Source organism: Campylobacter sp. MIT 97-5078 (assembly GCF_006864455.1).
Classification (GTDB): Bacteria; Campylobacterota; Campylobacteria; order Campylobacterales; family Campylobacteraceae; genus Campylobacter_D.
The window spans coordinates 1-55,949 of sequence record NZ_QHLK01000013.1 but is presented as its reverse complement, the minus strand read 5'-3'; the positions used below and the strand labels follow the sequence as shown (position 1 = coordinate 55,949).

Annotated in this window: 65 protein-coding genes and 2 tRNA genes (1 of these 67 running past the window's edge); 49 read left to right on the top strand and 18 right to left on the bottom strand. The window is 30.4% G+C overall.

Annotation, left to right across the window (positions count from 1 at the left end):
- Positions 1–1,240: the 5' portion of a trigger factor gene (gene tig, locus DMB91_RS07340; RefSeq protein ID WP_034904414.1), read on the bottom strand. The gene continues 116 nt to the left of window position 1, outside the view; only the first 1,240 of its 1,356 coding nucleotides appear in the window; the start codon lies at positions 1,238–1,240; the stop codon falls past the left edge of the window.
- A gap of 121 nt (positions 1,241–1,361) precedes the next feature.
- Between tig and folE the strand changes: the two genes are divergently transcribed.
- Positions 1,362–1,934 (top strand): GTP cyclohydrolase I FolE, encoded by a 573-nt coding sequence (gene folE, locus DMB91_RS07335; protein WP_034904411.1) that lies wholly within the window; start codon positions 1,362–1,364, stop codon positions 1,932–1,934.
- A gap of 269 nt (positions 1,935–2,203) precedes the next feature.
- Positions 2,204–3,580: a flagellar protein export ATPase FliI gene (fliI, locus tag DMB91_RS07330; RefSeq protein WP_034904405.1), complete on the top strand. Its 1,377-nt coding sequence runs from the start codon at positions 2,204–2,206 to the stop codon at positions 3,578–3,580.
- Between the two features lie 277 nt (positions 3,581–3,857).
- Here fliI and DMB91_RS07325 read toward each other — a convergent pair whose 3' ends face one another.
- Positions 3,858–4,331: a GNAT family N-acetyltransferase gene (locus DMB91_RS07325; protein ID WP_034904403.1), complete on the bottom strand. Its 474-nt coding sequence runs from the start codon at positions 4,329–4,331 to the stop codon at positions 3,858–3,860.
- Between the two features lie 9 nt (positions 4,332–4,340).
- Positions 4,341–5,378 (bottom strand): N-acetyl-gamma-glutamyl-phosphate reductase, encoded by a 1,038-nt coding sequence (gene argC, locus DMB91_RS07320; RefSeq protein WP_034904399.1) that lies wholly within the window; start codon positions 5,376–5,378, stop codon positions 4,341–4,343.
- A 631-nt stretch (positions 5,379–6,009) separates the two neighbouring features.
- Here argC and DMB91_RS07315 point away from each other — a divergent pair.
- From DMB91_RS07315 to DMB91_RS07305, 3 genes are read left to right on the top strand one after another with little or no spacing between them, the layout of a single operon-like run.
- Entirely contained in the window at positions 6,010–7,218 is a 1,209-nt protein-coding gene (locus DMB91_RS07315) for a hypothetical protein (RefSeq protein ID WP_034904398.1), read from the top strand.
- 20 nt (positions 7,219–7,238) lie between these two features.
- The gene (locus DMB91_RS07310; protein WP_034904396.1) at positions 7,239–8,270 is read left to right on the top strand and encodes a hypothetical protein; all 1,032 of its coding nucleotides are present in this window, start codon (positions 7,239–7,241) and stop codon (positions 8,268–8,270) included.
- 34 nt (positions 8,271–8,304) lie between these two features.
- Positions 8,305–8,562: a hypothetical protein gene (locus DMB91_RS07305; protein ID WP_143116881.1), complete on the top strand. Its 258-nt coding sequence runs from the start codon at positions 8,305–8,307 to the stop codon at positions 8,560–8,562.
- Positions 8,563–8,690: 128 nt separating this feature from the next.
- Here the strand turns inward: DMB91_RS07305 and DMB91_RS07300 are convergent, their stop codons facing one another.
- Both DMB91_RS07300 and DMB91_RS07295 read right to left on the bottom strand, forming a co-directional pair.
- Positions 8,691–8,966, bottom strand: coding sequence for a hypothetical protein (locus DMB91_RS07300; RefSeq protein ID WP_034904390.1), 276 nt, complete (start codon positions 8,964–8,966; stop codon positions 8,691–8,693).
- Positions 8,947–9,537: a hypothetical protein gene (locus DMB91_RS07295; protein WP_034904386.1), complete on the bottom strand. Its 591-nt coding sequence runs from the start codon at positions 9,535–9,537 to the stop codon at positions 8,947–8,949. Before DMB91_RS07295 ends, DMB91_RS07300 begins: the two co-directional genes overlap by 20 nt.
- Before the next feature lie 358 nt (positions 9,538–9,895).
- Here DMB91_RS07295 and DMB91_RS07290 point away from each other — a divergent pair, with 358 nt between their 5' ends.
- Positions 9,896–10,294 carry a hypothetical protein gene (locus DMB91_RS07290; protein WP_034904382.1) on the top strand — a complete coding sequence of 133 codons (399 nt, stop codon included), beginning with the start codon at positions 9,896–9,898 and terminating at the stop codon, positions 10,292–10,294.
- A gap of 1 nt (position 10,295) precedes the next feature.
- On the opposite strand, the gene DMB91_RS07285 is transcribed toward DMB91_RS07290, so the two are convergent.
- The gene (locus tag DMB91_RS07285) at positions 10,296–10,658 is read right to left on the bottom strand and encodes a hypothetical protein (RefSeq protein WP_034904381.1); all 363 of its coding nucleotides are present in this window, start codon (positions 10,656–10,658) and stop codon (positions 10,296–10,298) included.
- Between the two features lie 311 nt (positions 10,659–10,969).
- Between DMB91_RS07285 and DMB91_RS07280 the strand changes: the two genes are divergently transcribed.
- The 5 genes from DMB91_RS07280 to DMB91_RS07260 are packed head-to-tail and all read left to right on the top strand — an operon-like array spanning position 10,970 to position 12,400.
- Positions 10,970–11,209, top strand: a complete 240-nt coding sequence (locus DMB91_RS07280; protein ID WP_034904375.1) for a hypothetical protein — start codon at positions 10,970–10,972, stop codon at positions 11,207–11,209.
- A gap of 1 nt (position 11,210) precedes the next feature.
- Positions 11,211–11,513: a hypothetical protein gene (locus tag DMB91_RS07275; protein WP_034904372.1), complete on the top strand. Its 303-nt coding sequence runs from the start codon at positions 11,211–11,213 to the stop codon at positions 11,511–11,513.
- Between the two features lies 1 nt (position 11,514).
- Positions 11,515–11,748, top strand: coding sequence for a hypothetical protein (locus DMB91_RS07270; protein WP_034904369.1), 234 nt, complete (start codon positions 11,515–11,517; stop codon positions 11,746–11,748).
- Between the two features lie 48 nt (positions 11,749–11,796).
- Positions 11,797–12,015 (top strand): hypothetical protein, encoded by a 219-nt coding sequence (locus tag DMB91_RS07265; RefSeq protein WP_034904367.1) that lies wholly within the window; start codon positions 11,797–11,799, stop codon positions 12,013–12,015.
- A gap of 10 nt (positions 12,016–12,025) precedes the next feature.
- Complete coding sequence (locus DMB91_RS07260; RefSeq protein WP_052043186.1) at positions 12,026–12,400, top strand: hypothetical protein; 375 nt, start codon at positions 12,026–12,028, stop codon at positions 12,398–12,400.
- Between the two features lie 1,243 nt (positions 12,401–13,643).
- On the opposite strand, the gene DMB91_RS07255 is transcribed toward DMB91_RS07260, so the two are convergent.
- Positions 13,644–15,338, bottom strand: coding sequence for a coiled-coil domain-containing protein (locus DMB91_RS07255; RefSeq protein WP_034904364.1), 1,695 nt, complete (start codon positions 15,336–15,338; stop codon positions 13,644–13,646).
- 673 nt (positions 15,339–16,011) lie between these two features.
- Between DMB91_RS07255 and DMB91_RS07250 the strand changes: the two genes are divergently transcribed.
- The 24 genes from DMB91_RS07250 to DMB91_RS07145 all read left to right on the top strand — a co-directional run bounded on the left by DMB91_RS07250 (position 16,012) and on the right by DMB91_RS07145 (position 35,323).
- A complete protein-coding gene (locus DMB91_RS07250) occupies positions 16,012–16,311 on the top strand; it encodes a hypothetical protein (protein ID WP_052043185.1) in 300 nt (99 codons plus the stop codon).
- 62 nt (positions 16,312–16,373) lie between these two features.
- Positions 16,374–16,562, top strand: coding sequence for a hypothetical protein (locus DMB91_RS07245; RefSeq protein WP_260604889.1), 189 nt, complete (start codon positions 16,374–16,376; stop codon positions 16,560–16,562).
- Between the two features lie 268 nt (positions 16,563–16,830).
- A complete protein-coding gene (locus tag DMB91_RS07240; RefSeq protein WP_034904356.1) occupies positions 16,831–19,311 on the top strand; it encodes an FtsK/SpoIIIE domain-containing protein in 2,481 nt (826 codons plus the stop codon).
- 3 nt (positions 19,312–19,314) lie between these two features.
- The gene (locus tag DMB91_RS08890; protein ID WP_156104112.1) at positions 19,315–19,461 is read left to right on the top strand and encodes a hypothetical protein; all 147 of its coding nucleotides are present in this window, start codon (positions 19,315–19,317) and stop codon (positions 19,459–19,461) included.
- A gap of 1 nt (position 19,462) precedes the next feature.
- A complete protein-coding gene (locus DMB91_RS07235; protein WP_034904353.1) occupies positions 19,463–20,131 on the top strand; it encodes a type IV secretion system protein in 669 nt (222 codons plus the stop codon).
- Positions 20,132–21,436 carry a TrbG/VirB9 family P-type conjugative transfer protein gene (locus DMB91_RS07230; RefSeq protein WP_052043184.1) on the top strand — a complete coding sequence of 435 codons (1,305 nt, stop codon included), beginning with the start codon at positions 20,132–20,134 and terminating at the stop codon, positions 21,434–21,436.
- Positions 21,433–23,376 carry a DNA type IV secretion system protein ComB10 gene (locus tag DMB91_RS09150; RefSeq protein ID WP_260604888.1) on the top strand — a complete coding sequence of 648 codons (1,944 nt, stop codon included), beginning with the start codon at positions 21,433–21,435 and terminating at the stop codon, positions 23,374–23,376. The genes DMB91_RS07230 and DMB91_RS09150 overlap by 4 nt, the downstream gene beginning before the upstream one ends.
- Before the next feature lie 18 nt (positions 23,377–23,394).
- Entirely contained in the window at positions 23,395–23,673 is a 279-nt protein-coding gene (locus DMB91_RS07220) for a hypothetical protein (protein ID WP_034904351.1), read from the top strand.
- Between the two features lies 1 nt (position 23,674).
- Positions 23,675–24,625 (top strand): CpaF/VirB11 family protein, encoded by a 951-nt coding sequence (locus DMB91_RS07215; RefSeq protein WP_034904349.1) that lies wholly within the window; start codon positions 23,675–23,677, stop codon positions 24,623–24,625.
- The gene (locus tag DMB91_RS07210) at positions 24,622–24,996 is read left to right on the top strand and encodes a plasmid mobilization protein (RefSeq protein WP_034904347.1); all 375 of its coding nucleotides are present in this window, start codon (positions 24,622–24,624) and stop codon (positions 24,994–24,996) included. The genes DMB91_RS07215 and DMB91_RS07210 overlap by 4 nt, the downstream gene beginning before the upstream one ends.
- Before the next feature lie 4 nt (positions 24,997–25,000).
- Positions 25,001–26,962, top strand: coding sequence for a type IV secretory system conjugative DNA transfer family protein (locus DMB91_RS07205; RefSeq protein WP_034904344.1), 1,962 nt, complete (start codon positions 25,001–25,003; stop codon positions 26,960–26,962).
- An 85-nt stretch (positions 26,963–27,047) separates the two neighbouring features.
- Entirely contained in the window at positions 27,048–27,266 is a 219-nt protein-coding gene (locus DMB91_RS07200; protein ID WP_034904341.1) for a hypothetical protein, read from the top strand.
- A 71-nt stretch (positions 27,267–27,337) separates the two neighbouring features.
- Positions 27,338–28,222: an ArdC-like ssDNA-binding domain-containing protein gene (locus tag DMB91_RS07195; RefSeq protein ID WP_034904340.1), complete on the top strand. Its 885-nt coding sequence runs from the start codon at positions 27,338–27,340 to the stop codon at positions 28,220–28,222.
- A gap of 127 nt (positions 28,223–28,349) precedes the next feature.
- Entirely contained in the window at positions 28,350–28,628 is a 279-nt protein-coding gene (locus DMB91_RS07190; protein WP_034904337.1) for a hypothetical protein, read from the top strand.
- A 2-nt stretch (positions 28,629–28,630) separates the two neighbouring features.
- Positions 28,631–29,833 (top strand): type IV secretion system protein, encoded by a 1,203-nt coding sequence (locus tag DMB91_RS07185; RefSeq protein WP_034904333.1) that lies wholly within the window; start codon positions 28,631–28,633, stop codon positions 29,831–29,833.
- A gap of 12 nt (positions 29,834–29,845) precedes the next feature.
- Positions 29,846–31,867, top strand: coding sequence for a type IA DNA topoisomerase (locus tag DMB91_RS07180; RefSeq protein WP_034904331.1), 2,022 nt, complete (start codon positions 29,846–29,848; stop codon positions 31,865–31,867).
- Positions 31,868–32,061: 194 nt separating this feature from the next.
- Entirely contained in the window at positions 32,062–32,538 is a 477-nt protein-coding gene (locus DMB91_RS07175; RefSeq protein WP_052043183.1) for a single-stranded DNA-binding protein, read from the top strand.
- A 40-nt stretch (positions 32,539–32,578) separates the two neighbouring features.
- Positions 32,579–32,719 (top strand): hypothetical protein, encoded by a 141-nt coding sequence (locus DMB91_RS08885; protein WP_156104110.1) that lies wholly within the window; start codon positions 32,579–32,581, stop codon positions 32,717–32,719.
- A 114-nt stretch (positions 32,720–32,833) separates the two neighbouring features.
- Positions 32,834–33,373, top strand: a complete 540-nt coding sequence (locus tag DMB91_RS07170) for a lytic transglycosylase domain-containing protein (protein ID WP_081946911.1) — start codon at positions 32,834–32,836, stop codon at positions 33,371–33,373.
- Complete coding sequence (locus DMB91_RS07165; protein WP_034904327.1) at positions 33,370–33,573, top strand: hypothetical protein; 204 nt, start codon at positions 33,370–33,372, stop codon at positions 33,571–33,573. The genes DMB91_RS07170 and DMB91_RS07165 overlap by 4 nt, the downstream gene beginning before the upstream one ends.
- A 3-nt stretch (positions 33,574–33,576) precedes the next feature.
- Entirely contained in the window at positions 33,577–34,107 is a 531-nt protein-coding gene (locus DMB91_RS07160; protein WP_231549667.1) for a thermonuclease family protein, read from the top strand.
- 41 nt (positions 34,108–34,148) lie between these two features.
- Positions 34,149–34,730, top strand: a complete 582-nt coding sequence (locus DMB91_RS07155; protein ID WP_034904324.1) for a hypothetical protein — start codon at positions 34,149–34,151, stop codon at positions 34,728–34,730.
- 120 nt (positions 34,731–34,850) lie between these two features.
- On the top strand, positions 34,851–35,144 hold the full coding sequence (locus DMB91_RS07150) for a hypothetical protein (RefSeq protein ID WP_143116880.1): 294 nt from the start codon (positions 34,851–34,853) through the stop codon (positions 35,142–35,144).
- On the top strand, positions 35,135–35,323 hold the full coding sequence (locus DMB91_RS07145; RefSeq protein WP_034907161.1) for a hypothetical protein: 189 nt from the start codon (positions 35,135–35,137) through the stop codon (positions 35,321–35,323). The genes DMB91_RS07150 and DMB91_RS07145 overlap by 10 nt, the downstream gene beginning before the upstream one ends.
- Before the next feature lie 41 nt (positions 35,324–35,364).
- Here DMB91_RS07145 and DMB91_RS07140 read toward each other — a convergent pair whose 3' ends face one another.
- Entirely contained in the window at positions 35,365–35,700 is a 336-nt protein-coding gene (locus DMB91_RS07140) for a hypothetical protein (RefSeq protein ID WP_034907162.1), read from the bottom strand.
- A gap of 294 nt (positions 35,701–35,994) precedes the next feature.
- Here DMB91_RS07140 and DMB91_RS07135 point away from each other — a divergent pair, with 294 nt between their 5' ends.
- The 3 genes from DMB91_RS07135 to DMB91_RS07130 all read left to right on the top strand — a co-directional run bounded on the left by DMB91_RS07135 (position 35,995) and on the right by DMB91_RS07130 (position 37,651).
- Positions 35,995–36,180, top strand: a complete 186-nt coding sequence (locus tag DMB91_RS07135) for a hypothetical protein (protein ID WP_143116879.1) — start codon at positions 35,995–35,997, stop codon at positions 36,178–36,180.
- A gap of 81 nt (positions 36,181–36,261) precedes the next feature.
- Positions 36,262–36,393 carry a hypothetical protein gene (locus tag DMB91_RS09145; RefSeq protein ID WP_260604887.1) on the top strand — a complete coding sequence of 44 codons (132 nt, stop codon included), beginning with the start codon at positions 36,262–36,264 and terminating at the stop codon, positions 36,391–36,393.
- A 352-nt stretch (positions 36,394–36,745) separates the two neighbouring features.
- A complete protein-coding gene (locus DMB91_RS07130) occupies positions 36,746–37,651 on the top strand; it encodes a tyrosine-type recombinase/integrase (RefSeq protein ID WP_052043261.1) in 906 nt (301 codons plus the stop codon).
- On the opposite strand, the gene vapD is transcribed toward DMB91_RS07130, so the two are convergent.
- The 5 genes from vapD to DMB91_RS07105 all read right to left on the bottom strand — a co-directional run bounded on the left by vapD (position 37,648) and on the right by DMB91_RS07105 (position 40,816).
- Positions 37,648–38,193 (bottom strand): VapD family protein, encoded by a 546-nt coding sequence (gene vapD, locus DMB91_RS07125; RefSeq protein ID WP_052043262.1) that lies wholly within the window; start codon positions 38,191–38,193, stop codon positions 37,648–37,650. The genes DMB91_RS07130 and vapD overlap by 4 nt on opposite strands.
- Positions 38,184–38,501 carry a hypothetical protein gene (locus tag DMB91_RS07120; RefSeq protein WP_034906772.1) on the bottom strand — a complete coding sequence of 106 codons (318 nt, stop codon included), beginning with the start codon at positions 38,499–38,501 and terminating at the stop codon, positions 38,184–38,186. The genes vapD and DMB91_RS07120 overlap by 10 nt, the downstream gene beginning before the upstream one ends.
- Positions 38,502–38,547: 46 nt before the next feature.
- Positions 38,548–38,784, bottom strand: coding sequence for a hypothetical protein (locus DMB91_RS07115; RefSeq protein WP_034906775.1), 237 nt, complete (start codon positions 38,782–38,784; stop codon positions 38,548–38,550).
- The gene (locus DMB91_RS07110; protein ID WP_034906778.1) at positions 38,774–39,949 is read right to left on the bottom strand and encodes a toprim domain-containing protein; all 1,176 of its coding nucleotides are present in this window, start codon (positions 39,947–39,949) and stop codon (positions 38,774–38,776) included. Before DMB91_RS07110 ends, DMB91_RS07115 begins: the two co-directional genes overlap by 11 nt.
- Before the next feature lie 96 nt (positions 39,950–40,045).
- Positions 40,046–40,816, bottom strand: a complete 771-nt coding sequence (locus tag DMB91_RS07105; RefSeq protein WP_034906781.1) for a replication initiation protein — start codon at positions 40,814–40,816, stop codon at positions 40,046–40,048.
- Positions 40,817–40,944: 128 nt separating this feature from the next.
- Between DMB91_RS07105 and DMB91_RS07100 the strand changes: the two genes are divergently transcribed.
- From DMB91_RS07100 to DMB91_RS07090, 3 genes are all read left to right on the top strand, one after another.
- Positions 40,945–41,020, top strand: a tRNA-Ala gene (locus DMB91_RS07100).
- Between the two features lie 14 nt (positions 41,021–41,034).
- Positions 41,035–41,110: transfer RNA gene (locus DMB91_RS07095), tRNA-Val, on the top strand.
- Positions 41,111–41,413: 303 nt separating this feature from the next.
- On the top strand, positions 41,414–42,043 hold the full coding sequence (locus DMB91_RS07090) for a hypothetical protein (RefSeq protein ID WP_034906458.1): 630 nt from the start codon (positions 41,414–41,416) through the stop codon (positions 42,041–42,043).
- Positions 42,044–42,116: 73 nt separating this feature from the next.
- Here the strand turns inward: DMB91_RS07090 and ruvC are convergent, their stop codons facing one another.
- The gene (ruvC, locus tag DMB91_RS07085) at positions 42,117–42,539 is read right to left on the bottom strand and encodes a crossover junction endodeoxyribonuclease RuvC (RefSeq protein WP_231549685.1); all 423 of its coding nucleotides are present in this window, start codon (positions 42,537–42,539) and stop codon (positions 42,117–42,119) included.
- Between the two features lie 195 nt (positions 42,540–42,734).
- On the opposite strand from ruvC, the gene dnaA reads away from it, so the two are divergent.
- The 5 genes from dnaA (at position 42,735) to DMB91_RS07060 (ending at position 49,651) form a co-directional block, all read left to right on the top strand.
- The gene (dnaA, locus tag DMB91_RS07080) at positions 42,735–44,054 is read left to right on the top strand and encodes a chromosomal replication initiator protein DnaA (protein WP_034906464.1); all 1,320 of its coding nucleotides are present in this window, start codon (positions 42,735–42,737) and stop codon (positions 44,052–44,054) included.
- 138 nt (positions 44,055–44,192) lie between these two features.
- Positions 44,193–45,260 (top strand): DNA polymerase III subunit beta, encoded by a 1,068-nt coding sequence (gene dnaN / locus DMB91_RS07075; protein ID WP_034906467.1) that lies wholly within the window; start codon positions 44,193–44,195, stop codon positions 45,258–45,260.
- Between the two features lie 9 nt (positions 45,261–45,269).
- On the top strand, positions 45,270–47,591 hold the full coding sequence (gene gyrB, locus DMB91_RS07070; protein WP_034906470.1) for a DNA topoisomerase (ATP-hydrolyzing) subunit B: 2,322 nt from the start codon (positions 45,270–45,272) through the stop codon (positions 47,589–47,591).
- 140 nt (positions 47,592–47,731) lie between these two features.
- A complete protein-coding gene (gene thyX / locus DMB91_RS07065) occupies positions 47,732–48,349 on the top strand; it encodes an FAD-dependent thymidylate synthase (protein ID WP_034906473.1) in 618 nt (205 codons plus the stop codon).
- Positions 48,350–48,613: 264 nt separating this feature from the next.
- Positions 48,614–49,651: an MBL fold metallo-hydrolase gene (locus tag DMB91_RS07060; protein ID WP_052043245.1), complete on the top strand. Its 1,038-nt coding sequence runs from the start codon at positions 48,614–48,616 to the stop codon at positions 49,649–49,651.
- A gap of 43 nt (positions 49,652–49,694) precedes the next feature.
- On the opposite strand, the gene DMB91_RS07055 is transcribed toward DMB91_RS07060, so the two are convergent.
- A complete protein-coding gene (locus tag DMB91_RS07055; protein ID WP_143116878.1) occupies positions 49,695–50,192 on the bottom strand; it encodes a MerR family transcriptional regulator in 498 nt (165 codons plus the stop codon).
- Positions 50,193–50,402: 210 nt separating this feature from the next.
- On the opposite strand from DMB91_RS07055, the gene DMB91_RS07050 reads away from it, so the two are divergent.
- Positions 50,403–51,656, top strand: coding sequence for an NAD(P)-dependent alcohol dehydrogenase (locus tag DMB91_RS07050; RefSeq protein ID WP_260604886.1), 1,254 nt, complete (start codon positions 50,403–50,405; stop codon positions 51,654–51,656).
- A 204-nt stretch (positions 51,657–51,860) separates the two neighbouring features.
- Here the strand turns inward: DMB91_RS07050 and DMB91_RS07045 are convergent, their stop codons facing one another.
- A complete protein-coding gene (locus tag DMB91_RS07045; protein ID WP_034906863.1) occupies positions 51,861–52,067 on the bottom strand; it encodes a hypothetical protein in 207 nt (68 codons plus the stop codon).
- A 258-nt stretch (positions 52,068–52,325) separates the two neighbouring features.
- Between DMB91_RS07045 and DMB91_RS07040 the strand changes: the two genes are divergently transcribed.
- The gene (locus tag DMB91_RS07040; protein WP_034906866.1) at positions 52,326–53,834 is read left to right on the top strand and encodes an aldehyde dehydrogenase family protein; all 1,509 of its coding nucleotides are present in this window, start codon (positions 52,326–52,328) and stop codon (positions 53,832–53,834) included.
- A gap of 51 nt (positions 53,835–53,885) precedes the next feature.
- Positions 53,886–54,206, top strand: a complete 321-nt coding sequence (locus DMB91_RS07035) for a DUF779 domain-containing protein (protein WP_034906869.1) — start codon at positions 53,886–53,888, stop codon at positions 54,204–54,206.
- Positions 54,207–54,215: 9 nt separating this feature from the next.
- Here the strand turns inward: DMB91_RS07035 and DMB91_RS07030 are convergent, their stop codons facing one another.
- Complete coding sequence (locus tag DMB91_RS07030; RefSeq protein WP_409513473.1) at positions 54,216–54,830, bottom strand: sulfite oxidase heme-binding subunit YedZ; 615 nt, start codon at positions 54,828–54,830, stop codon at positions 54,216–54,218.
- A 5-nt stretch (positions 54,831–54,835) separates the two neighbouring features.
- Positions 54,836–55,726 (bottom strand): protein-methionine-sulfoxide reductase catalytic subunit MsrP, encoded by an 891-nt coding sequence (gene msrP / locus DMB91_RS07025; protein WP_034906872.1) that lies wholly within the window; start codon positions 55,724–55,726, stop codon positions 54,836–54,838.
- Positions 55,727–55,949 lie beyond the last annotated feature (223 nt).

The window sequence follows — 55,949 nt, the reverse complement described above, 5'->3', positions numbered from 1 at the left end:
TTTTTACAGCTGGCAAAATGCCTTGTTGCTGATAGTTTTGCAAAAGCACTCTTGGATCAACCCCACTTCTATAAGCTTCAAAATACACAGCTTGCATAACTTCTTGATCGCTTACGCCTATCTTTCGAAGCAAGGCAAGCTCATTGATGATGAAGGTAAGTTTGACACTCTTTTGAGCCTCATCTTTAAATTCTTCTCTTTTAGCTTTAAGCTTATCTTTATCTTCTTGTAGGGCTTTGATCTCATCTTGACTAAGGTTTGAGAGCGAATTTCTAAGCTGTAGATCGATTTCTTGTTCGACAACGCCCTTTGGCAAATCAAAAGTATATTTTTTCACTAAAGCTTCAGCTAGAGCTGGTTTTAACTCCTCGTTGATGAGAGTATAAAGCTTTTCTTGCTCGAGCTGATTTTTGAGTTTTTCATCAAGCTTTTCTTCGCTTAATTCTTTTTCATTTGGTAGAAGTTTTTTCAAAAGTTCTTCATCGATCTTAGCTGGCACAGCTTTTAAAATTTCATGAAGTTTGATCTTAAACACCGCTTCTTTTCCAGCTAAATTTGCAGCACCATAATCTTTTGGAAAAGTTACTTTTATATCTTTTTCTTCGCCGGCTTTCATATCTATCATTGCTTCTTCAAAGCCCGGTATAAACTGCTTTGAGCCTATCTCAAGAGTGAAATTTTCAGCCTTGCCACCTTCAAAAGCCTTATCATCAACAAAACCTTCAAAGTCAAATTTCGCAAAATCCCCTTCCTTTAAGCCTCTTTTTTCCTTAATCTCTTCGTGAGTGGCGAAGTTTTTGAGCATTTCTTCTTTTTTGTTTTCTATTTCTTTTTTAGTGATTTTTGGAGTGCTTTGTTTTGGGATTAGCTCTTCATATCCATCAAGCTTGATCTCTGGTTTAAAGGAGATCATCAAATCAGCTTCTACCGCACCTTCTTTGTTATCAAATTTTTCAAAATACGGCTCACCGACTATGTCTTTGCTTTCTTTTTTAAGCTCTTTTAAGCCAGTATTCATCGCCTGTTTTAAAAGCTCTTGTTGCGCATCAGTTTTTAATTGCTCGCCGTATCGTTTTAATACTGCACTTGCAGGCACTTTTCCGGGTCTAAATCCATCCATTTTTATGGTCTTTGCTGTTTTTTGGGCAAGCTTTTGCATTTCATCTTCTAAGCTTTTTGAGTCAATTTTTACGCTTATATTTGCATTGGCTTTATCAAGCTGCTTTGCTTTTACTTCCATTTCATTTTTCCTTAAAAAATAAATTTTACTTGCCACTATATCAAATTTTGCCTTTTAATTAGATAAAAATTAAAGTTATTTATGATAAAATCTTAAAATTAAGTTTCAAGGAAAAAGCATTATGCAAGAAGAATTTGAAAAATCAGTTACAAATATCTTAAATTTAATAGGCGAAAATCCAAAACGTGAAGGGCTTGTAAAAACTCCGGCTCGAGTAGCAAAAAGCTTTGAATTTCTCACTCAAGGTTATAAAAAAAATCCCAAACAAGTCTTAAATGATGCCTTATTTGTCAGCTCAAACAACGAAATGGTATTAGTGCGTGATATAGAGTTTTATAGCCTTTGCGAGCATCATCTTTTGCCTTTTTTTGGACGAGTGCATATTGCTTATATCCCTGATAAAAAAGTGGTTGGTTTAAGTAAAATTCCTCGTTTGGTTGAGGTTTTTGCACGCAGACTTCAAATTCAAGAACAGCTTACTGAACAAATTGCAGAAGCTTTGATGGAAAATGTAGGTGCAAAAGGCGTTGGCGTGGTTATAGAAGCAAGACATTTATGCGTTGAGATGAGAGGGGTGCAAAAGGCAAATTCCACTACAAGCACCTCAGCACTAAGAGGCTGTTTTTTAAAAAATGACAATACTAGAAAAGAATTTTTCTCCCTCATCAATTCTTCAAAGCAGGTTCGTTTTTGATGAAAAAAAGGCTTGCTATACAATTTTATGGACATTTACGCAATGCTCTTAGAATAGATAAAAGGAGTTTTAAATTTTATGCTTATTCTGAGCCTTTTAGATATGTTTTAGATTTTAATTTAGGTTCTGCTTTTTGCATACATTACTTTCTTTTTTTAAGCTACAAAATAGTGAGGAGATAGGTCTTTTGTTTAAAAATTTATTTTTGCTTAATTTTTTTCAAAGGGAAGCTAAGGCTATAACAAGCGAATTTTTAAGAGGAAGAGTAAATGAGTCTTTCAAAACTAAGATCAAAGCTAGGTAGTGAAGATTTAAAATCTGTTTTTGGAGAAATCACAAAAATTTCAGCTACAAGTATAGAGATAAAAGGGCTAAAAACCGGCGTTGGCGATATAGTGCGTCTCATTTCAAATGAAAATAAAGACTTGCAAACTTTGGCTATGGTGGTTGAGATTAAGGCTGAATTTTCTTATCTTAGCCCTTTTTCTTTTATAGAAGGCTTTAAGATAGGCGATAAGGCTTATCTTAGCGATGCTGGTATGCATATAGGGGTGAGTAGTGCACTTTTAGGACGCGTTGTTGATCCTTTTATGAATCCTAAAGATGGCAAAGGCACTATCGAGGTTGATAAGTTTATGCCTATTATGCGCGCACCTATTGATGCGATGAAAAGAGGGCTAATCGATGAAGTTTTTCCAGTAGGTGTAAAGACTATTGATGGGCTTTTAACTTGCGGAGTGGGACAAAAACTTGGTATTTTTGCAGGTTCTGGTGTGGGTAAATCAACTTTAATGGGTATGATAGTAAAAAACTCAAAAGCCCCTATAAAAGTCGTTGCACTTATAGGCGAAAGAGGACGTGAAATTCCTGAATTTATCCAAAAAAACCTAGGTGGAAAACTTGATGATACAGTTATCATCGTTGCAACAAGTGATGATAGTGCTTTGATGCGTAAATATGGTGCTTTTTGTGCTATGAGCGTGGCGGAGTATTTTAAAGAACAGGGCAAAGATGTGCTTTTTATCATGGATAGCGTAACGCGTTTTGCTATGGCTCAAAGAGAAATAGGCTTAGCTCTTGGTGAGCCACCTACTACTAAGGGCTATCCGCCAAGTGTTTTAAGTCTTTTGCCTCAACTCATGGAAAGAACAGGAAAAGAAGAAGGCAAAGGCACGATCACAGCCTTTTTTACCGTGCTTGTTGATGGGGATGATATGAGTGATCCTATAGCTGATCAAAGCCGTTCTATCTTAGATGGACACATAGTTTTAAGCAGAGAACTCACTGACTTTGGCATATATCCGCCTATAAATATCCAAAACTCAGCTTCTCGCGTGATGAATGATATTATCACGCCCGAACACAAACAAGCTGTGCGTAAATTTAAACGTTTAAACTCACTCTTAAAAGAAAATGAAGTGCTTTTACGCATAGGGGCTTATCAAGGAGGAAATGATAAAGAGCTTGATGAGGCGATCGCTAAAAAAGATTTTATGCAAAATTTTCTTACTCAAACTCCAGAGGAGAGTTTTGAATTTAATAATATAATTGAAATTTTAAAACTCATCAATACCCAAATGCAAACTCCAAACGCAAACAATCAACAAAGCACAAATTCCTTACAAATCCCAAATTTACCGCAGTAAAATACAAGACAAAGAGCAAAAATAAGCTTTTCTCGTCTATTATTATATAAAAATATACAAGAAAGCAAGATAAAATATATCTAAAGAAATAAGGTTTTGATTTAAAATTTTTAAGGTTAAAGGGAAAACAAAACTTGTTTTTTTTATACATTGTTTTGTTTTTTACGAAATCTTACAAAACGCAAAAAATGGATTTATTTTCATTTTTGTTTGTCATAAAAACTTTTTTCAAAGCTAATTTAAATTTGAGTTTGAACATAAAAACTAAAGCAAAAGCTTATTTTTCAACAAAATGCGTAGAATTATGTTCGTTTAAAGAAAGATCATAATAATTTGCGTCCTCTCTTAGGGTAAAACCGTAATTTTTCCAAAATTCATTACCCAAATCATTGATTTTAAAGGCGATGAGAGCGATTTTGTTAATCTTTTCTTTTTTTAAGGCTGCTAGGCAAAACTCTGTCATTTTATGGGCTATACCAAGTTTTCTAAAGTCCTGATGAACACATACATGATAAAAGCCTCCAGTGCGTCCATCATGTCCGCAAAGTATGCTTCCTACTATACTTCCTTTTGCATAGCCATTTTTTTCGTTTGCTAGCTCGGTTACTACGCTTAAACCCTTATTTCTTCTTAAAAAAGTTATGATATTTTCCTTGCTATCATCAACGCTTCGTATCCCAAAACCTTTTATCTCACACCAAAGTTTAAAAACAGCTTCGTAATCTTGTTCGCGCATTGCTCTAATATTCATTTTTTTCCTTTATAAAAGCCCCAAATTTTCAAGCCCTAAGTTCTCATCAAAGCCAAAAAGCAAGTTCATATTTTGCGCAGCTTGTCCAGCTGCTCCTTTTAAAAGATTATCAAGTGCTGCGATGATGATAATATTTTGCGTTCTTTCATCAAAAACAAAATTCATATCTATGAAGTTAGTTCCTCTTACAAAACGCGTTTGAGGCATAATGCTTTCAGGTAAAATTCGTATAAATTTTTCGTTTTTGTAAGTGCTTTCATAAACACTTCTTAACTCTTGTGCTTTACCCTTAAATTTGGCATAAATACTTGCTAAAATACCCCTTTGCATAGGCACAAGATGAGGAGTGAATTGAAGCGTGATGTTTTCATTTGCTACAAGGCTGAGTTCTTGCTCTATCTCTGGAGTATGGCGGTGCGTGGCTATGCCATAAGCTTTAAAATTTTCATTAATCTCACAAAAAAGGTTTTCTTCTCTTGCTGCCCTGCCAGCCCCACTTGCTCCGCTTTTTGCATCTATGATGATAGAGTTTAAATCAATAAGCTTGTGCTTTACAAGAGGATAAAGTGCAAGTATGGAAGTCGTGGTATAACAGCCCGGATTGGCGATTAAACGGGCTTTTTTAATTTCTTCTCGTTTTAATTCACTAAGTCCATATACAGATTCGGCTAAAAAGCTTTTTGCCTTGTGTTCAAGTTTATACCATTTTTCATATGTGTTTGCATTTTTAAGACGAAAATCAGCACTTAAGTCTATAACTTTGCAGTGTTGCAATAAGTTTTCATTCATCAATCCAGCACAAAAGCCTTGAGGCGTAGCAGTAAAGATAAGATCAACTTCTTTTGCTACCTCGTTGATATCCTTGTCCATACAGAGTAAATCAAGTTCTTTAAAAGTATGAGGATAGACTTTAAAATAAGGCTCATTTTTATACGCTCTTGAGCCAAGATAACAAAGCTGTGCCTTTGGGTGTTTTAGCAATAAACGCACCAGCTCGTATCCTGCATAACCATTTGAACCAAAGATGGCAATTTTAACTTTATCCATAATATTCCTAGAGTTTTACTTTAAATTTGTCATTATAATCAAATTTTTGTTTTAAAATCATAAAATCAAACAAAATTTCAGAAATTTAGGCATTTTAGGGCAAAATTAGGATTTTTAGGGAGCAAGTCGCTGATTTTAAGATCAAATTCTTTGGCGATGATATATATGTGATAGCGGTATTTTTTCCTGATACTTTAACCTGAAAACAGCAAATGAGGCTGAATTTAAACTTGATTTTAGAACAAGCTAAGAAAAAAAACAAATTTATTCATAATTTTTATCAAAAAAATATTTTACTCTACGATAACCTAGCATATTTAAGAAATCATTAAGCGTTTGTCATTTATTATAAGCTATATAAGTGTATTTACTTAGCTTAAGTATACCAAATCAAAAATTAATTTAACATAAAATAGAAAGACAACTTTTCATTTTTAAAAAATATACCCATTAATTTACTTCAAATCAAGAAATATATGGATATTCTAATTTATTTCAATTTTTTAAGCTCATATATTTAAAAAAAATAAAATACCCTAAAATAGACACTTTCAAAGCACTTAAGAACAAAAAGTAGTTTTTAAGAATAGGATATAATAAAAAACATATTAAAATTTTCAAAGGATAAGCAATGGCTACACTATTAGAAGAGGGAGCATTAGAAAAAGAAATAACACAACAAGCTAACACTCAAAGTCAAAATATAGACTTAAATGAACAAAAACTCCAAACAAATGAGGGGCAACAAGAAAAAATCAATCTTATAGCACTAGATATAAATGAAAAAGAAGTTAAAACTAAAGAAGTCTCAATAACACTTGATGAGTATAAAAAAAGCCAAGAATTTAAAGACTATGAATTTGGTTCACCTAAACATAAAAATAAAATAGAAGAAGATATTATCCAAATAATTGAAGATAGTGAAATCTATAAAAAAGAAATATATAAAATAGCTGAGCAAAGCGAATACATAGATGAACAAAAACAAAAAGAACTTAATCAAACTCAAAAAAGAATAAAAGAGATTGAAGAAGAGCTTAAAAACCACGATAATAGCAATGATAACATAAACAAAAACACTCAAAACAAAGAACAAGAAGAAGAACAAATCATACAAGAAAATAGCCCTAAAAAAACCAAAGAGGACTTAGAAAAAGAACTCACAAGCTTAAAACAAAGAGAAAAGGATTTAAAAAATGAGATAGAAAATAATAAAACACAAGCAAGGGATAATATATCTAAATTGCTTACAGCTAATGATTTAAATGAACTTATTGTTCTCTTTACTAAAATCGTTAATAAAAGAAGAGAAAGAAAAGCTTTGAAAGACAAACTAAATGATAATGATAAGGACCAAAGAACAACTCAAGAAGAATTAAAATACCTAGAAAATATGAAAAAAGCTGCAAAATTATTAATTAATCTTTCAAAACACCCAGAAAACAAAGATTTTGTGAATAATATTGCAAGCGAAGTTTTAACAGATGTAATTAAAAATAAAAAAGAAGCTACTGCAAATAAAATATCTATGGATAAAGAAAAAGACTTCAGTAAAAAATTTGATGATATTTTAAGAAAATATGATAAGGTAAATGAGCAAGGCAAAAAACATTTAAGAGCAGATGCTTATGAGCTTTTTCAAAGAATGGAAAAAACTTGCCCAAAATATAAAGAAACTTATATCAAACAATACAAAAAAATGCAAGACTTTTTGGATCCAAAAAAACAAGAGCAAGAATATGCAAGACAATATCAAGAAAAGCAAAGAGCAAAAAACGATTTCAAACCTGCCAGTAATAAGATAAGAGCATATGCAAATCAAGGTATGCAAATGGTGTAAATTTAAAATAAGGAAAGACTATGATTTTACATATTTTACATACTCTCAAAACATTTAAAAAACTTTATATAAGCTTCATAGTAGCAAGTGCTTTAATAACTGATGCTTTAGCTACTGGTATTCCTGTCGTAGATGTAGGTTCGATATCTCAAGCTGTTTTAGGCTATGCCCAACAAGGAAAACAACTTGCCGAGCAAATCAAACAATACCAACAACTTATAATCCAAGTAGCTATGCAAGAAAAATTGCTTACAGAACAAGGCGTAGGAATGGATATTAAACAAGTTTTAGGCGAGCTTGACGGCTTTATTGATGAAACTAAAAATAATTTAAATTTTAAAGTTCCTGATGAGCTTTTTCAAGAAACAAGTGATATGACTAATGCTTGTGCTTTTTTACAACAAAACTCTAAAAGATTTGAAGAAAAAATCACTCAAGCTCAAGGAACACTTAAGGACCAAATCAATTTGTGTATTTCTGCTGTAAATACTGATGCCCTAAATCAAGATATTAGTGATTTGCAAAAACAAATAAGCGAGTTTGAAAAAGAAGATAAAAGGCAAGAAGCTTTAGAATTAGAACATAAAATTATAATGATGAATCAAAGTGCAACACTTATAAAAGAAATTGGGCAAAAAAGTGCTTCAACAAAAATCATCAATATGTATGATGAGTATATCAATGGCACAAGCAAGTATTCTAAAGATAAAGATATGAAAGACTTAGAAAAACTAGCAAAGTCCTTACAAACTGAGAAAAATCAAAAGCAAGCTCAAGCTTTAACAAATACTATGCTTTTAAAGCTTTTAGAGCAATCTCAAAGACAATATGAAGCTTCTATGCAATATTATAGCCTACAAAGTAGTATGGCTAAAAATGAACAAAACAATAGAAAGAGAGATTATACAGCTAAGAATCAAATAAAAGCTCAAAAAGCTGAAGATTTACAATCAAATATAGATTTTCAGGACAAATATGGGACGATTATATATGATAACACAGGATTTCCTGATTATGATGCTATGACAAAGCAAAAGACAAATGCAAATTAAAGCAAATGCTAAATCAAACTATGAAAGGAATGCAATGAAATCAAAACTCATTAAAACAAGCTTAATTCTAGCTTGTCTTTTAGGCACACAAACACAACTTTTTGCAATGGAAGGAACTGACCCTAAAAATCCTTGCGGAGCTTTACTTTGTGTTTTAGGCGGACAAACAGGTGGAGAATGTGCTAAATATTATCAATACTATACCATAGGTATAAGCAAAGAATGCAAAGGAAGACCTGATTGTATAGCAGTAAAACAAGTAAGTCATCTTAAAAATTGCAAAATGCAATGAAAACCATACCATATAAAATCTAAATTTATATGGAATATAAGCAATAAAAATAAATTATAAAATTAAGCTTCTTTGTTTGCTTTCTTTTTGTATTGCAAGTATTATTTGCTTGCTCTTTTCATCTAATTTTATTCCTTATCTTTATTCTTTTGTCTTGAATGAATATATTTAGCAACAATCTTTCTTATAAAATAACCTTGATTTAATTCAAATTCTTCTTCCATAGTCTCTTTAAAAGATTCATATTCTTCTTTTGGAAAATAAATTGTAATTGGAACAGCCTTTTCTTTGCTATCTTTTTTCTTTCTACCTACTTTAGCATTTTCAGCTTCTTTATAGGTTCTTTGTCTAGTTCCTTCTTTTTTTAGAGCCTCTTCTATGCTTTCAAGCCCATTTTTTAACATTTTTATTCTCCTTTGTTTTTGTTAGAGTATGAAGTAATTTATTATATTCTTCAAAGAAATTTTTATAATTAAGCTTAGATAAGACATTTTCATTATAAAGCTCAGTAAAAGAAAGTCCAGCTATCATAGCATTATCTATAATCTTAGAATGCTTGAAAAAGAAAAATTCCAAATCACTAAGATTGCTTTTAAGCATTTCTTCTATGATGTTTTTATCTTTTTCATCTTTATAATCACTTACTAAAACAATAATGTTTTTATTTAAGGTTTGAATTTCGTTAATAGTTTCTATGGTCCTAAGTATAGAATTATAAAGCTCATTGCAAGGAATGATAAGCATATCACTTTGTCTTACTATATCTAAAATTCCTTTATCTACAAAACCCCCAAAATCATAAACACAATTTTCAAGCAAACTCGGTTCTTTAGAAATTTTAGCCTTATTTGGATATATGCTTTCTATGATAGAATTATCATTGCTTTGTAAAAACATATCCAAATCCTTAGCTATACTAAAAGCGAAAGGAGTTTTACCCACTCCACCTTTTTTATTGATAACTGAAATAACCATTTTATACCTCCTAGAATTGTTTTAAAGTCAAAGTATTGTAACATATAATTTTAAATTATTTAGTATAATATTTATAATTTTATATAATATTTACTTACTTAAAATATTAAAAATTATGTTTATATTTTAAATATTTTAAAACGATTTAAAAATATTTAAATAACTTTTTATATTTTTATATATTTAAATTATATAATATAATTTTAAATAATATAAAATATTTTATATAATACTTATAATTTAAAATTATATTATATATTTTTAATAAAAAAATATTGTGTATTCTGGTTTAATTTATACAATATGGATATAAATTTGTTATAATATACCCACTAAATTACAAAACAAGGAGCAAAGAATGTTTGTAAAAAACATTAGAAAAAATTCAATTAATCTGGTGGCTGTGGTGCTTTTAGGTGCTTTATTTATAGGTTGTGGTAATTCTAAGGTTGAATTTAAACCTGAAGATGAAATGGGGAAAGTAGCTTTAAAAGTAGCTCAAGAGCAAGTGCCTGATACGAAGTTTTATAAGTATGTTGTGTATGATGATGATGGACAAGGTGGATACACAAAAGATTTCACTAATCGTAGAAAGGGAAGTTATTTTTTTCTTTTTCTTGACAAAGATAGTAAAATCCAAAGAATAAACATTCAATGCAAGAGTGATAGTGAATGCAGAGTTAGTAAAGTAGAAGAGCTTGAATCTATAACTAGAAAAGAAGACTACGCTAAAACTCTTGAAATAAATGGTTTTTAAGTTACATAAACAAATCTACATAGAGCTTTTGTAGCTCTTTGTAGCCTTTGATTTCATCTTGAAGTTTAGTATTTATAGCTTTTAATTTTTCAATTTTTGCTATTTTTTTTTCATTTATTTGAATTTCTATTTCATCTTTATTTTTTTCATTTGTTTGAATTTCTTTATATTTTTGAGCCTTAATAGCCCAAGAAAGAATGGTTTTCACATAAGGCGGAAACTCACTTTCTCTAATCCAGCGATACAAATTGCTCTCGTGACAATCCACAATGGCTAAAAAACCTTTCTTTGTTAAATTTGCTTCCTTGAGCATAAAATTAAACTCTGTTTCACTCATTTTTATGGTTTTTTTAGTTTTAGCCATCTTTATCCTTTTTTTATTGTATTATAGCATTTTTTTTGTTAATTTATATTTTTTTTTATTTTTATTTATCTTTAGCATAAAAGGAGCGGAGACACCCAGCAAATCTCTAAAGCAATATTCATACAAGCACCTAAAGAAGCTTGTAAAAAGGGAGGAAAGATGGAAAATTTTTATATTTTTTATTATTTTTTTTGTTAATTTACTTGACTTTTATTATTTTTTATTATATAATTATAATAATTGAGATTTAAAAATGAGAGTTTCAAGAAAAAGTGTTAAGGTTTTGAAAAGAAATATTGAAAGGAGCTAAAATGTTTTTAAAAGATGTGGAAGTTAAAGCTAATGAGCTTTTGGGTGTTTTTGGATGGGATGTTGCGGAGTTATTTAAGCATAAATTAGATGATTTTGAACGCCAAGAGTTTTTAGACAATGTAGAAGCAGAGGACATAATAAGGGGTTTACTTAATATCTATACAAGAGACGAGCTTATAGGTATGGTTAAAACTTTAGACGATGATAATAAGCTTGAGAATGAAAGTAAGGAGGTGTAAAATGAGAGTAGATCTTAATTGTGGAGATTTAGGATATAAAGATATAGATTTAAACGCTGATGAAATTGAGTGTGTAAGCCCTCAAGATATGAAAACAATGTTTAAAAATATGAGTGATGAAAATCAAAAGCAAACTTTGACTTTGCTTGTAGGTAATGATAAAGATGAGATACAAGCAATAAGAGCTATTTTACAAAAACTAGACACACAAGAGGCGGTCAATATTTTAATTGAGCTTAGAAAAGAGTTTTTAACAATAGATGAGTTTCACTTAAAGTTGGAACAATTAAGAAGGGAGGTGTAAAATGAATGTAAGTGGAATAATAGACCCTGATTTGGTAGCTGACTTTTTTGATGAGTTAGATACCAGAGAACAAAGGCTTTTTTTTCATATGCTTATTGAAAAGGGATATATAGAAAAAATGCAAGCATTAAGGTTTATTCTTGAAACTTTAACCGCTGATGAACTTGCAGAGTTTTTAGGGGATTTTATAGCTGAAGTTAAGGACTTGTTAAAATCAAGAGAACAGCGAAAATAAAGGCAAGGCAATGGAACAAAATATTGTTAAAAGTCTAAAGGAGATAGAATGCAAGATTTGAGTTTAAAAGAGTTAGTTGAAAGCCTTAATGTTTTGATTTTAAGTGAGTGTGAGCGTTTAAGCAAATATTTGGAGCTTAATCATACACTTGATGAGAGCACAAAAAACAGAATGCTGTTAAATGTAGCTATAAGCAAGATAAACGCGAACTTAAGTCAAGCATTAAGTGGGGTTCAAAGAGAATTAGAAATTTTAAAAAATTGTTAGGAGGGGAAAAATGCTAGAACTTTTATTAAATAAAGAACTCACTAAACTTGCTTTTGCAAGTTTAGACAACTCTTTAAAAGAGCATTTTAAAGAAGCAAGGATAGTAGGTGAAAACAAACATAAGAGGTTGCGTTTTTATTTTTTAAAAGCAAAGGCTTATCAAGACTTTTGCAAACAAAAGGAGCAGATCAAAGCAAAACTAAGGCTTGAGTATAAAAAGAAACTCGATTTTTACACAAAGCAAGGACTAATATTTTACGATATAGACGCTTTAAATATTAAGCATAACAACCCTTTAAGAAGTGAAAGTGAAATGATTACGCTTCATAATGGGATTGCTCGTTTAGAGGCTGTGCTTTTGAAATATAAAAAACAAAATATTTAATGCAACTAAATTGGGTTTATCTAAAAAAATAAATGGGCTTTTAAAGAACTATATAGCAATACTTAGAAAACAAACGTTGATCTTTCAATATCAAAGAGCCCTAAAAAGCTTTAAGTTAAGAAGTTAGATAATGTAGATAAATCCTTTTATTTTAATATCCTGCTAAAAATAATCAACTAAAATGGGTTTATCTTTGCAACTAAATTGGGTTTATCTAAAAAAATAAATGGGCTTTTAAAGAACTATATAGCAATACTTAGAAAACAAACGTTGATCTTTCAATATCAAAGAGCCCTAAAAAGCTTTAAGTTAAGAAGTTAGATAATGTAGATAAATCCTTTTATTTTAATATCCTGCTAAAAATAATCAACTAAAATGGGTTTATCTTTGCAACTAAATTGGGTTTATCTAAAAAAATAAATGGGCTTTTAAAGAACTATTTTATCATATTTTGAAACACATTGGAACAAAAATTGCTACCTATAAAAAATATATAGATAAAAATAATTAAAAGGGGAAGAGTTTGTTTGATACTAAAATTTTAAATTTATAAATTTATTTAGATTTTAATCAAATTTAGTTTTTATTTATTTTTTATTATTAGTTTATTTTTAAAAAAAGAATTTTTAAAAAAAATGAAAATCTTAATACTTAATACAAGCTTAATTTATTTTTATAAGCTTTAGTCTTTAATTTTAAAGAATATCTACAATATTAAGCTTTTGAATTACATTTATTGATTTAAAGTTAAAACAAAGACTTTCTTTGCAATTTAAGTCTTAGGCTAGAAATTGTTAAATAGAGTTTTATTGTTTTATTGCCAAACTCAAGTTTTTTATGATTTTTAGATTTTAGGCTAAATGATTTTTTTAAATAGGTTCATAGCTTCACAAAAAAGCCTCAAAAATCGATTTAAATTCTTTTTTGGACTCTTTATATGTTTCAGTCAAAGTTTTTTGATTTAAGAAGTATTTTTGAAGTTTTTTGTGTTTTAGTTAAGATAAAAAAAATAAAAAGCTTGCGAATAAAAATGAAAAATCTAAAAAACTTGATTATGAATTATAGTATATTATTATAAATCATTGGCTTATACTATAATTTTGATTGATAATATAGGTTTATTTATAACAATCTTTATTTTAGGCAAATTTTTAAAACATAGCCTATCAAATTTAATTAAAAAATAAATTTTGTTTTTACTCATCTAACCTCAACAATGCAAAAATATACATTAAAATAAAAATTACTTAGCTTCAATCCTGCTCTTAGACTGAGATTTATTTAAATTCCTTGCCTTAAATATGTTTTGATTAAGATTTAAATCTTGCTCTTTTTTATAGCCTCCGCCTGCTTTTGTTTCAGCTTCTTTTGGTGCATTTGTATTCAAAGAAGCATAAAAACTTTTTATCAAATCCTCATTCTTTTTATCCAAAAATAAAGAGATTTTTTCAAACTCTTTAACCTTTACAAAACTCACATTCTTTTGTAAATCTTGCTCTAGATTTGTAAAGCGATTTTCCATAAAATTTAAAATCACTTGCGAGTTTTGTTCTAAGCGTTGCTCTACACTTTTATAACTTTCTTTATCGAGCTTACTTTGCCTTAAATTATGCAAATTTTCATTTAATTCTTTATAAGATTTAATCAAATCATAGCTTGTATTATCCTTACCAAGTAAAGAAGTTACTATTAAAGAAGCTTTGATATTATCTTTTAGATTTATATCACTTTGCTCACTATGCAATTTTATATCAGATTCAAGTTCGTTGATAAGTTTTTGCGTAGCAAGACTTATTTTTGAAGCGTTAAGATTGTTTTGTAAAAAATCAAGCAAAGCTTGCTTTTTCTTTATGCTTAAATTAAACTCATTATTTTTAAAATTATATCTTTCATCATCTATTTTCTTATATTCATCTTTTAAAAGTGCGCTTTCTTTTCTTAGCGTTCGTATTTGTCTTTGTTTGTCTTTGATTTTTAAATTAAGTTCTTTAATCTGCTTAAAAATCTTAAACATTTTTTTATGTTTTTCATCAAGGCTCTTAAGTCTTGTAAGTTCAGCTAAAAGTTCATTATTTTTAAAATCATAAAGAAGTTTAAGCTCATCAGCTAAATTTATAATTTTTTGCTCTTTGATTTTAATTTTCTTACTAATGCTCTCACACATTAAAGCAAGTTCTACATTCATATTCTTTTCAAATGCAAATTCTTTTCTTTCTAATCTACTTAGTTGTTTTTGTAAATCCTTTTCTATTTTAAAATGATTGTGGTATTCTAAGCCTCTACTATTTAAAGCCATAGCAAAATCATTTCTAAGCATAGTGAAAAAATCCTTAAAGTCTTTGTTATTAAGATGAAATTTTCTTTTGGTAAATCTATTATTTTTACTGATTAAAATATGAGCGTGCGGTTTGCTTTGATGAGAGTGAATAACCATAGCCCATTTATACTCAAAAAAATTCTTTTCCATAACTTCTTTGACACTTTCCTTTAATATCTCTAAATTTACATCATTTTGTTTTTCATCTATACCAAAACTTAAATGCCACACTTCTTTAGAATTTTTCTTGTTTGTAAAGTCTTGAGACCAATCTTTCATAAGCTCATCAATATTTTTAAAACTACCATCATCACATAAAGCAAAATCATCATTTGAATTTCTTATAACATAAGAAAAAGCATTTTTAGCTCCTACTTTGTCTAAATTACTTAAAGTTTTTATCATCACTTGTTTTGAAGAAAAAGAAGTTTGTAACACATTAAAGTGATTATTTGAAAAATAAAAATCATTAAGCTTATGGGCAAAAAAATTTTTAGGCTTATCTTCTTCGAGTTTGAGTTTATATTTTTTATAAAAAATTTTTTTCTGTCTTACTTGTTCATAATCAAAAAACAAACTTTCTTCTATTTCTTTTTTAGTTCTTTTCTTAAAAAAACTCATCTTTTTCCTTTTTTAAAAACTTGAACACTCATTGTATAAAAAAAATAAATTTCTGTCAAAAAAAGAGGTATAAGAATTTTAGAATTCAGTGTTAATGCAGGATACGCAAAAATATACCCCATTTTTGCACCAGAATGCCGACCAAATCAAGATTTGATGTAGATTTTTTGCAAATTTGCAAAAAATAAAATAAAACCGTTATTAAAAATGAAGCCAAAAGATAAAAGAATTTTTAAAAATTTAAAGAAAATTTATTTAAACCCAAGCTTGCTTTAAAATTAAAATTTACTTGTATTTATATTAAACCCAAAGTAAAATTTTTACAATGAAACATAAAGTGAAAATAGAATTACATTCAAGGTAAAAGTCATATTAAAATAAAAAGTGAAAATCTAAATTTTATAAATAAATTTGAAAAATTAAAATGAACCCAATTTTATTTTTAATATTTTTAAAAAAATATACCCATAAGATAACTTTAAAAAACTATTTCGCAAAGCTTTCATAATTTTTAAAAATAATTTAGCCATTTACCAAAAAAATATTTTAAAAATTTCAAAGCCCATAAATACATATTTTAAAGACTGATAAAAACAAAAAGTCGTCTTTTTCAAATCGAATTTTCTTTATAAACTTCTCCAAAAAAATATTTCGAACTCACAAAGGACTAAAGATGATGAAAAAAACTCATTTTATACTTGGCTTCCTTTTAGCCTTGCCAGCATTTGCATTCGGTGCAAATAATCCACTCTCTCAACTTGCAGGAACAGTCAATACTGAAATAGAAAACACAACTAAAACTGTTATGTCAGTTGCAAACACTGTTGTTTTATCTTTAGGTGTAGCGTGGATAATTTTTTGCCTTATTATATGGAAGTTTGCCCCTGAAAGAGGCAAAGAACATTTAAAGACCATTATAACAGTTGGCGTATTACTTGGTGCGACTTACGGTATCACAGCTGCATATATGTAAGAGTAAAAATGTTACAAACTGATTGCTACCGAGATCTTACCAAAAAAATAAAAATGAAAGGATTGAGTGTTTTCTCTTGGGTAATACTCATATCCGTTTCATTTATAGCGTGGTTTGCTCTGGTTTTATACGCCATTCCTATTGCTTTGCTGTTGTTTTTAATCCTCTTTACCTTTGAATACTTTGATGAGGATATATACAGCATTTTAATCAAAAAGATGAATATAAAATCAAACAAATATTACGCGTAAATAAATTTTAAAGGATAAAAAAATGGGCTTATTTCTAGGATTTTTATGGGGCTAAGTTTAAGTGCTATTTTGTTTTACAATCAAAACAAAATAGCCATAACAATTTATGAACTTATTGCTAAACAAATTAAGAAGCTTGTCAGCAAAAGGCAAACAAAAAAAAACAAGATAAGGATGCTGAAATAAAAGTTGGAGTTGAAGATGAAATTCCTTCAAATGAAGTACCTCAAAAACTTGAACCAAAAGATGAAAACAAAAAGAGTTAAACATGTTAAAACTTTTTAATTTTTTTCAAAATAAAGAAAGTGCAGACAATAGTGTTAATGTCCAACAAAAAGAAAATAAAAAATCACAAAACATTCAACACGCTATTGATTTTCTAAATACAAATTTAGCCAAAACTGAAGGTATTTTGAAAAGCACACAACCAAAGGTGTATTCTATGGCAGAAGAAAGTAATATAGCTTGTAAATATAATGAATTTTTACTTTGCACCAAAGATGGAAATCTTTGTATGGGTGTAAAAATTAAGGGCTATTCTTATGCAGCAAGCAATGAAGATGAAGAGCTAAACCTAGCCATATTAAGAAATCAATTTTTTGTAAGATTAAGCGATGATATAGAACTTAATATTATTGCTAAAAAAGAATTCATAGAAATTACCAATGATAGCTCTAATGTTAAAAATCCTTATGCTAAAGAAATCATAGAAAAATGGGACAAAAGGCAACACGCCTTTAGGATAATGCACTATTTAATCTTTTCTACTAAAGCAAAAAGTCTCACAGGTTTTTTTGAAGATATTAAAGACAAAACCACACAAGAAAAAAACCAAAAAGATGAAAAAGGACAAGATAGAATTAAATTCTATCTTAAAGAAAAGAAACTCGATGAGATTAAAATCAATTTACAAAACGATTTAGCAGTATTTGAGCCAAAAATTTTAAGCTCTGATGAGCTTTTAAACATCTTTGCAAGTTATGCTAATAACAATCACACTAACTTAAAATATGGTTATTCTTTGCTTGATGATTGTTATACAAGCTCTGATGTTTCTTTTAAAAAAGACTATATTGAATTTCATAGAAATGACGGAGCGGTCATTTATTCTCGTTTTTTAAGCATAAAAGCGTATGAAAGTGATAGCGTAACTAGTCTTATAAGCACAGCTATTTTAAGAGAAAATGCTGAATTTACTATTTTTATACATTGTGAAGCCTTATCTAAAGAAAAGGCTATTAGAAAGGTAAAAGATACCATTTTAATAGCACAAGACTTTGTAAAAGATGAGCTTTCAAGTTTGCTTGAGCTTTTAAAAGCGGATAGAGAAAGCCTTATACAAGCAAGCTATTCTATCTTAGTTTCAGCCTTTTCTTTAGAAGAACTTAATGAAAAAAGTAATATCTTAAAAGGCTTACTTGAAAATCAAAGCCTTAATGTCGCAAGAGAAACGCTAAATCAAAAGCCCCTTTTCTTTTCATTTTTTCCAAGTAGAGGGAATTTAAATGCAAGATTAAGAAGCATACAAGCTAAAAATTTAAGCACAATAGTTAATTTTGAAAATGATATTTTAGGATTTAAAAAGAATGCTTGGGGAAATTCTCCTGTTACAATCCTAAAGCATTTAAGCGGAAGCCCTTTTTTATTTAATTTTCACAATGGCGAAGAAGAAGGAGCTTTAGGACATACCTTAGTCATCGGTGGCACAGGAAGTGGAAAGACCACTATTATGCAGTTTTTAATGCTTAATCTCTTTCGTTATAACATCAATATTTTTGCAATGGATAAGTTAAGAGGTATGCACAATTTTGCGACCTATCTAAACTGCGAATACCACGACTTAAACGAAAGAGAAAACAATACCTTAGAAGGCTTTAAGCTCAATCCTTTTTCTTTGGAAAATACCCAAGAAAATAATCTTTTTTTAAATATGTGGCTATGTAAAATGGCAGGCATTAAACAAGGCAAGGATTATGAGCTTGAAGACATAGTTAAAAAAGCAATTTTAGCTTTAAGGGCAATAGAAGAAAATAATATAAATACCTTTGAATATTTTTACAATGCCTTAGCTAAACCAAATGAGGGAGAAATTGCTCCAAGATTTAAGGGCTTTTTAGGATCTTTGTTTGATAACAAAGAAGATGCCTTAAATTTTGATAAACAACTTTCTATTTTAAATATGGATGCCATTTTAAAAGATGAAAGACTTGCTTCTTTAACAGCACTTTATCTCTTTCACAAGATTAAAAACATCTCAAAAAATAGCTCAAAAGGCTTTTTCATCTTTATAGATGAATTAAAAGATTATTTGCTTGATGAAACTATGAGAGAAAATATACTCGAAGCCATACTTGAAGCGAGAAAGATAAATGGCGTAGTAACTATGGGCGTGCAAAATGTGGATTTCTTAAGAGAAATTCCACGTTCAAACGCCTTTATTGATAATATGGCAAATTTCATTATTTTTCCAACTGCAAGAGAAAGCTCGCTTGAAGTTTTAGAAGATGTCTTAAAGCTCACAGGGAGTGAAATTGATTTTTTAAGGCAAACCCCACAAGAAGCACGAAAAATACTCTTTAAACAAAACACTCTTAATCAATCAGCCATTTTAGATGTCAATCTTGCAAGACTTGGCGAATATTTAAGAGTCTTTAGCTCAAATGCAAGTGATGTCAAGCTCTTAAAAGAACTCAAACATAAATTCCCAAATGAGTATAGACAAAGATATTTAAAAAAATTAAAGGATTAAACAATGATAAAAATTATATTTTTAAGCGTAATTATGCTTGCAAGTATTGTATTTGTATCTTGTGCAGGCAAACAACCTGATAGAAATATAGATTATACAAGCCCTTGTGCTTGTTATGAAATAGAAAAAATTACCAAAGTAGGAGCTTAAAATGGCTTTAAAAGATGATGAGTTAAGAAAAGACTCAAACTTTATCTTTAACCTAGAAAGAAATATAAGACAATACTTCTTTATCTTAAACATAATCTTTGCTGTCATCATAGTGCTTTTAATTCTCCTTTTTTCCCTTTTATTGCCATTAAAAGAGAAAAAACCTTACTTGGTATTTTTTTCAGATGCTCAAAGTAATTTTGTAAGGGTTGAACAAGCAAATTATAATATTAGAGCCAATGAAGCCTTATTAAAAGGCATTATTGCAAGCTATGTTTTAAAAAGAGAAACTATTAATAGAATTGATGATATTCAAAGATATGAAGAAATAAGAATGCAATCAGCCTCGAAGGTATGGACTACCTTTTCAACTCTAGTAGCCCAAGCTAATTCTATATATTCTACTAGGGGCATTTTTAGAGAAATTAAAATCATAAACTCCTCAATTTTAACAGATAAAGTCGCCACCGTTGATTTTACAGCTACAACTATAAATCAAAGCACAGGCGAAAAAAACTTTAAAAGATATAGAGCAAGCCTAAGCTATGACTTTAGAAATGTAGAGCTAAATTTTGACAGCCTCCCTAAGAATCCAACAGGTTTTATTATCAATGAATATGCCTTAACTGAAGTAGATTTGCAAGGCGTAAGTATAAAAGAGGAAAATTAGATGAAAAAAATTACACTAATAAGTATATGTGCCTTAAGCTTAACATATTCTGATGTGCCATTTACCTCACAACCTCAAACAGGGCTAGGTTTAAACAGGAAAGAAATAGAACAAGCTAAACAAATAGCTAAGGAACTATCAAATTCAAACAATGTGCCTATGCAAACTCCAACTAATAGTGGAGAAAGTATTTTTATGAGCAAAGACTCAACTAAAAATGACTTCATAGGCTCAAGTGTAAGAATAGACCCACTCAAAGAAGCAAACTCTGTTAATATAGCAGTAGAAGAAAATCAAAATTATAGTGCCTATCCAAGCCAAGCTCCAGCCATGCAAGTAAGTGGAGAATTAACTGATGAGCAAATTGCTCTTTTAAAAAGTGCGGCTCGAAATAAAAATTTAAGAGCCATACAAAGAAAGTTTAATACCAAAAAATATACAGGCTACGAAAATACTAAGAAATATGACTTTGAAGCAGATAAGACAAGAAAAATAACCACTCGCTTTGCAATGGCAACCACTTTAATCTTTTCTTCTCCTATTGAAAGTTTTGTAATAGGCGATAACACAGGCTTTTTAGTCAATGAAATGCCAAATCTAAGCAATGCTTTAGCTATAAAACCTATGCTTATAGGTATAGATACAAGCTTAACCGTATTTACTAAAGATAAAAAATTACACACTTTTTATCTTTACTCAACTGATTATAAAAGCACACAAGACCCAAATCTTGTCATTTATATAAACGATGAAGACGGCAAAAAATATGAAGAAGCTAAGAAAGAAAAGCTTAAAGACTATCTTGTCATTGAAGATGGCATAGCAAGGCTTTTAATTAAAAAGACTGAAATTTATGATAAATACAAGCAAAAAGCCTTAAAAAAGAATGCTTTTTTAATGGCTGAAGAGATCTTTAATGATAAGCAGTTTACTTATTTTAAATACGACAAGGAAAGAATGCCTCAAATTCCTAGTATTTTTGTAGTAATAGATAAGCAAGACAGCCCTATGGAAACAAGAGTTATAGGCAATTATATTATCGTAGAAACTACAGCTAAGAAATTTACTATAAGGATAGGCGAAGCTTATGTATGCGTAGAAAGACTAGACCCTATACAAGCAAAACAAAATGAAGATACCCTCATTGAAAAAACAAATGATGAAATAAAAACTGATATTAATGAACTTTTCAAACAAGTTGAACCTAAAACCCAAGTAGAAATTTTACCAAAAGACGATCCAATAGGCTATGAAGAAGAAAGAATACAGCATATGCCAAAAGTTAAAAAAAGGCTACACTTATGAAAAAAACCATTAATCTAAGCCTAGCTATTTGTCTTATCTTAAATCAAATCACTTTAGCTAATGAAAGTATTTTTAATACTCCACCAGCTAAAGAAGAACCAAAAAAAGAGACAAATACAAGCCTTGCTTCACCAAAAAAGTATGATAGCCTAATTGAATTTAATGCTGATAAGAAAAACTTAGATTATCTCTTTAATAATGAAAATATAAATATGAAGTTTCCTATTGATGATTATATCTACAAAGGAGGCTTTAAAGAAGCTAATCAAAATGTTTATGAAGCCTATCAAAACGAGCTTAATGGCACAAAAAGCTTAGAGCAAAGCAAGGCTGAAGCTGAGGCTGAGTTTAGAAAAAATCTACAAAAAGAACTTTTAGCTCAAAGTGGCAATAAAAAAGGCAATATTATGGTAGATGAAAATGGCAATATTTTAAGAGATGCCAATGGTAATCCCATGTATGACAATATTATGTATAATGAAAATGGCTATCCAATTTTAGATGCTAACGGAAACCCTCGCTATAAAGATGTTCTTTATAATGAAAATGGCTATCCAATTTATGATAAAAATGGAAATATTATCTTAAAAAAAGATCCACAAAAAGGTAATGTGCTTTTGGACAAAAATGGTAAGCCTGTTTTGGATACCAATAATAACCCTATGTATGATAATATCCTTTATGATAAAAATAGCAAGCCTATTTTAGATAAAAATGGAAATATTATCTTAAAAAAAGATCCACAAAAAGGTAATGTGCTTTTGGACAAAAATGGTAAGCCTGTTTTGGATACCAATAATAACCCTATGTATGATAATATCCTTTATGATAAAAATAGCAAGCCTATTTTAGATAAAAATGGAAATATTATCTTAAAAAAAGATCCACAAAAAGGTAATGTGCTTTTGGACAAAAATGGTAAGCCTTTGCTTGATTGTAATGGCAATGCTATGTATGAAAATGTGCTTTATGATAGTGCAAACTGCCCTGTTTTAAATGAAAAGGGAAATATTGTTTTAAAAAGCAATTCAAAAGCTAAAGAACTTTTAAGAAAACAAGAAATAGTAAGAGATCCTGAAAAATACTTGCAAGAAGAAATAGCTAAAGTTCTAGCCAAACAAAACAATCTTAGTCAATACAATAATCCTCAAGCTATGCAAAATCAAGCAAGATCAGGTAGCTCAAGTTCAGTTGGCGGTAGAAATATTAACTCCTTAATTAGAGATAGTATTTTAGCTGATAGAGGCACAGCTCCAACAGGCTTTTCAAATCCTACCTCAAAATATGGTAATTCAAGCTTTTCAAACCAAGAAAATGTAGATAATGCTACGAACGAACATAAACTCTTTAGAACTCTAAGAGCAGGTAGATTAATTCCAGCTATATTAACTACTGCCATAAGCTCTGATATTGAAGGACTTGTAACAGCTCAAGTTGAACAAGATGTCTATGCAAGTATGGGCAAAGCTGTATTAATTCCAAGAGGAAGTAAAGTTATAGGCACTTATAAAAATGATAACAAGATAGGACAAAATAGAATGTCTATTGCTTGGCGTGAAATTATTACGCCTCAAGGAGTAAATATACTCCTTACAAATGCCATAGCTAGCGATAATATGGGTATGAGTGGAGCAATAGGTGATGTCAATAACAAATACCTTGAAAGATATGGTGTAGGCTATGGCTTATCAACCATTTCAAATGTCTTAATGCTTGCAATGGCAGCTAAAGCAGGCGGTAATATCTATGCTCAAGAAATTTACAACCAAAGCAATGAGGATATTACTAAGATAGTTGAAGATATTATGGAACAACAAAGTCAAATCAAGCCAACTATTGAGATCAAGCAAGGCTCAAGGATTTATATAGTACCTTCTGCTCATATTTGGTTTCCTGTGCCAAAAAATGGCGAAGTTATGGCTGAGTTTTTTAATGAATGAACCAAAAAGGAGTAAAAAATGAATTTAGAAAGTATAAAACAGAAATTTAACGACCTCACTTCTCAAAACAATCTTGACGAGAGGCAAAGAACCTTACAAAGATTACAAAGAGAAGCTAAGAACCAATATAAGGAACTCAACTGTTTAGTTACAAAGAGCAATAAGCTAGAAAAAAAGCTCAATGAAACACTAAACAATATCCAAAATATTGATGAATATTTAAGCCAAAAGGCAGAGCAAAACAAAGCTAAAAGCTCCAAAAATAAAAACAAAGAAGAACAAGAAGTAGAGGCTTAAAATGCACAATAATCCTGTATTAGCACATAAACTACAAGTTTTAGACCCATATCTTGGTATGAAAGCTAATGAACTTTGCATTAATAATATAGGAGAAATTTGTATAGATAAAGGCGATAGTTGGGAATATATAAAAGATGAAAGACTAACTATTCAATTTTTAGATGATTTTTTAACCCAACTTGCTACTAGAAGAGGACAAAGATTTAATCAAAAATATTGTCATCTTTCTTGCGAATTACCTTTGCCTTATGCACGATACAGAGTGCAAGCTCAACATAAAAGCTCTCTTTTTAATAGTGAAGTAAGTATTTGTATAAGAATCCCAAATAAAGACAAGTTTGACTTAGAAAATTTTATTTTAAGTCAAAGAGTAAAAAATGCTAAATGGGATTATGAAAAGATACGGGCATTAATAAGAGAAAAGAAAAATGTATTAATTAGCGGAGGCACAGGAAGCGGTAAAACAAGCTTTTTAAACTCTTTAATGGGAGAAATTAGTGCTGAAGCAAGGGTTGTTACCATTGAAGATAGTCAAGAACTTGACCTAAGTCATATCAAAAACAAGGTTCAACTTGCTGTGCCTAAAGAAGAAAATGAAATCTATGGCTATCAACAAGCCATTAATAATGCTATGAGACTTAGACCTGATAGATTATTCTTAGGTGAAATTGATATAAGAAATACCTTTACTTTCTTGCGTGTAAATAATACGGGACACGCAGGCAATTTAAGCACCTTACACGCTAATAATCCTCACGATGCTATCAAGGCTATTATTACCAATGTTATCATAGGTGGTTCTTTGCAAAATCCTGATAAAACAATGCTTATGGAGCTTATCATCACAGCTATTGATTACATCATACAAATCACTAGAGAAGGTAAAACAAGGATAGTAAGTGATATTTTAAACTTAAAAGAATTTTATACAAGGACAAATAAAAAATGAAAAATGGTGTTAGTATATTTTTAAAAGAAGAAGAAAAAGTGCTTTTAAATGAAAAAACTAAAAAGATAGGCATTTCAAAATCTGCCTATATTCGAGAACTAATTCTTAATATAGATTACATAAAAGAAAGAGAAAAGCTTGAACTTTTATTTCACACAAATGAAACTCTCTTATATGAGCTTAATAAAATAGGTACAAATATAAATCAAATAGCTTATAGCTTAAACTCAAACATTTATAAAGACCCAAATAATATTAAAAAAGAAATGGACCAGCTTAAAAACCTACTTAAAGAACATAAGGATTTTGTAAAGAAAAATCTCAATTTTAAGCTTTTAAGAGAAAACAAAGCAAATAAGGTAAAGGAATAAGACAATGCAAGAAAAAAATCCAACCGCAAAAGAATGGGTTAAACGCTTTATTTCTGCCATTATTTTAGGCATTTTTGTGTATTTCATTTCTATAAAAATCATTTTTAAGCCTGATTTTTCAGAGCTTTTTATAGTAGGACGAAACATAATCTTAGCCTTAGGACAACCTTTTTTAAAATTTAAAGCCTATTTATGCGTTGTTTATGGGCTTAGTCCTGTTGTTATGATGTTTTTATGGTGGCTTTTTTATAAACCAAATAATCTTGAAAGTTATGGCAATGCTGAATTTGCAACGCTTGAAAACGATGAAGATTATGAAAGAATGCTTTTAAGCAAAGATACAGGTTTAATGTTAGGGTGTTTTATAAAGAAAAAACTTAATGGCAAAGAAGAAAGAACCTTTATTCGAGCGACTAAGCCTCTTGCTACACTTATTGTTGCACCACCTGGAACTGGTAAAACTGCTTCTGTGGCTCTGCCAAATTTATTTTCTTTACCAAATTCAGTCGTTGTGCTTGATATTAAAAGCGAACTTTATGAAAAAAGTGCTGGTTATAGACAAAAACACTTTAATAATGAAATATTACTCTTTTCCCCTTTTTCAAATGAAAATACCTTATTTTTTAATCCTTTTGATGAAAGTGTCATTAAGGATATGAATTTTGCTCAAATGAAAAAGCTTGCAGAACAAATAGCAGGGACTATTTTTGTAGGTGAAAAAGGTAAGGAAAATGATCACTGGATAGTATCGGCTAAAACGATGTTTGTATATTTTGCACTGTATTATATGCAAAAAAATGGTTATACAAATTTAGCTGAACTTTCTCAAGCTCATAAAAAGGATTATTATAATGAGCTTGAGGGCGAGTTTTTAGCTATGTGCCAACAAGAAGACCCTGATACTGATAAAAAGATGCGAGACCCTGAAATTGATACTTTAAAACCTTTTTTCTTACAAGCTAGTCAAGATAAAGATATAGATGAAATTACAAGAAATCAGTTTCGTGCCTATACTACTGCAGCAGAACAAGAATTTGCAAGTATAAAATCTACTTATGATACCTTTATGAAAGTTTTTTCAGACCCTCAAGTTGCAAAGGCTGTTTCAAGTATGAACTTTACTTATGAAGATTTAAGAGAAAAAAGAATTTCTATGTATATTGTTATTCAAACAGCTGATATGGATATTTTAGCTCCTTTAATAAGGATATTCATTGAAAGCTTGTTTAAAAATTTAATGATGAAAGAAGAAAGTAATCCAGATAAGTTTATCTACTTCTTGCTTGATGAATTTGTGCGTTTTGGAAAAATGCCATTTTTGCTTGAAGCTCCAGCTTTATGTAGAAGTTATGGACTTATTCCTGTATATATCACTCAATCTTATGAGCAGATTAAAAAATATTATGGCGATGATGATCTTAAAATCATTAAATCAACTGTAGGTTATCAAGTTGTTTTTAGAATGAATAGTCCAGAAGATGCTAAAGTCTTAAGTGAAATGATAGGTGATTTTACACGCAAAAAAGTTTCTCAATCTAAAGGGAATTTAGACATTTTAAAACGAAACGATAGTGTTTCAAATGAAGGCTATAAACTTGTAACAGTGCAAGATATTCTAAGCAATCCAATTGATCAAATTTATATACTTGTGGGAGGCTTTTTTAATCGCCCTATAAAAGCTAATGTCAATTTTTGGTTTAAAAATCCTCAATGGCAAGATGCTGATAAGATTAAAGTTATTCCAAAAGAAGAACTTGAAAAAGCTCAAACTGAAGAAACAAACAAAAATGAAGAGATAAATGAAAATATAGATGAACAAAGCCCACAAGAAAATAATGGGGGAAAACAAGAAACAAAACAAGATGAAAACAGAGAAAAATCACAAGAAAGTAATGAAAATAAAGAAGATAAACCAGCTCTTAAAGAAGCAGGTGGTTTTAAAATTTATCCTAATAAGCCAGCTTAGGCTTACTTATAGGTTTTAAAGAATATTACTTTGTAATATTCTTTTGAGCCTATAAAGCTCAAACACCCTAAAGAAGGAATCTTTTATGGAAACTAAGAACTTAAACGAGGAAGAACTTGATTTAATGAAACAAAGCATTGAATCAATGGGTGAGGAAGAATTTAACGCTACTTTTAAGCGTGAAATAAGCTCTAAGGAAGCAAAAAATTCTACCCTTGACATCTTTCCAGACCCAGACATTCCCATTGAATTACAAAGTCAATGGATGAATGAAGGACTTGGAAGTGATGAGTTTAATGGCTAAAACCATTTTAACAATTAAATCGGGCAAGCCAAGAAGCTTAAACCCTAGAAATATACAACAAAGGATACATTATGGCAACTAAAAAAAGTAAAGCTGAAGAACAAATAAAACAAGCTCAACAGCAAGAACAACCCTATGTAAAATGGGAAGATAAAACAAATGCTGAAAGAGAAGCTAGTATAAATAGCTATCACGCAAGCATAATTGTGAAAACTTCACAACAAGCAAGGGAACAAAATAAACCTGAAATGGCATTTTGGAACAAGAATATGAGTAAAGAAGAAATTGCTAATTCTATGCCTTACAATGCTAAAACAGGACAACCATATACTAATGTAAGCGATGTCATTTTGCGTTGCGTTACTCAACTTAATGGATACAAAGAGCCTACCTTTCTTACTATGAATGAGGCTAATCTTTTAGGTGGGAAACTCAAAAAGCAACTTGATCAAGATGGTAATGAAGTGCTTACTAAAAATGGTAAAACTGCCTATGTGCTAGGAGTAAAAATTCCTTATGTGCAAGAGGGGCAGTGGCAAAACAAGGTTGATGAAAACAATCAAGTCATCAAAACCCAAGCTAAAGACAAAGAGGGTAATTTCAAATTTGATGAAAAGGGACAGCCTGTGATGAGAGAAGTAAAAGAATATGTGCCTTTTAAAGCACCTATGCTTGAAACCATAAATCTTTACCATATCTCACAATTTACCGACCTTGATACCAGCAAGTTAAAGCCAAGAGATTTAAGCAAGGTTGAAAAACGAGCAGAGTATTTCAGGCAAAATCCTGAGAAACTCGCAAAACCTGAAAGAATCACAAATTTTGGCTTAAACGCTAATTTAGCTCAAAACTTAAGCAATTTTGTTAAAGCGGTAAAAAGTGGGAATGATTACCAAAGAACTCAAACCCAAACCCTTAATAGAGAAGCTAAGAAAGAGCTTAGTTTTACTCGTTAAGTTTTAAACCCATAGAAGATTCTTCTGTGGGTGTTTTTGTTTAAAGGATTAAAAATACAACAACAAGAATATAAAAAGCTTGAAAACAACAAAGCTATGAGTTTATAGCTTATATAAAGGATAAAACTTGTTACTTGCCTTGTTTAATTTTATGAACTTCCTTGAAATAGATGAAAAAGACTTAAATAAGGACAAAAAGGTAAATAATGAGAATAAACTTCCTCAAACAAAGGAAGAAATTATAGAGCTTAAAGAAGAGGATAATGTGTATATACAAAAAAGTGAAATTGTGGTCTTAGGCTATGACTTTTTAACAAATGAAGAAATTAAAGAAGAAATTATAATAGAACAAATTCCTATTTCAAGGAATATGGCTAAGAAAAATATTACAAGATTAAGGATATAAAAATGGAAAAACTCGATATAGGTATAGCAACAACTTACAATAGATTTAACGCTATGATTGCAAATTTAGGTGCAAACATAGATGCAACAATGTATTCATCGCTAAGCTATATTTTTTATAATTCTCTAGCTTATTGTTTAATAGGCATAATACTTGTTTTTTGGTGTATAAGACATCTAAAATCAGGCTTTGCAAAAGATGATTTATTTAAAGGCGGAATATGGCTTATCCTATTTATTTTTATTTATGGCACTTTATCAAGTTTAGGGACATATCAAGAATTTAAATCTTGGTTTTTATTGCCTCAAAAACTACTTAAAGCCATGGTTTCTTCATTCGCGGGTGGAGGTAATGTAGGAGAAATTATGGAAAGAGTTATAGAAACTCCACTTAATTTTTGGGTTCAAGGTTATGAATTTGGAATTCAAGCACAAGAAGAAGGCGATAATGCTCTAGGATATGTCGCAAATAAAGGAGGTTCATTTGATGATATGTTTAATATAATAACTTCATTTTTTAGAATGTTTTTGTGGCTAGTTTATATTTTATTATTAGCTATAGTTTGTGCAGGAATTATTATTATGCAAGTAGCTTCAAGCTTTGCAAGCTTTATATTTGGTTCTTTTGCTCCTATTATGATGATATGTTTGCTAACACCTCAAACAAGAGGCAATTTCTTTTCTTGGCTTAAAAATTATATAGCTATAACTTTATTTGTTCCTATGACTATGTTTTCTTTAATGGTAATGGATAAAATCAATGAATTTGCAGGAATTCAAAGTGGGGAATTTATTTATAGAAATGTTTTTTATACCTTTTTTATAGGACTTCTTAACTTACTAATAGGCATTTATATTCTTAGAAAAATACCTGAATGGATAAATACTATGATAGGAAGCACTGAAAATGGAGGAGGCTTTACAGCAGGAGCTGCTCAAGCTGTCTTAGGAGCAACTGCAGGAGCAGGTATGTTAGTAGGAGGATTAGCAGGTAAAACAGCATTTGAAACAGCTAATATGGCAACAGGTGGAAAGCTAGGAACGGGCTTAAATGCTTTACAATCTTACTCACAATCAAAAGGCGGAATGACAGGCGTTGCAGGGGAATTATTTAAAGGAGGATTTAAAAATCTTAAAAAGAATATTCAACAACACCAAGTTCAAAAAAATGGCTTTAATGCGAGTTCTCAATATTATAACAAATAAAAGGAGTAAAAAATGAGTGATTCAATCATCATCATAGAAAGTCCAAATAAAAAGGACAAAATACAAAAAATCAGTGGCTTTGAAACCTATGCAACCATAGGACATTTCAAAGACTTACCAAACCATAATTACATAAATTTTAGTAGTTATGCCCCAAATTTTGAGTTTAAAAGTGAAGAGGTTAAAAAAAGAATGAATTTTATCTTTTCTAAATGCAAGGGTAAAGAAGTCTTTATCGCTACTGACCCTGATAGAGAGGGCTATGCTATAGGCTATATGTTTTATCAAGTGATCAAAAATATAGCCAAAAGCATTAAAAGAGCTGAATTTTACGAAATAACTGAAGCAGGTATTAAAAAAGGGCTTGCTAATGCTCTTGATTTTACTAAGAGTAATTTTAATGAATTTGAAGCCTTTAAAGCAAGAAGCGTAGGAGATAAACTCGTAGGCTTTATTCTAAGCCCAAAATACATTAATTTACTTAGTGATAGAAATACAAGCATAGGCAGAGTGCAAACTCCAGCCTTAAATTTCATAGTTTCAAAAGAAAAAGAAATCAAAGCCTTTAATAGTCTTGATGAGAGTGAAAAACTAAGTTATAAGCTTAAGGCTCATTGTCAAAGTGAAGGTAAAGATTTTATCTTAGAAAGTGAAAAAATATGTAAAGATAAAGCCGAACTTGAAGACTTTTTAAAATTCTTGCAAGACACTAAAGAAGTTAAATTTGAAGATAAAATAACTAAAGAGAGCAAAAAAACTCCAGATCAACCCTTTAGAACCTCACAACTGCAACAAAGTGCAAATCAAGTTTATGGCTTTTCAAGTGATGAAACTATGCTCTTGGCTCAACAACTCTTTGAAAGAGGACTTATTACCTATACGAGAACAGATAGTAATGCTTTAAGTGCTGAATTTATCACTGAAGTAGAGAGCTTTTTTGGAAAAGAGCAGTGGTATCAAAAAAGAGAATATAAAGCAGGTAAGCAAAGTCAAGCTGAAGCTCACGAAGCTATAAGAATAACGCATATTCACGCCTTTGATGAAATAGAAAAAATTATAGAAAAAGCTAATGCTGAAATGAACGAGGGAGCTAAAAAGCTTAGTGCTGATCATATCAAGCTTTATACTTTGATATATAAAAACTCAGTCTTATCTCAAGCTAAGGATAAAATCACCCAAATTACAAATTATAATTTTACCATTAAGGCAAGTCCTTTTAAAACTTCATATAGCAAGGTTTTATATGAAGGCTATGCAAGCATTTTTAAGGCTAAAGATGATGAAAATGAAGTAGAAGAAGAAAATCCTAACAAAAACAACGAAGAAAATCCTGTAAGTAAGCTTGACTTAGATTTTTTAACTCAAAGCTCACATATAAGGCTTAATAATTTAGAAAACAAGGAAATCAAAAGACAAGCTCCAAGTAGATACAAAGAAAGCTCTTTCATATCTTTGCTTGAAAAAGAAGGTATTGGAAGACCAAGCACTTATGCTTCTTTTTTACCAACCTTGTTAAAAAGACAATATATAGAACTTGTTAAAAAAGGTAAAAATAATGAAATAGCACCAACAGAAAAAGGTATGAAAATAATTGAACTGCTTTTAGCAAATGATGAGTGGATTACTAAAAGCGAATATACAAGAACTATGGAAGAAGTCTTAGAAGCTATATCAAAAAATGAATGTAAATACCTCGACTTTGTAAAGCCTCTTCATCAAAAAATGAATTTTGTAAATACTGATATAAGTAATAAAGAACCAAGCGAAGCTCAAATCAGGCTTTTAGAAAAGCTTTGTAAAGAACAAAACAAAGAACTTCCTCAAGATGCCTTTAAAGACTTTAATCTTTGCAAAAAAGCTATAGATGAACTTATCAAAACAGCTCCTAAAAAGCCTCCAAGTGAAAAACAAATTAAACTTGCAAGGGATTTGGCTGAAAAAAATAAGCTTGAATTACCAAAGGACTATGAAAGCGATATAAGTATTTGTAGGGCTTTTATAGATAGTATTTTTAAGAAAAATAAAAAGGAATAACTATGCCATTTTATTATGTTAAAAAGCAATGGTATCCAAAGGGATAAAAGCCTAAAAAGCACTCAAGAAAAAAATCAAACATAAAACAAGGAGGAAAAACTTACTAACAAACAAAGAAACAAACACAAGGTGCATACTAATGCTAAAAACAAAGCTTATACAATGAGTTTATAAATTTAAAAAAAGGATATACAATGAATAAAGTTGCATTATTTGGCTTTTTAGGCAAGGATTTTGAAATGAGTTCTACTCAAAGCGGTAAAGCAGTGGCTAAAGGCTCACTTGCCATTACAAAAAGATGGGTTAATGCTAAAGGCAATAAAGAAGAACATACCGATTGGATACCTCTTACTTTATTTGATAAATCCGCTGAAAATGCAAATAAATTTTTCAAAAAAGGCGATAGATTTTTATGTGAGGGTGAAATTAATACCAACAAATACATAGATGAGAAAACAGGAGAAGAAAAATTTGGCTTTTCAGTCATAGTAAGGAATTTTCACTTTGTGAAAAACAAAGATGAAAATAACATCACTCAAAGCACAAATAATACTCCTGCTTTAACAGATGATACAGCTTCTATACAAACAGATTTAAAAGAAAATGAAATGCCAAGTAGCGAAGAAGTGGCTAAATTTGCAATCAATAAAGATGATATGCCTTTTGGCTAAGAAAAGCCCTTATGGGCTTTTAATTTTAAAGGATAAAAAAATGATAAACAATACAAATGCTCTTATAGCTAATCTTAGCACCTTTGAAATGTGTGCTATCTTATTTTTTATAGCAGTAAGCTTTTATATCATTAATCAAAATATGAAAGAAAAAGAAGAAACTGAAAAAAAACAACGATAAAGAGGATAAATAAAAAATGCCAATGAACAAAAAAAAGAATTTAAAAACTTGTAAAGAACAGCTTAAAAGGCTTACAAAAGAATTTAAAGCTATGCTATATTCAAGGCTTAAAAGATGACTAAATTAAATTTTCTTCCCATTTTACTGCTTTTTACTTACTTAAATGCAAAAGCAAGCAATCATTTCATAGAAGCAGGCAAGGCTTATGGACTTAATCCTAAACTTTTGTGGGCTATTGCTTATAAAGAAAGTAGGCATAATCCAAAGGCTATAAATCGTTCAAATAAAAATGGCACTTATGACATAGGCATTATGCAAATTAATTCTATGCACCTTAAATGGCTTAAAAAAGACTATGGCATAAGTGAAAAAGACTTGCTTGAAAAGCCTAGAATAAATATTTTTGCAGGAGCTACGATACTTAAAAAATGCTTTGATAAATATGGAGCGAATATAAAAGGGCTTACTTGTTACAATGGCAAGATTAAGAGCAATCCTTATGGTAAAGAGGTTCTTGAAATTTTAGCTCAAGCTCAAAAACAAGAAGAAGAAAAGAAAAGAGTTTTAAAAATGTACATTGTAAAAAAGAAACTTGAGAAAAAGGACAAAGAATTCATAAAAATAGCTAAAAATAATGAAAGGAACATAAAATGAATCACAACCCTAGAAAAGAACTTCAAGAAAATATTGTAGATCATGATCAATCCAGTTTATTGAATTTGGACGAAGATTGGGACCAGCCAAGTTTATTTGATGAAAACGATTTAAAAGTAGAATCAAAAAGCACTAAGCAATACAGCTATGATGAGGCAATGGAAAAGAAATTAGGAAAAAAGATGAAAAAAGAAAGATAAGCAATGAAATTTAATCAAATCATAAGATTGATGAATAAAAGCCCAAAGCAACTTTTGCTTGTGCTTATTTTAGGTGTTATATCAGCTTATACACTATCATTGAGTCAGCAAAAAGCACAAGAACATATCATTCAAGGTATAGTGATCAAAATTATAGATGGTGATACTATAGATGTGCTTGATTCAAGCCAAACAAAACATAGAATTAGGCTGTATGGTATAGATGCTCCTGAAAAAAGTCAAGCCTATGGAAAAAAGGCTAAAGAATTTCTTGCTTCACTTATCGCAGGCAAAGAAGTAAAAGTCATCAGTAAAGGCAAGGATAGATACCAAAGAAGTATAGCTTTGATTTTATTTAATGATAAAGACATCAACTCTGCTATGGTAGCGAATGGATACGCACATGCTTATACTGAATATAGCAAGGACTATATTATTCAAGAAGCAGACGCTAAGAGTTTTAAATTAGGACTTTGGGCTGATGATAAAGTTATAAAGCCAAGTGAATTTAGGAAAAAGAAAATAAAGGAGTAAGAACAATGCTAAATAAATATAAGTATTTAAGGAGATGAAAAATGGAAACTGACTTACAAAAAGAAAATAAAGCTTTAAAAAAAGAACTAGAAAGATATGAACACTTAGATTCTTTTTGCAACACAGCAAAAAAAGAGTTAGCCATGTATAAAGACTTAGTTTCTTTTTATAACATAGCTTTTAAGTGTGAGCGTAATATAGGTGGTATTAACTGCATAATACAAGCTTTAAGAAATGCTAGGTATTTGATGATTTTTGATAATAAAAAGCTTGCTTTAAATTTGGCAGAAATGGTTTTACAAACAAGAATATCATATGATCTTGACTTTTCTAGTAGTATCAATTTAGCTTACTTGATTTTAATGCAAGCAGAGCAAAATTTTATCACTGATTTAAAAGATATATGTCAAAAGCATAAAATTGAGGATTTTAATACTGAAATTATCAAAAATGGGTTTATACTTCATGAATTTAATGATAGAAAGCTTACTTACTATGATTTTAAAGACAAATACATAAGAAATTACTTGTTCAAAAGAAAGGATATTTTAGATAATTTAAACGAGGCTTCTCTAAGGTTTTTAGATTTTGTTGATAATTGTTATGGCTTATATTGGGGCTAATATTTTAAAAGTTAGTTATGAAATAAGGAGTTAAAAGTGAAATGCTTAGAAAGTGATATAATTTATTTTGATTTAGAAAAAGATGAAGCATCTTTTGATTACATAAAAAGGAGTTAGTATATGAAGGAGCAATTTACCCAAAGTGTTCCATTCAGCAATGAATCACATTATAAGGAGTTAATCAAGGAAAGCTTGCAAAAACTTATCTTTGCAAGCCTTGCATTTATCATTATAATAGCAATTGTTTTATTTCATAGAGATAGTCAAACAAATCTCATTGCAGGGATAAGTATATTTTCACTTTTATTCTTTATCTTAATCTTTGATGTATATGCTGATATAAAAAATTTAGCTTGGTATTGCAAGGATTTAGAAGATAAGCAAAATATAAAAAGAGAGTTACAATGGGTATAGTATTCTTGTTTGCTTTAACTATAAGTTTAATTATGTTTGCATTTATAGGTTTATTCTTCTACAAAGAAATAAAGAATACAAAAGAAATTGAAAGACTAAAAGAAGAAAAATTCGAAAAAGAAAGCCAAGAGGCTTTAGAATGTAAAGAAGAAAAAATATTTAAGTGCTTGCAAAAATAGAAAAGCAAAAAGAATGTACGATATATTTGAAGCACTCTATTCTAAGATTTAGAATCAACTAAGGCAATAATTTTATCTTTCATAACATTCTTTATGGAAATCAAGCTTTGCAATTCCTTCTCCAGCCTCATATTTTCGGCTTCCAATTTAATAATTGATCTATCAACTCCATTTTTATCTGTGTTAGCAAGCATAAGTTTATCATACTCCTTAGCTATTTTATACCACAGCAATGCTTGTTCTACATAATTAGGATAGTTTTCTTCTCTATTCCAAATCACAATAGTTTGTGAAGTCAAACCAAGTCTATTGGCCAACTCGGTATAAGTTTTAAAGCCACATTGCTCCAATAAATCATCAAATTTTTTTCTTGTCATCTTTATCCTTTTTTTTATTGTATTATAGCATTTTTTTTGTTAATTTATATTTTTTTTATTTTTATTTGTCTTTAGCATAAAAGGAGCGGAGACACCCAGCAAATCTCTAAAGCAATATTCATACAAGCACCTAAAGAAGCTTGTAAAAAGGGAGGAAAGATGGAAAATTTTTATATTTTTTATTATTTTTTTTGTTAATTTACTTGACTTTTATTATTTTTTATTATATAATTATAATAATTGAGATTTAAAAATGAGAGTTTCAAGAAAAAATATAGCCAAAAGGAAAATGCAATGCAAAGAAGCTACTTGGTTAAGGCTTTTTTAGAGAGCTTGGAAAATAAAGAAGATTTTATTGCTAAAAGAGTTATAAGAACTAAGGCTTTTAAGGAATTTGTAAGAGAGCAAGAGGATTTAGCCCTTATTCCTAGCCTTTTTAATGATAAGGATTTGGAAATAAAAATATTAAGAAAGTTATGAGAGAGACTTTGAATTTTATCCTACAAGCGAGCTTGTGATTGAAAGTGTAATTTTAAATCATAGCAGAAAGGTTCTTGATATATGAGCGGCGATAGTAGGGTTTTAAAAGTCTTTGAAAAGGAGTTTGAAACAAAATCTTATGCCATAGAAAAATCTTTACCCCTCATTCAAACTTATGAAAGGGATATTTTAGTGGTAGGTAGGGATTTTTGAGATACTTCATTTAATAGAAAAGAATATGACTTAATCTTTTCTAATCCGCCTTTTATAGTGAAGCAGTAGAAATTATAGCTAGTTTTGATTTTTTAGAAACTAATAGAAAGGCAAAAGTAAAGATTGATACACTCTTTATCCAAGCAAAACAAAGATTGACTTAAATATTAAGGATTTAGGTAAAAAGCTACGAACAAGAAAGAGAATAAAAACGAGCAACACTTAGAAAAAAATCTTTGATAAGGGCTTAAAAATAGGAGTAAATATTTTAGCTTTGGATTTGAAGAGCTAAAAACTTGGCATAAGGTTACGATTTAAATTTTCCTTAAATCCAACCTTATAAGGAGTTATTATGAAAAACGGCGAAGTTGTGGGCTTGATAAAAGCCTTTTTAAATGAAAAAAGCTTTTTAAAGAATGAAACAAAGAAAAGTTATCGAAGTTTAGCTAAAGAATTGCTTATCTTCTTTAAAAAGGAAAATATACACTATATTAGTGAGTTTAAAAGAGAACATAGCATTTCTTTTGTGATGTATTTAAAAGAAAAGAAAAATGCAAATAACACAATTTATGCTAAAATTAAATTTTTAAAGTCCTTATTAAGATATGCGGTAGAAATTGAAGTTATGCAAAAATTTTCTTTTGCAAAATTTGAGTTAAAAGATAGCCTGGAAGAGCTTGAAAGAAAAGAACTTAAACCCTTTAACTTAGAGCAAATAAAAGAACTTATTATGCATGCTAAAGGAGAATTAAGAAGCTATCTTATCATAGGCTTTTTTACGGGGGCTAGAACAGGGGAGATTTTAGCTCTAAAAAAAGAAGATATTGATATAAAATTAAGAAAAGCTTATATACGAAAAAGCCTTAGTGAAAGCAATAACTTAGATACAACTAAAAATCTAAGCTCACATAGAAAAATAGATTTATTACCTGTTGTGCTTAAGGAATTGCAAAAACTTATAATATTTAATGAGATTAAGAACAAAGAAGATGATTTTTTGATTAAAAAATCTCGTTATGTTTTACGAAAGGAATTTAAAGCTTTGCAAAACAAACTTAATATAAAACCCATTAGAAAACTTTATAACACAAGACATTCTTTTGCAAGTTTAATGCTGAGTAAAGGAGAGGAAAGTATGTGGATTTCTAGGGTAATGCTAGGACATTCAAGCCTAAATACTACCTTTAAATATTATGCTAAATATTTACCTCAAAATGTGGAAAATAGAGCTTTATTTTTAAGTGATTTAGCGATTTAAAATTGTGGTTTTGCTTGTGATTTTGAATTTTTTTGTTTTTCAAGTCTTTTAATAAAGTTTAAGAACTTTTCATCTATGATTAGCTCTTTATCTTTACTTAATCTTTGATAGAGTTTTATAATGCTTGTTTCTTTTCTAATTTGTAAAGATTTTGAAAGAGCAGGCTTTTTAATTTTATAGTCTTTGATTTGATTTCCAAGTTTTTGGAGGAGTTTAATATTTGCTTTTTTGGCTTGCTTGACAATGCTTTTGCTTAAGTCTAGTTCATTTGAGACATTTGAAACATCAAATTTAAGTATGCAATCCTTTATCCAAGATAATTCTTTACTGAATTTACTAATAATATTACCAAGTTCATAACTATAAAGTGCTTCTTTAGAAATATAGCCTGAATATTGCCTATGTTCAAAGCCATTTTTAAGAAAGAATTTTTTAATAAGAGCGTAAGGTTCTCTTGTATCACCTGAAAAACGCTCTTTTAAAGCCTTATTACTTAAATCAAAATTGATGAATTTAATATGTTTTTCACTCTTTATTGCCATACACCTATACCATCTCTTTTAGAAATTTCAACAATATTGCTTTCAAACTTCCCGCCCTCAAACCAATACCACTGCTTGACATTTCTTGTAATATTTTCCTTTTCTACAACCTCAAAGGTAAAATCCATCAAGCAATTTAAATCGTCTTTATCGCCCCTGCAAGCATAATGGTTTTTATCAAGTCTAATAAGTTCTGCTTCTAGGGCTACTTCATCAAGATATTTGTATAAATCCTCTAGTTTATACTTGCCCTCTCTTAACACTTTTTCTTCATCTAAGACTATTTTTAAGCCTCTATTTTTTATCATTGTAAGTCCTTTTTTTGTGGTTTTGAGCTATATTATAGCATAAGTTTTAATTTAATTCTTTGTATAAAACAAAAGAAAGTAAAGCCCAAAGCACTACATAAAAGCCTATGCAGATGATTTGCACCACCAAAGGCAAGGACATAAAATATTCAAAAGCATTAAAAAGCTCAAACTTTACAAGTATGAAAGAAAAAAATATCCCTAAACAAGAGGATATTCCACCTATGAGAAAAGATAGCCAAATTGTCATTTTTGTTTTATATGCTTTGTTTTTATCTTGCATTTACAAATCCTTTTTCTTTTTTGATTTCAAAGGCTAAAGAAAGCTTTTCAAGGCTTTCTTTGTTTAAGAAATTCTGTATTTTTGGTTTAATGAGTTTTAAAATCTTAAGTGGAAGCTTTAATTCTTTATCTTTATTTGCTGTTTTTAAAGTAATGATTTTTTGAAAGAGTTTTTCATCAAGGCTTGTTTCAAGCTCTTTAAGGGTGAAAGTTCTATTTAAAAGCAAAAACTTAGATACAAATAAATCATCATTAAAATCCTTTAACACAGGCTCGCTTACTAAGGCTTTTTCCCCTAAAAGCTCCTTTAAAGTTTGAGTAAAACTTTTTCCCTTTTCATCATTATCAAAAACAAGGTTAAAACTTGCATTTTTGCAGTTTTCATTAAGGTGCTGTATAAGTTCTTTACACGAACCAGTTATTTGCCCATTTGTTGAACACAATAAACACTCATTTATATGTAAATGTTTCAGCTCTACAAAAGATAAGGCATCGATTATGCTTTCAGCTATAATGATTTCTTTAATATCACTCATTCTTAATTTTTCTGCTTTTAATAATTCCAAACCTTTTAAGCCATAACAGAGCTGTTTTATAGGTTTTTTGTATTCATTGCCTTGTTTGTCTTTAGTAATAGGGCTTGAAAGGTATTTGACAAAGCCACTTTGCAAGATGAGCTTTTCATCTTTGATATTTTTTAGACTAAAGCTTGGCACTAAGACATTGTGTAAATCATCTTGTTTGAGATTAAATTCTTGTAAAAGATTTTTATCTATCATTCTTTTATTTGCAAAGATATTGTCTTCGCCTAAGGCTTTGCTTTGATTAAAGCACTCTAAAAGCTCTTTAATTTTATTATCTTGCGAGCTTTTTATCTCTAAAGTATGCTTTAAATTTACCTCCTTAGTTTGATGAGCTAAAAGTTCTTTTAACTTTATGCCTCTATTTTTGCAAAAAGAATAGATATTGCCTCTATCATTTAGCTCATTTGGATTGAAATACAAATAATGCCCATTGCTAAAGCGAGTAATGATTATAGTGTCATTATTTGCATTTGTCATTGTGATTGAATTTTTAGAGCTTTTCTCCCTTTTAATTATATAACCATTATTTGATAATATCTCATCAAAAGGCAATAAAAGCTTGTCCTCGTTGTATGGTTTCATAAATACTCCTTTAAATTCAATATAAGCTTAAAAATTAGCAAAAAATACTGCAAATAAGATAAGTCTTATAACACCATCACTCATTTTAATTCCCCTTTATCTTTCAAATATAAATTCAAAAGCTTTAACCATATTACCTTTTTTGATTTTTATAACAGAGAGATTTTTAAATATACTTTGACTTTTTTTAAGTTCTTTTATGGCAGGTTTTATCACTTTATCATCTATGTCTATTTGTCTTAAATATTTTTTGTTATTCAATGAACAATATTTATAAAATTCCTCTTTGCTAATTACAAATTTCGAGTTATAGATAAAGCGGATAAAGAGCAAATAAAATAATTTGGCATATTTGGTTTTAATATTGCAAAAATCTTTTAAATTGAAAAATGTATAAGATTCATTAACATCATTAAGTATATTTATAATATATTTACTAAAAGAAATTGTAAAACAACCTTCTTTTTCATCAATATGTATGTATGAAAAAAGAGAAAAATAAGATATATTATTAAAATTATCCTCATTTTTTTCTTTCTTTAAAAAATAAACCTTAATAGCCTTTTCGCAAAAATTATTAAATTCTTTAAAAAATCTTTTCTTATTTAAAGCATAAAATTTCTTATTAATTAAATTTGTAAAAAATATAAAATTAACTTTTATCTTGCTATCTCGTTTTTCTTTTAAAAGATAAAAAAGCCCAAATAAAAAATTAAAATCTATGGAATTAAAATCTGGAAAGATAATGTTATAAAATGAATTTTTATAGCTTACTTTTAATTTTTCATTCTTTGCCAAATCAATATTTTCTTTTGAAAAGAAAAACTCAGGTAAAGTTTTTTCAAATTCATTTTCAGTAGCAAACATCAAATCTATCCTTTAATTTAATAAAAACTTAATTTTGCTAGGTTATCTCTACGTTAAACTGCAATACAGCTTAAAAAATTTTTTTTTAAGCAAAGTTAAGGCATAATTTTATTTCTTAATGCAAATTTGGGGCATTAGCTCAGCTGGGAGAGCGCGACGCTGGCAGCGTCGAGGTCAGCGGTTCGATCCCGCTATGCTCCACCATTTAGCTTTTAAAAGGTTCCGTAGCTCAGCTGGTAGAGCACCACCTTGACATGGTGGTGGTCGTTGGTTCAAGTCCAATCGGAGCCACCATTTAAGCGTAGTGAAGAGTTTTTAACAATGTTTTAAATTCGAGTATTTCTTGTTCTTGATCTTTTATGATTTTACTTGCTGTGGTGCGAATTTTTGTATTTTTTTAAATACTTAAGAAAATTTCTAGCACCCATTTGTAACACCTTGATGATCAGTGTGAGCGTATAAACTTAGAACACAAACAAAAGTAGCAATAAATATTTTTTCATTTTAAAATAGAGTAATTTAATAAGAATTTAAACAAAAATTCGTAAATATTTTATAAGCATATTTGATTTAAGAATGAAATTTAAGGACTAATAAATGCTAAAAGAGCTACTTGATATTAAAAAAGAAATGGAACCTATCATACATGATGCTTCTGTGAAACTTAATGTTATAGCTAGAGAAGTCATCACAAGGATCAAAGAATATGAAATTTATGGTCCTATGATTGATCGAATTTATCTTGATAATGCTATTTATGTCAAGGTTATGTCAAGTAGTAGAGATGCTAAAAGTCAGCAAGTTGATATCAAAAATGGCTTTTATATGGTTTTTGTTGCCCCTGAAAAAGGCACAACCCAAGATATCAAAAATCGCTTAAAAATCGCCTATGAAAGCTTTGATGATAAATTTATAAAAGATTTGATTCGTTTATATCAACGCTTTAAAGAAATCCTTTCCAAAACTCAAGCTACACTCTCAAAATCTTCGCAAATGAATATTCAAATTGAAACCAATCTTGGTGAAGCAAGTGCAAATCTTAAATTTAACATTAATATCAAGTATTTTAAAGAAGGACAAAAACTTGATAAAAATAATATCAAATCAGCCGGAAGTTTTAGAGACACCAAAACACATATCAATCTTATCGTTGATAAGTCTTTAGACTCTAGAATCTGTGAAAAGCTACTTGATGATGTAGAAAGATACTTCATCGGTGCACATTAAATCCCATTTTGCTTAAATTTTTCATATATTAATCAAGCTTTGTATGTAATTGAAGAAAAACTTTATCTTCAGCTCAAGTCTTTTTAAATCTCATATTTGTAGCATGTGTTAAAGCTATAGCTATGGCATCAGTGATATCAAGAGGTTTGATCTCTTTTTGTATGCCAAGAAGCCTTTTTACCATAAAAGCCACTTGCTCTTTTGTCGCTTTTGCCTTTCCCGTAACGCTTTTTTTAACTTGCAAGGGAGTATATTCGCTAAATTCGCCATGAGTTTGTAAGATTTTTAAGCTTAAAGCCCCGCGAAATTGGGCAAGTTTAAGCACGGTTTTTGGATTATACGCAAAGAAAATATCTTCAATCGCCACCTCATCAAAACTATGATTTTTAAAAATCAAATCAAGCCCCTCGCACAACTCTGTAATTTGATACTGCAATGAGGCTGGTTTGATCTTGATAAGTCCAGCCTCGATAAGTATGTTTTTACCAGCTTTCATTTCAATGATAGCATATCCACAAAAACGCGAGCCCGGATCTATGCCTAAAATTTTCACATTCTACCTTTTTTAAAATCAAAACCTTTCACTGAAGTGAATTTTATTTTCACAAGCTGTGAAATTTCTATAAATTTTAACCTTTTTTTATGAAATTTTAGATAAAATAATAAGTTAAAAATCAATTTAAGGGTGTGAATGGACGCAGCTGATATACTCAAACACTTTGAAAAAGAAATTTCTCGTAATGAATTTGAAAATTTTATCACTCCCTTAATATTAAACGAAAAAGCTAGCAAAGCCGATCAGCTCATTTTCAATGCACCAAATGAACTCATGGCTAAATTTATACAAACAAAATATGCTGATAGAATCTCACATTTTTATGAAGTGCAAAGTGGCAATAAAGCCAAAGTATTGATCCAAAGTATCTCGCTTAAAAATAACTCAAAATATAACTTAAAAACCCCTATTAAACACGGCACAAGCACGGTTTTAAATCCATCTTATACCTTTGAAAGCTTTGTTGTAGGAGATTCTAATCAATATGCTTATGCAACTTGTAAAGCAGCAAGTGCAAAAGACAAACTTGGCAAGTTGTATAATCCTGTTTTTATTTATGGACCAACAGGACTTGGTAAAACGCATTTGCTTCAAGCTGTAGGGAATACGTGTTTAGAACTTGGTAAGATTGTGATTTATGCTACAAGTGAAAATTTCATTAATGATTTTAGCTCACATTTGATGAATAAAAGCATGGATAAATTTCATGAAAAATACCGCAATTGTGATGTTTTGCTTATCGATGATGTGCAATTTTTGGGTAAAACGGATAAAATTCAAGAAGAATTTTTCTTTACTTTTAATGAAGTCAAGGAAAAATTCGGACAAATCATTATGACTTCAGATACCCCACCAAATATGCTTAAAGGTATTACAGAACGCTTAAAATCTCGCTTTGCAAATGGAGCTATTGCTGACATTACCCCACCTGAACTTGACACTAAAATGGCAATTATCCGCAAAAAATGCGAATTTAATGGAGTAAGTTTAAATAATGAAATTATCTCTTATATCGCTACTTCAATGGGAGATAATATAAGAGAAATAGAAGGAATGATTACTAATTTAAACGCATATTCAAGACTGATCAATCAAGAAATCACTCTTGATATAGCAAAAAGCTTTATGAAAGATCATATCAAAGAACAAAAAGAAAACATTGATATAGATGATATCTTAAGTGTGGTATGCAAAGACTTTAATATTAAAGCAAATGATATAAAATCAAACAAAAAAACGCAAAATATAGTTACAGCAAGAAGATTAGTAATCTTTTTGGCAAGGGAGCTTACAAGTATGTCTATGCCTCAACTTGCGAAATTTTTTGAGATGAAAGATCATACTGCTATTTCACATAATATCAAAAAGATCAATGAACTTATAAAAGAAAAAAATGATTTAAAAGATAAAATAAATGAACTAAAAAACAAAATCTTAACAAAAATTCAAAGTTAGCCTGTGAAAAAATGTGAAAAAACACTTCTTAAAACTCATACAACAAATCAAGTTAAAATAAGAGTTTAAAAAGGAATTTCACATTTTCAACATGCTTATTACTATGAATAAATTTAAATTAAAAATAAAGGAGAAAAAATGAAACTCAGCATAAACAAAAATACACTCGAATCTGCAATATCACTTTGCAACGCTTATGTGGATAAAAAAGATTCTAGTGCAATCACTTCACATTTACTTTTTGAAGCAAATGATGATAAACTTACAATCAAAGCAAGTGATTATGAATTTGGACTAAGTTATAAAATCAAAAAAATCAAAATAGAAACAAGTGGCTTTGCTACAGCAAACGCAAAACAAATTTCTGATATGATCAAGAACCTTAATAATGAAGATGTAATCTTAGAAACCATTGACAATTCTTTGTTTATTCGCCAAAAAAGCACAAAATACAAACTTGCTATGTTTAATTATGAAGATTTTCCAAATTTTCCAAATATTGAAGAGAAATCAAAATTTGACTTAGACTCAAGTGATTTAAGTAGAAGCCTTAAAAAAATCCTTCCAGCCATAGATGCAAATAACCCGAAATACTCCTTAAATGGAGCTTTACTTGACATTAAAACAGATAAAATCAACTTTGTAGGCACAGATACAAAAAGACTTGCTATATTTACTTTATTCAAACACAATGACAAAGAGTTTTCAATCAGTATTCCTAAAAAAGCCATTGCTGAAATGCAAAAACTTTTCTATGAAAAAATTGAACTTTTTTATGATGAAAATATACTTATCGCTAAGAATGATAATTTTGAATTTTTCACTAAACTCATTAATGATAAATTTCCAGATTATGAAAAAGTAGTGCCAAAACAAATCAATCAAGTCTTTAGCTTTAAAACTGAAGATTTTATCGAAAGTCTCAAAAAAATAAATGTTGTTGCTGAAAAAATGAAACTCCATTTTCAAAATAACAAACTTATATTTGAAGGTATTAGCTTAGATAATGTTGAAGCAAAAACAGAGCTTGAGTGTGAGCTTAACATACAAGAAAACTTTTCTTTAAATATAAAAATTAAATATTTATTTGACTTTTTACACTCTATAGAAACTGAGGAATTTGAACTAAAGATTAATGAACCAAATTTAGCCTTTATCGTTACTTCAAAAGAACTTGAAACGGTAATTATGCCTGTGATTTTATAAGGATAGATAATGCAAACTCAAAATTATGGCGAAAGCAATATCAAAGTCCTTAAAGGCTTAGAAGCGGTTAGAAAACGCCCAGGTATGTATATAGGCGATACCAATGTAAATGGACTTCATCATATGATTTATGAAGTGGTAGATAATTCTATAGATGAAGCTATGGCTGGATATTGTAATACCATAGATATAGAAATCACTACTGAAGGAAGCTGTATAGTGCGTGATAATGGACGTGGCATACCAGTTGGTATTCATCCTACTGAGAATATCCCTACTTTAACCGTTGTTTTAACTGTGCTTCATGCAGGCGGAAAATTTGATCAAGATACTTATAAAGTCTCTGGTGGGCTTCACGGTGTTGGCGTTTCAGTTGTTAATGCACTTTCTAAAAAGCTTGTTGCTACAGTTGAAAGGGATGGTAATATCTATCGCCAAGAATTTGCAAAAGGCATACCAACAAGTGAATTTGAAATCATAGGAAAAAGTTCAAAAACCGGAACTACAATTGAATTTTGGGTTGATGATAGTATATTTGAAGTAAAAGACTTTGATTATGAAATACTAGCTAAAAGATTTCGTGAGCTTGCATATTTAAATTCTAAAATTACTATAAATTTTAAAGATAACCGTATAGGCAAAGAAGAAAATTTTCATTTTGAAGGTGGAATTGCTGAATTTGTAAATGATATAAACAAAAAACAAGCCTTGACAAAGGTAATGAATTTTAGCATAACTGAAGAAGATGTCGAAGTCGAAGTGGCTTTAATGTATAATGATGGTTATAATGAAACCTTACTTTCTTTTGTTAATAATATCAAAACCCCAGATGGGGGAACGCATGAAACTGGCTTTAGAATGGGGCTTACTAGAGTAATTACAAATTATGTTGAAGCTAACGCTGCAGCTAGAGAAAAAGATAGTAAAATAACAGGTGAAGATGTGCGTGAAGGACTTGTGGCTATAGTTTCAGTAAAAGTGCCTGATCCACAATTTGAAGGACAAACTAAGGGCAAGCTTGGTTCAAGTTATGTGCGTCCTATAGTTAATAAAGCTAGCTTTGAATTTTTAAACAAATATTTTGAAGAAAATCCCATAGAAGCCAAAGCTATTATGAATAAAGCCTTAATGGCAGCAAGAGGCAGAGAAGCGGCTAAAAAAGCAAGAGAACTTACCCGCAAAAAAGAGGGCTTAAGTGTTGGCACATTACCCGGAAAGTTAGCTGATTGTCAAAGCAAAGATCCAAGTGAATGTGAAATTTATCTTGTGGAAGGCGATTCAGCCGGGGGTTCTGCTAAACAAGGTAGAGAAAGGGCTTTTCAGGCGATTTTACCTTTAAGAGGAAAGATTTTAAATGTTGAAAAATCCCGCCTTGATAAAATTTTAAAATCAGATGAGATTAAAAATATGATCACAGCTTTTGGTTGTGGGGTAGGTAATGAATTTGATTTAAGCCGTTTAAGATATCATAAGATCATTATCATGACTGATGCTGATGTTGATGGCTCGCACATTCAAACCTTGCTTTTAACCTTTTTCTTCCGCTTTATGAATGATCTTGTTGCAAATGGACATGTTTATCTTGCCCAGCCTCCACTTTATCGCTATAAAAAAGGACAGAAAAAAGAAATTTATCTTAAAGATGAAAAAGCCTTAAATGAATACCTTATAGAAACAGGCATAGAAAACTCAAATTATGAGGGCGTGGGTTTAAATGATTTAAAAGACTTTTTAAAGCTTGTGGCTGCGTATAGAAATGTGCTTAAAGAGCTTGAAAAACGTTTTTCTATCATTAGTGTTATCAGACATTTGATAGAAAATCCAGATTTGATTAAAAAGGAAAATAAAGCCTTATTTGAGGATATAAAAAGCTTTCTTGAAAAAGAAAAATACAATATCTTAAACTCTTACATAAACGAAAATGAAATCCGCATTTTTGTCCAAACGCAAAATGGACTTGAAGAGTTAATAATCAATGATGATTTATTTACTAATCCTCTCTATGAAGAAGCAGTGTATATCTCACAAAAGATCAAAGAAAGAGATTTAGAGGCTGTATTTGATAAGGACATTTTAGCTGTGTTAAAAGATATAGAAGAAAGTGCAAAAAAAGGAGCTTATATACAAAGATATAAGGGCTTAGGTGAGATGAATCCAGATCAGCTTTGGGATACAACCATGGATCCACAAAATCGTCGCTTGCTTCAAATTTCAATTGAAGACGCACAGAGTGCTAGTGATACTTTTAACCTTTTCATGGGTGATGAGGTAGAGCCAAGAAGAGATTATATACAAAAACACGCTAAGGATGTGAAGCATTTAGATGTATAAAAGTGTCAATTTAAAGGCTACAACTGCCTTTAAAGTTTTTTATTGAGTAAAAACTATATTATAGTATCTACTTTTTTATTTAACTTCACTTTTATCTAAATTTCGTTACAATCTTTGCTTAAAATTTACAAGGATTATCTATGCAAATCACTTTACTTTCTTATACTGCTCTTGAAATTTGTTCTCACGCTATACGCACTTGCTGGCAAAGCTTTGAAAAAGGCGACAAAGGCGGTAAGATTGATAAAGAACTTATCGATAGAGTTGGCAATAAATTCAAACACGCCTCAACCTTAGAACATTTAAATTATACTTTTTATATACAAGGTATTTCAAGAGCCCTTTTGCAAGAGCTTGCTAGACATCGCCACGCAAGTTTAAGTGTAAAAAGCACACGTTATACCTTAAAAGAATTGCGAAATGAGCAAGCTTTTAAAGAATTTGACTTTAAACATGCAAGTAAATATCTTGTTCTGACAGAAAACGAAAAAGTTGATAATGCAAGTATTAGAGCTCTTGAAAATTTGCGTTTGATCTTACAAGAAAGCATTAGCCTTGATATCGCTAAATATTGCTTGCCAGAAAGTTATAAAACAGAGCTTACTTGGAGCATCAATGCAAGATCCTTACAAAATTTTCTTCATCTTAGAAGTTCAAAATCAGCCCTTTGGGAGATCAGAAAGCTTGCAAAAGCTATTTTTAACGCCCTGCCAAGCGAACATCAATTCATTTTTGAAGAAAGTGTGCTTTTAGATTAGTTTCTTATTTAAGAGCTTATAAAATCAAACTTTTCAGCAATTTTACATCATACCGCTACTTTTTTTAATCTGCCCGCTTTATGATAGAGGATAAACGATGAAAAATACCTTTTGATTTTAGTTTTTGCCTTTTTTGACCCTTTTTGCTAGCGGAGATAATGCTATTGATATTTTAGCTGTGCGAGAAATAAAAAGACTATGAATTTTTTGATTTAAATTTACTCTTTTATTATAGACTTTTCTTCATTTTTAAAAGGAATAAAAGTGAAAGAGCTTAAAGATACACAACTTCGCATAAAACATTCACTTCATTTTATAAATAACAAGGCAAGAAACAAAGATATAAATGAGAAAATTCACTCTGTCAAACTAGCAAATTTAGCTAAAATCGCCTATGAGTTCTTTTTAAAACCTCAAAAAAATCCTTGCATTAAAGCCATAAAAAGCGATCTTAAAAAGCATTTTAATCCAAAATCAAGCAGTGAAGATAAGCTGGTGTGGTTTGGGCATTCTTCTTATATGCTTTATTTTCAAGGTAAAAGTGTGCTTGTTGATCCTGTTTTACTTGATAATGTTGCACCCCTGCCCTTCGCTTTTAAGGCATTTCATGGCACAGATATTTACAAAGTAGATGATTTTAATGAGCTTGATTATCTTATCATTACGCACAATCACTATGATCATTTAAGTAAGAAAACCATTAAAAATTTCAAACATATTATCAAAAAAGCTATCGTGCCTTTAGGTGTTGGCAAATACCTTAAGACTTGGGGTATAAATGAAGAAAATATCATTGAGATGGATTGGGATGAAAGCATCGATCTTGATGAAAATTTAAGGCTTCATTGTCTTGAAACCAAGCATTTTTCTGGACGCAATGCCAATGACTCAGCGTGCTCGCTTTGGGCTTCTTTTGTGCTTGAAAATAAAGATAAAAAAATATATATAGGCGGAGATAGTGGTTATGCACTGCATTTCAAACGCATAGGTGAACGTTTTAAAAGCATTGATCTAGCCTTGCTAGAAAATGGACAATACAGCCAAAACTGGCCTGATATACATATGTTTCCACATGAAACTTTGCAAGCTTGCAAAGACTTAAATGCAAAAGCACTTATGCCCTGTCATAACAGCAAATTCAAGCTTTCTTTTCACAGCTGGGACGAACCACTTGAAAAAATCTATACTCTGCATAAAGCCCTAGCTTATGAGTTTGATTTGCTTACCCAGCAAATTGGTGCAATTTTACCTCTTTGGCAAAAGATTCAAACTCAAACTTGGTGGAGAGAGCTTAAGTCATAGGCTTAAAAAACTTTGCTTGAATTTAAGTTTGCAAAGTTTTTTGCTATTTTTTACTAGCTTTTTGTGGTTTTTCATCTCTAAAATGAATTTGAGCCCTTTCAACCTGCCTTAAAAAAGCTTTGCATCTTGTAGGATCAGGCATTTGATAGTTTTTATCTTGAGGATTAGCTATATCTTTGCCCTGCCTTAAAAGCGCGTCATAATAAGCCATTTTCATCTTAAGCAAATCAGTTATCTCATCAAGTCTTAGCCTTTCAGCTTCGATTAAGTTTTTTTGCTCCTCTATCATCTTTTTTCGCTTTTTAGCACTTTTTATTCCGTATCTTGAAAGTTCTATGTAGGTTTTAATCTTTTCTATACTCATGCCTATACTTCTATAAAATGAGATCCAAATTGCCCATTCAAGGTCTTTTTGAGAAAAATACCGCACTCCATTTTTATCCGTCTCCACGAAGGGAAAAAGTCCTTTACTCGCCCAAAATCTCAAAGTCCTTGATGAAATTGCCGTGCGTTTTTCAACCTCTATGATAGTATAAGCCATGTTTTTGCCTTCCTTTTTTTGCAGATATGATGAAAGTATAGCAAGATTGTTTTTCTGCATTCTTTATAAGGAAACATAAATTTTGAAAAAAAATTTGCAAAATTTTTAAATTTACTCTTGACAGACACTAGGTGTCAGCTTTTATAATTTTACTCATAAAAGAAATTTGCTCTAAAGCAAAGCTTTTTCAATTTAATATAAAGGAAAACTATGCAAAATGAAGACAGAAGAGAGTTTTTAAAAACCTCAGCAAAACTTGGCGGTGGGGCTTTGGCTAGTATGGCTGGGATTGGGATTTTTTCAAATGCAAGTGCAAAAAGCTTAAGTCTTGCAAATGGGATAAAAATCGATGATAGCCTTGAAGCGAGTACTCAAGAAGCTATTAAAAATGGAGCAAGAATTGAATCAAAAGGCTTTGCGGCAAGTTCAAAGCAGTGGAAATTTAAGCCCTTTAGCTTCTCGCGTCATGCACTTGGAGAAAAAGATATTTTAATCGATATTTTATATGCTGGAATTTGTCATAGTGATTTGCACGCTGTAAGTGGGGATTTTAGGGCTGCAACTTATCCTATAGTGCCAGGACATGAAATCGCTGGTAGAGTAGTCGCTGTTGGCTCAAAGGTGAGTAAATTTAGGGTTGGGGACTTAGCTGGTATAGGTTGTATGGTGAATTCTTGCGGGGAATGTGAGGCTTGCAAAAGAAGCGAGGAGCAGTTTTGTATGAATGCAAAAACGGTTTTTACTTATGATAGCAAAGATGTGTTTCATGGAGGTGAAATCACTTATGGAGGCTATGCAAACAATTATGTAGTAAGTGAAAAATTTGCTCTTAAAATTCCAAACAATGCTGAACTTGAAAAAGTAGCTCCTTTGTTATGTGCTGGCATTACCACTTATTCACCTATACGCTATTCAAAAGTAAAAAAGGGCGATAAGGTGGCGGTTGCTGGAGTTGGCGGCTTAGGACATATGGCGGTGCAGTATATGGTGGCTCTAGGAGCTGAGGTTACAGCTTTTGATCGTGTAGCAAGCAAAAAAGATGCGGTTTTAGCACTTGGGGCAAAACGTTTTGTTGATGTTAATAATAAAGCTGAATTTGAAAGCATTAAAAACGAGTTTGATTTTATCATCTCAACTATACCTTATCATTATGATATAAACGCTTATCAGGCTATGTTAAAGCTGCACGGCGAAATGGCAATTGTTGGCTTACCAGCTAACAAGGATAATCCAAGCTTTAATGCAAATACTTTTATCTGGAATTTTAGACGCAAAATTTATAGTTCGCTCATTGGTGGCATTAAAGAAACTCAAGAAATGCTTGATTATTCAGTGAAAAATAAGATTTATCCAAAGGTTGAGCTTATCACAGCTGATAAACTTGATGAGGCTTATCAAAAAGTGGCACGAGGGGAGGCTGATTTTAGGATAGTTATTGATATGAAAAGGAGCTTGGGAGTTTGAGCTAAAATTTTGATTTTAAGGCTCAAAAACTTATAAAAGTCAGCTTAAATTTAAAAATAGGCTGGCTCATTTTAAATTTTAAATCAAAACAAACTATTAGAATTTAAAAAAAACAAAAATTAAAACGCTTTAAACTCTAGTTTAAGCTCCTTTTTAAAGTAAGGATAGAAAAGAAGTTGTGTTTTTGTCCTTGCTTTATATCTTTTAATCCCTAGCTTTCCAAAGCCTTAAGCCAAGTTCAAGTTGTTTTAGAACCTCTTTGAGTGCGTTTTTCTTGTCGTGGCTAGGTTTACTAAAACTTAGCTCCATTGCTTTAAATTCACTTCCACAGCTATTGTTATTCTCCTTTTTTAAATTTTGGCGTTTTTGTTTCGCTGTATCTGTTAAGAGTAAATTTAAAAAATCTGTCATTTTTTTACTGAATTGGTTAGCATATTTTGTGCTAGTTTTTGTAGAATTTAAAGATTTTTCAAATGTTTTTTTCTTTAAAATTTATGCAAGAAAGCATTCTTAATCTTTTTCAAGCCCTAGTTTATGAATAAGGTTAAGAATGTTACAAAATGTAATCATCTTTGTAAAAATATAAAATAATTTTTATCTTATTTAAAAAATATAAATAAAGTCTTATTACAATTAAATTATATACAATTTCAAATAAAAGGAGTAACAATGAGTGCATATTTGGATCATACTAAGGTATTTAAAGCTCAATATGAAAATTTCATCAATGGAGAGTGGCAAGCCCCTCAAAGTGGGCAATATAGTGAAAATATCACCCCTATTTCAGGTAAGATTATCACTAAAGTGCCTTTGTCTAATGAAGCTGACATTAACGTAGCTTTAGATGCAGCAAGTGCAGCTAAAAAGTCTTGGGCTAAAACCTCTCCAGCTACAAGGGCTGATATCTTGCTTAAAATCGCTGATCGCTTAGAAGCAAATTTAGAGCTTTTAGCTTATGCTGAAACTTGGGACAATGGCAAGCCTATAAGAGAGACTTTAAATGCTGATGTGCCTTTAAGTATCGATCATTTTCGTTATTTTGCAGGCTGTATTAGAGCACAAGAAGGCGGTATTAGCGAAATAGATGAAAACACAGTGGCATATCATTTTCATGAGCCTTTGGGCGTGGTTGGACAAATCATACCTTGGAATTTTCCGCTTTTAATGGCAGCTTGGAAGATAGCTCCAGCTTTAGCAGCAGGCAATTGCATAGTTTTAAAGCCAGCTAGTGCTACTCCTGCTAGCATTTTAGTGCTTATTGATTTGATTAAAGATTTACTTCCAAAGGGCGTTTTAAATATAGTCAATGGAAGTGGAGGCAAGATAGGCAAAGCTCTTGCAACAAGTCCAAAGATAGCAAAGGTAGCCTTCACTGGCTCAACAGCTGTAGGCAGGCAGATCATGCAATTTGCCACTGAAAATATCATACCAGTTACCTTAGAACTTGGCGGAAAAAGCCCAAATATTTTCTTTGAAGATATTATGGCTGAAGATGATGATTTCTTAGATAAGGCTGTGGAAGGACTTGTACTTTTTGCTTTCAATCAAGGCGAGGTTTGCACTTGCCCAAGTAGAGCTTTAATCCAAGAAAGCATATATGATAAATTTATGTCCAAGGTGCTTGAAAGAGTAAAAGCCATTAAGGTTGGCAATCCTCTTGATATTAGCACTATGATGGGTGCTCAAGTAAGCCAAGAACAAATCAATACCATCTTAAATTATATCAAAATAGGCAAGGAAGAAGGTGCACAATGCCTAATAGGTGGAGAGCAAAACATACTTGAAGGCGAGCTCAAAAATGGCTTTTATATCAAGCCTACTATCTTTAAAGGGCATAATAAAATGAGAATTTTCCAAGAAGAAATTTTTGGACCAGTTTTAAGTGTAACTACCTTTAAAGATGAAAAAGAAGCTCTAGAAATCGCTAATGACACACTTTATGGACTAGGAGCAGGAGTTTGGACTAGAGATATTAATAGAGCTTATAGAGTTGGGCGAGGTATAGAAGCTGGTAGGGTTTGGACTAATTGTTATCATGCTTATCCAGCTCATGCTGCCTTTGGAGGCTATAAACAAAGCGGTATAGGCAGAGAAACGCACAAGATGATGTTAGAGCATTATCAACAAACTAAGAATTTACTCGTAAGCTATAGTCCTAAAAAACTTGGCTTTTTCTAAGTAAAATTAGAGTGATTTTTTAATCACTCTAAACTCATATAAGGAAAAATCATGCTTAAAGCAAGTAAAAACGCCCTTGATTTAATCGCAAAACTTAAAGCCTTGTATCCAAATTTTATCATTTATCTTTCAGGAGGGTGTTGTGATGGTTCAGCTTTAATGGTGTATGATGATTTTAAATTAGGCGAAAATGATTATAAGCTAGGAGAAATTGAAAATATAGGCATTTTTATACATGTAAAACACTACAAAGCTTATTTAGAAGGAAAAAATTTAGAACTTGATGCCATTAAGGGCAGGGGAAGTGAGTTTTCACTTGATTATGAGCTAAATGAGCATTTTTTACTGCATAGTAAGCGTTGTGAAATTTAAAACACAAGCTTAAAGTCTCTTTTTTCTAAAAAAACCCTTTGTATAACGATACACAAAAAACAGTCCTGCTACAATAAGCACAAGATAATGCCAAAATTCAGGGATTTTAGCTGATAAAAAATAATGATAACTTGCCACAAAAAAACAAAGATAGCCAAGCTTTCTTATCTTTTCAAGTCTTTTACTCCATTCAAAAGAGCTTAAAAGCATAAAAAACATAAGCACAAAAGCCACAAAGCCACTTGCTTCAAAAATTCTTTTTGAGATGTCATTATACAGCTTTATAAGGCTTAAATTTTTTGAAAAAACAAAATACACCCCAAAATGAGCCAAAGCCCAAAAACCAGCATAAATTCCAAACAAACGCGGATAAATCTTAGTCTTTTTAAACTGAAAAAGTGAAAAAAAGGTACTTGCAAAGGTAAAGCTTAAAGCAAAAATTCCGGTATAAAAATAAAGCTTTGAGATAAGATCAAAGCTATATATAACATTAAAAATAGCCTGCACCGCTGTATAAATAAGACTTATTGCAAAACTTGCATAAGCAAGAAGTCTTAAATTTTTTACACTTAAGATAGATTTAAAACTTGTTTTATAGGCTCTTTGTGGCTCATTGGTATTTATAGCACTCAAAAATACTTCCTTAAATCCATACCTGCATACAAACACCCCACTTCTTTTTCATAGCCATTAAAAAGCAAGGTATCTTGGTTGAAAAACTTACCCAAAGGACGCTCGCTTGCCTGAGACCATCTTGGATGATCTACTTTTGGATTAACATTAGCATAAAAGCCGTATTCTCCAGGATTTGCTAGCTCCCAAGTCGTTTTTGGTTGTTCTTCTAAAAACTCGATTTTGACTATGGATTTGATGCTTTTAAAGCCATATTTCCAAGGCACGACAAGGCGAAGCGGTGCTCCATTTTGTGCTTTTAAAGGCTTTTTATACATACCAACAGCCATTAAGGTAAGCGGATGCATAGCCTCATCCATTCTAAGCCCTTCTACATAAGGATAATCAAGAGTTGGAAAAAAGGCTGCTTGATCGGCAAATCTTTCTTTATCAAAAAGCGTAGTAAATTTGATAAACTTTGCTTCACTTGTAGGCTCAAGCTTTTCTATCAAGGCTCTAAGCTCAAAACCAACCCAAGGCACCACCATACTCCAAGCCTCAACACAACGAAAGCGATAAATCCTTTCTTCAAGCTTAAAAGCTAAAATATCCTTCATAGTTAAGGTTTGAGGCTTATTTACAGCTCCGATTACTTCTATTTTCCAATCTTTGGTGTGAAAATTTTGAGCCAAACGCACCGCTTTTGCTTTATTGACTGAAAACTCATAAAAATTTACATAATTTGTAGTAAGCTCTTCAGGGCTTAATTCTAGCTTTGAGTTTAATTCTTCTTTAAAATCAAGTGCGCTTAAAGTGCTTGCTAGCATACTTGAACTTACTAAAGAGCCAACTCCAAGTTTGATAAATTCCCTTCTTTTTTGAAATAATTTTTCAGGAGTAATTTGCATATTTTTTCTTTTTTATACTTTAAATAAAGAAATTTAAGCATAAAAAAGCTAATGAATAAATTATTTGTTATGATTTTTCTCTTTTGTTTAAAATTAATTTTTTTAGCCTGTCTTTGATTAAACACCACCAACATAAACTACCCCAGATCAATTATTAAACGAGGGGTAGTTTAAGGATTTAGAAAGTTAAGTTTTGTATCACACTTTGAAAGCTTTCAAACAA

What these genes read in the sequence shown, in the direction of transcription:
- DMB91_RS07315 (WP_034904398.1), top strand. Translation starts at nt 6,010, where the DNA reads ATGGCTACACTATTAGAAGAGGGAGCATTAGAAAAAGAAATAACACAA.
- DMB91_RS07110 (WP_034906778.1), bottom strand. Translation starts at nt 39,949, where the DNA reads ATGAAACCATACAACGAGGACAAGCTTTTATTGCCTTTTGATGAGATA.
- DMB91_RS07120 (WP_034906772.1), bottom strand. Translation starts at nt 38,501, where the DNA reads ATGATAAAAAATAGAGGCTTAAAAATAGTCTTAGATGAAGAAAAAGTG.
- DMB91_RS07090 (WP_034906458.1), top strand. Translation starts at nt 41,414, where the DNA reads ATGCTAAAAGAGCTACTTGATATTAAAAAAGAAATGGAACCTATCATA.
- DMB91_RS07130 (WP_052043261.1), top strand. Translation starts at nt 36,746, where the DNA reads ATGAAAAACGGCGAAGTTGTGGGCTTGATAAAAGCCTTTTTAAATGAA.
- DMB91_RS07290 (WP_034904382.1), top strand. Translation starts at nt 9,896, where the DNA reads ATGTTTGTAAAAAACATTAGAAAAAATTCAATTAATCTGGTGGCTGTG.
- DMB91_RS07195 (WP_034904340.1), top strand. Translation starts at nt 27,338, where the DNA reads ATGGCAACTAAAAAAAGTAAAGCTGAAGAACAAATAAAACAAGCTCAA.
- msrP (WP_034906872.1), bottom strand. Translation starts at nt 55,726, where the DNA reads ATGCAAATTACTCCTGAAAAATTATTTCAAAAAAGAAGGGAATTTATC.
- DMB91_RS07250 (WP_052043185.1), top strand. Translation starts at nt 16,012, where the DNA reads ATGATGAAAAAAACTCATTTTATACTTGGCTTCCTTTTAGCCTTGCCA.
- fliI (WP_034904405.1), top strand. Translation starts at nt 2,204, where the DNA reads ATGAGTCTTTCAAAACTAAGATCAAAGCTAGGTAGTGAAGATTTAAAA.
- DMB91_RS07165 (WP_034904327.1), top strand. Translation starts at nt 33,370, where the DNA reads ATGAATCACAACCCTAGAAAAGAACTTCAAGAAAATATTGTAGATCAT.
- thyX (WP_034906473.1), top strand. Translation starts at nt 47,732, where the DNA reads ATGCAAATCACTTTACTTTCTTATACTGCTCTTGAAATTTGTTCTCAC.
- DMB91_RS07220 (WP_034904351.1), top strand. Translation starts at nt 23,395, where the DNA reads ATGAATTTAGAAAGTATAAAACAGAAATTTAACGACCTCACTTCTCAA.
- DMB91_RS07115 (WP_034906775.1), bottom strand. Translation starts at nt 38,784, where the DNA reads ATGCAAGATAAAAACAAAGCATATAAAACAAAAATGACAATTTGGCTA.
- DMB91_RS08885 (WP_156104110.1), top strand. Translation starts at nt 32,579, where the DNA reads ATGATAAACAATACAAATGCTCTTATAGCTAATCTTAGCACCTTTGAA.
- DMB91_RS07055 (WP_143116878.1), bottom strand. Translation starts at nt 50,192, where the DNA reads ATGGCTTATACTATCATAGAGGTTGAAAAACGCACGGCAATTTCATCA.
- DMB91_RS07035 (WP_034906869.1), top strand. Translation starts at nt 53,886, where the DNA reads ATGCTTAAAGCAAGTAAAAACGCCCTTGATTTAATCGCAAAACTTAAA.
- DMB91_RS07140 (WP_034907162.1), bottom strand. Translation starts at nt 35,700, where the DNA reads ATGACAAGAAAAAAATTTGATGATTTATTGGAGCAATGTGGCTTTAAA.
- DMB91_RS07200 (WP_034904341.1), top strand. Translation starts at nt 27,048, where the DNA reads ATGGAAACTAAGAACTTAAACGAGGAAGAACTTGATTTAATGAAACAA.
- DMB91_RS07205 (WP_034904344.1), top strand. Translation starts at nt 25,001, where the DNA reads ATGCAAGAAAAAAATCCAACCGCAAAAGAATGGGTTAAACGCTTTATT.
- DMB91_RS07300 (WP_034904390.1), bottom strand. Translation starts at nt 8,966, where the DNA reads ATGTTAAAAAATGGGCTTGAAAGCATAGAAGAGGCTCTAAAAAAAGAA.
- argC (WP_034904399.1), bottom strand. Translation starts at nt 5,378, where the DNA reads ATGGATAAAGTTAAAATTGCCATCTTTGGTTCAAATGGTTATGCAGGA.
- DMB91_RS07135 (WP_143116879.1), top strand. Translation starts at nt 35,995, where the DNA reads ATGCAAAGAAGCTACTTGGTTAAGGCTTTTTTAGAGAGCTTGGAAAAT.
- DMB91_RS07160 (WP_231549667.1), top strand. Translation starts at nt 33,577, where the DNA reads ATGAAATTTAATCAAATCATAAGATTGATGAATAAAAGCCCAAAGCAA.
- gyrB (WP_034906470.1), top strand. Translation starts at nt 45,270, where the DNA reads ATGCAAACTCAAAATTATGGCGAAAGCAATATCAAAGTCCTTAAAGGC.
- DMB91_RS07285 (WP_034904381.1), bottom strand. Translation starts at nt 10,658, where the DNA reads ATGGCTAAAACTAAAAAAACCATAAAAATGAGTGAAACAGAGTTTAAT.
- DMB91_RS07105 (WP_034906781.1), bottom strand. Translation starts at nt 40,816, where the DNA reads ATGTTTGCTACTGAAAATGAATTTGAAAAAACTTTACCTGAGTTTTTC.
- DMB91_RS07305 (WP_143116881.1), top strand. Translation starts at nt 8,305, where the DNA reads ATGAAATCAAAACTCATTAAAACAAGCTTAATTCTAGCTTGTCTTTTA.
- DMB91_RS09150 (WP_260604888.1), top strand. Translation starts at nt 21,433, where the DNA reads ATGAAAAAAACCATTAATCTAAGCCTAGCTATTTGTCTTATCTTAAAT.
- DMB91_RS09145 (WP_260604887.1), top strand. Translation starts at nt 36,262, where the DNA reads ATGAGCGGCGATAGTAGGGTTTTAAAAGTCTTTGAAAAGGAGTTTGAA.
- DMB91_RS07040 (WP_034906866.1), top strand. Translation starts at nt 52,326, where the DNA reads ATGAGTGCATATTTGGATCATACTAAGGTATTTAAAGCTCAATATGAA.
- DMB91_RS07310 (WP_034904396.1), top strand. Translation starts at nt 7,239, where the DNA reads ATGATTTTACATATTTTACATACTCTCAAAACATTTAAAAAACTTTAT.
- dnaN (WP_034906467.1), top strand. Translation starts at nt 44,193, where the DNA reads ATGAAACTCAGCATAAACAAAAATACACTCGAATCTGCAATATCACTT.
- DMB91_RS07210 (WP_034904347.1), top strand. Translation starts at nt 24,622, where the DNA reads ATGAAAAATGGTGTTAGTATATTTTTAAAAGAAGAAGAAAAAGTGCTT.
- DMB91_RS07145 (WP_034907161.1), top strand. Translation starts at nt 35,135, where the DNA reads ATGGGTATAGTATTCTTGTTTGCTTTAACTATAAGTTTAATTATGTTT.
- DMB91_RS07155 (WP_034904324.1), top strand. Translation starts at nt 34,149, where the DNA reads ATGGAAACTGACTTACAAAAAGAAAATAAAGCTTTAAAAAAAGAACTA.
- DMB91_RS08890 (WP_156104112.1), top strand. Translation starts at nt 19,315, where the DNA reads ATGATAAAAATTATATTTTTAAGCGTAATTATGCTTGCAAGTATTGTA.
- DMB91_RS07240 (WP_034904356.1), top strand. Translation starts at nt 16,831, where the DNA reads ATGTTAAAACTTTTTAATTTTTTTCAAAATAAAGAAAGTGCAGACAAT.
- vapD (WP_052043262.1), bottom strand. Translation starts at nt 38,193, where the DNA reads ATGGCAATAAAGAGTGAAAAACATATTAAATTCATCAATTTTGATTTA.
- DMB91_RS07295 (WP_034904386.1), bottom strand. Translation starts at nt 9,537, where the DNA reads ATGGTTATTTCAGTTATCAATAAAAAAGGTGGAGTGGGTAAAACTCCT.
- DMB91_RS07045 (WP_034906863.1), bottom strand. Translation starts at nt 52,067, where the DNA reads ATGACAGATTTTTTAAATTTACTCTTAACAGATACAGCGAAACAAAAA.
- folE (WP_034904411.1), top strand. Translation starts at nt 1,362, where the DNA reads ATGCAAGAAGAATTTGAAAAATCAGTTACAAATATCTTAAATTTAATA.
- DMB91_RS07275 (WP_034904372.1), top strand. Translation starts at nt 11,211, where the DNA reads ATGAGAGTAGATCTTAATTGTGGAGATTTAGGATATAAAGATATAGAT.
- ruvC (WP_231549685.1), bottom strand. Translation starts at nt 42,539, where the DNA reads ATGAAAGCTGGTAAAAACATACTTATCGAGGCTGGACTTATCAAGATC.
- DMB91_RS07255 (WP_034904364.1), bottom strand. Translation starts at nt 15,338, where the DNA reads ATGAGTTTTTTTAAGAAAAGAACTAAAAAAGAAATAGAAGAAAGTTTG.
- DMB91_RS07280 (WP_034904375.1), top strand. Translation starts at nt 10,970, where the DNA reads ATGTTTTTAAAAGATGTGGAAGTTAAAGCTAATGAGCTTTTGGGTGTT.
- DMB91_RS07230 (WP_052043184.1), top strand. Translation starts at nt 20,132, where the DNA reads ATGAAAAAAATTACACTAATAAGTATATGTGCCTTAAGCTTAACATAT.
- DMB91_RS07050 (WP_260604886.1), top strand. Translation starts at nt 50,403, where the DNA reads ATGCAAAATGAAGACAGAAGAGAGTTTTTAAAAACCTCAGCAAAACTT.
- dnaA (WP_034906464.1), top strand. Translation starts at nt 42,735, where the DNA reads ATGGACGCAGCTGATATACTCAAACACTTTGAAAAAGAAATTTCTCGT.
- DMB91_RS07270 (WP_034904369.1), top strand. Translation starts at nt 11,515, where the DNA reads ATGAATGTAAGTGGAATAATAGACCCTGATTTGGTAGCTGACTTTTTT.
- DMB91_RS07265 (WP_034904367.1), top strand. Translation starts at nt 11,797, where the DNA reads ATGCAAGATTTGAGTTTAAAAGAGTTAGTTGAAAGCCTTAATGTTTTG.
- DMB91_RS07260 (WP_052043186.1), top strand. Translation starts at nt 12,026, where the DNA reads ATGCTAGAACTTTTATTAAATAAAGAACTCACTAAACTTGCTTTTGCA.
- DMB91_RS07235 (WP_034904353.1), top strand. Translation starts at nt 19,463, where the DNA reads ATGGCTTTAAAAGATGATGAGTTAAGAAAAGACTCAAACTTTATCTTT.
- DMB91_RS07150 (WP_143116880.1), top strand. Translation starts at nt 34,851, where the DNA reads ATGAAGGAGCAATTTACCCAAAGTGTTCCATTCAGCAATGAATCACAT.
- DMB91_RS07175 (WP_052043183.1), top strand. Translation starts at nt 32,062, where the DNA reads ATGAATAAAGTTGCATTATTTGGCTTTTTAGGCAAGGATTTTGAAATG.
- DMB91_RS07185 (WP_034904333.1), top strand. Translation starts at nt 28,631, where the DNA reads ATGGAAAAACTCGATATAGGTATAGCAACAACTTACAATAGATTTAAC.
- DMB91_RS07215 (WP_034904349.1), top strand. Translation starts at nt 23,675, where the DNA reads ATGCACAATAATCCTGTATTAGCACATAAACTACAAGTTTTAGACCCA.
- DMB91_RS07325 (WP_034904403.1), bottom strand. Translation starts at nt 4,331, where the DNA reads ATGAATATTAGAGCAATGCGCGAACAAGATTACGAAGCTGTTTTTAAA.
- DMB91_RS07170 (WP_081946911.1), top strand. Translation starts at nt 32,834, where the DNA reads ATGACTAAATTAAATTTTCTTCCCATTTTACTGCTTTTTACTTACTTA.
- DMB91_RS07180 (WP_034904331.1), top strand. Translation starts at nt 29,846, where the DNA reads ATGAGTGATTCAATCATCATCATAGAAAGTCCAAATAAAAAGGACAAA.